General features: G+C 43.8%; 37 protein-coding genes, 4 tRNA genes and 1 pseudogene. 7 read left to right on the top strand and 35 right to left on the bottom strand.

What is annotated here, in order from left to right:
- Positions 1 to 139: 139 nt before the first annotated feature.
- Both FC62_RS07290 and FC62_RS07285 read right to left on the bottom strand, forming a co-directional pair.
- Positions 140 to 499: a DUF1304 domain-containing protein gene (locus FC62_RS07290; protein WP_056946851.1), complete on the bottom strand. Its 360-nt coding sequence runs from the start codon at positions 497 to 499 to the stop codon at positions 140 to 142.
- 127 nt (positions 500 to 626) lie between these two features.
- On the bottom strand, positions 627 to 1,160 hold the full coding sequence (locus FC62_RS07285; RefSeq protein ID WP_056946856.1) for a tyrosine-type recombinase/integrase: 534 nt from the start codon (positions 1,158 to 1,160) through the stop codon (positions 627 to 629).
- A gap of 115 nt (positions 1,161 to 1,275) precedes the next feature.
- Here FC62_RS07285 and FC62_RS07280 point away from each other — a divergent pair.
- A pseudogene (locus FC62_RS07280) lies at positions 1,276 to 1,559 on the top strand (transposase); the annotation flags it as partial.
- A gap of 281 nt (positions 1,560 to 1,840) precedes the next feature.
- Here FC62_RS07280 and rlmD read toward each other — a convergent pair.
- From rlmD to FC62_RS07220, 12 genes are all read right to left on the bottom strand, one after another.
- Entirely contained in the window at positions 1,841 to 3,196 is a 1,356-nt protein-coding gene (gene rlmD / locus FC62_RS07275) for a 23S rRNA (uracil(1939)-C(5))-methyltransferase RlmD (protein ID WP_056946858.1), read from the bottom strand.
- A 52-nt stretch (positions 3,197 to 3,248) separates the two neighbouring features.
- The gene (locus FC62_RS07270) at positions 3,249 to 4,148 is read right to left on the bottom strand and encodes a diacylglycerol kinase (RefSeq protein WP_056946861.1); all 900 of its coding nucleotides are present in this window, start codon (positions 4,146 to 4,148) and stop codon (positions 3,249 to 3,251) included.
- Between the two features lie 11 nt (positions 4,149 to 4,159).
- The gene (gene gatB, locus FC62_RS07265) at positions 4,160 to 5,590 is read right to left on the bottom strand and encodes an Asp-tRNA(Asn)/Glu-tRNA(Gln) amidotransferase subunit GatB (RefSeq protein WP_054746360.1); all 1,431 of its coding nucleotides are present in this window, start codon (positions 5,588 to 5,590) and stop codon (positions 4,160 to 4,162) included.
- Positions 5,591 to 5,592: 2 nt separating this feature from the next.
- The gene (gatA, locus tag FC62_RS07260) at positions 5,593 to 7,032 is read right to left on the bottom strand and encodes an Asp-tRNA(Asn)/Glu-tRNA(Gln) amidotransferase subunit GatA (protein ID WP_056946864.1); all 1,440 of its coding nucleotides are present in this window, start codon (positions 7,030 to 7,032) and stop codon (positions 5,593 to 5,595) included.
- A complete protein-coding gene (gene gatC, locus FC62_RS07255; protein WP_054746358.1) occupies positions 7,032 to 7,337 on the bottom strand; it encodes an Asp-tRNA(Asn)/Glu-tRNA(Gln) amidotransferase subunit GatC in 306 nt (101 codons plus the stop codon). Before gatC ends, gatA begins: the two co-directional genes overlap by 1 nt.
- A gap of 12 nt (positions 7,338 to 7,349) precedes the next feature.
- Positions 7,350 to 8,489: a CamS family sex pheromone protein gene (locus FC62_RS07250; protein ID WP_056946868.1), complete on the bottom strand. Its 1,140-nt coding sequence runs from the start codon at positions 8,487 to 8,489 to the stop codon at positions 7,350 to 7,352.
- 13 nt (positions 8,490 to 8,502) lie between these two features.
- A complete protein-coding gene (ligA, locus tag FC62_RS07245; RefSeq protein ID WP_056946871.1) occupies positions 8,503 to 10,512 on the bottom strand; it encodes an NAD-dependent DNA ligase LigA in 2,010 nt (669 codons plus the stop codon).
- A 21-nt stretch (positions 10,513 to 10,533) separates the two neighbouring features.
- The gene (gene pcrA / locus FC62_RS07240; RefSeq protein WP_054746357.1) at positions 10,534 to 12,777 is read right to left on the bottom strand and encodes a DNA helicase PcrA; all 2,244 of its coding nucleotides are present in this window, start codon (positions 12,775 to 12,777) and stop codon (positions 10,534 to 10,536) included.
- 129 nt (positions 12,778 to 12,906) lie between these two features.
- Positions 12,907 to 14,241, bottom strand: coding sequence for a nucleobase:cation symporter-2 family protein (locus FC62_RS07235; protein WP_056946875.1), 1,335 nt, complete (start codon positions 14,239 to 14,241; stop codon positions 12,907 to 12,909).
- 5 nt (positions 14,242 to 14,246) lie between these two features.
- The gene (locus FC62_RS07230) at positions 14,247 to 14,825 is read right to left on the bottom strand and encodes a xanthine phosphoribosyltransferase (RefSeq protein ID WP_054746356.1); all 579 of its coding nucleotides are present in this window, start codon (positions 14,823 to 14,825) and stop codon (positions 14,247 to 14,249) included.
- A 78-nt stretch (positions 14,826 to 14,903) separates the two neighbouring features.
- Positions 14,904 to 15,530, bottom strand: a complete 627-nt coding sequence (locus FC62_RS07225; RefSeq protein ID WP_056946878.1) for a glycoside hydrolase family 73 protein — start codon at positions 15,528 to 15,530, stop codon at positions 14,904 to 14,906.
- A gap of 63 nt (positions 15,531 to 15,593) precedes the next feature.
- Complete coding sequence (locus FC62_RS07220; RefSeq protein ID WP_054746355.1) at positions 15,594 to 15,794, bottom strand: cold-shock protein; 201 nt, start codon at positions 15,792 to 15,794, stop codon at positions 15,594 to 15,596.
- Between the two features lie 231 nt (positions 15,795 to 16,025).
- On the opposite strand from FC62_RS07220, the gene FC62_RS07215 reads away from it, so the two are divergent.
- Entirely contained in the window at positions 16,026 to 16,637 is a 612-nt protein-coding gene (locus FC62_RS07215; protein ID WP_056946881.1) for a hypothetical protein, read from the top strand.
- A 3-nt stretch (positions 16,638 to 16,640) separates the two neighbouring features.
- On the opposite strand, the gene FC62_RS07210 is transcribed toward FC62_RS07215, so the two are convergent.
- The 13 genes from FC62_RS07210 to FC62_RS07150 form a co-directional block, all read right to left on the bottom strand.
- Positions 16,641 to 17,255 carry an ECF transporter S component gene (locus FC62_RS07210; protein WP_056946884.1) on the bottom strand — a complete coding sequence of 205 codons (615 nt, stop codon included), beginning with the start codon at positions 17,253 to 17,255 and terminating at the stop codon, positions 16,641 to 16,643.
- Positions 17,256 to 17,429: 174 nt separating this feature from the next.
- The gene (locus FC62_RS07205; RefSeq protein ID WP_056946888.1) at positions 17,430 to 19,640 is read right to left on the bottom strand and encodes a glycerophosphodiester phosphodiesterase; all 2,211 of its coding nucleotides are present in this window, start codon (positions 19,638 to 19,640) and stop codon (positions 17,430 to 17,432) included.
- Positions 19,641 to 19,750: 110 nt separating this feature from the next.
- Positions 19,751 to 19,835: transfer RNA gene (locus tag FC62_RS07200), tRNA-Leu, on the bottom strand.
- Positions 19,836 to 19,906: 71 nt separating this feature from the next.
- Positions 19,907 to 20,362 carry a SprT family protein gene (locus FC62_RS07195; protein WP_054746348.1) on the bottom strand — a complete coding sequence of 152 codons (456 nt, stop codon included), beginning with the start codon at positions 20,360 to 20,362 and terminating at the stop codon, positions 19,907 to 19,909.
- 79 nt (positions 20,363 to 20,441) lie between these two features.
- A complete protein-coding gene (locus FC62_RS07190; RefSeq protein WP_056946890.1) occupies positions 20,442 to 23,120 on the bottom strand; it encodes a calcium-translocating P-type ATPase, PMCA-type in 2,679 nt (892 codons plus the stop codon).
- A gap of 222 nt (positions 23,121 to 23,342) precedes the next feature.
- Positions 23,343 to 24,161: an ammonia-dependent NAD(+) synthetase gene (nadE, locus tag FC62_RS07185; protein WP_056946893.1), complete on the bottom strand. Its 819-nt coding sequence runs from the start codon at positions 24,159 to 24,161 to the stop codon at positions 23,343 to 23,345.
- A gap of 3 nt (positions 24,162 to 24,164) precedes the next feature.
- Positions 24,165 to 25,625: a nicotinate phosphoribosyltransferase gene (locus FC62_RS07180; protein ID WP_056946942.1), complete on the bottom strand. Its 1,461-nt coding sequence runs from the start codon at positions 25,623 to 25,625 to the stop codon at positions 24,165 to 24,167.
- Positions 25,626 to 25,707: 82 nt separating this feature from the next.
- Complete coding sequence (locus tag FC62_RS07175) at positions 25,708 to 26,412, bottom strand: glycosyltransferase family 32 protein (RefSeq protein ID WP_056946895.1); 705 nt, start codon at positions 26,410 to 26,412, stop codon at positions 25,708 to 25,710.
- A complete protein-coding gene (locus FC62_RS07170) occupies positions 26,412 to 28,403 on the bottom strand; it encodes a glycosyltransferase family 2 protein (protein WP_056946898.1) in 1,992 nt (663 codons plus the stop codon). The genes FC62_RS07175 and FC62_RS07170 overlap by 1 nt, the downstream gene beginning before the upstream one ends.
- 27 nt (positions 28,404 to 28,430) lie before the next feature.
- Positions 28,431 to 29,531 carry a glycosyltransferase family 4 protein gene (locus tag FC62_RS07165; protein WP_056946900.1) on the bottom strand — a complete coding sequence of 367 codons (1,101 nt, stop codon included), beginning with the start codon at positions 29,529 to 29,531 and terminating at the stop codon, positions 28,431 to 28,433.
- Positions 29,528 to 30,253, bottom strand: a complete 726-nt coding sequence (locus FC62_RS07160; RefSeq protein ID WP_056946903.1) for a WecB/TagA/CpsF family glycosyltransferase — start codon at positions 30,251 to 30,253, stop codon at positions 29,528 to 29,530. The genes FC62_RS07165 and FC62_RS07160 overlap by 4 nt, the downstream gene beginning before the upstream one ends.
- A gap of 12 nt (positions 30,254 to 30,265) precedes the next feature.
- Positions 30,266 to 31,693, bottom strand: coding sequence for an oligosaccharide flippase family protein (locus FC62_RS07155; RefSeq protein ID WP_056946906.1), 1,428 nt, complete (start codon positions 31,691 to 31,693; stop codon positions 30,266 to 30,268).
- Positions 31,694 to 31,695: 2 nt separating this feature from the next.
- Positions 31,696 to 32,850, bottom strand: a complete 1,155-nt coding sequence (locus FC62_RS07150) for a CDP-glycerol glycerophosphotransferase family protein (protein WP_056946909.1) — start codon at positions 32,848 to 32,850, stop codon at positions 31,696 to 31,698.
- A gap of 147 nt (positions 32,851 to 32,997) precedes the next feature.
- Between FC62_RS07150 and tagD the strand changes: the two genes are divergently transcribed.
- Complete coding sequence (gene tagD, locus FC62_RS07145) at positions 32,998 to 33,384, top strand: glycerol-3-phosphate cytidylyltransferase (RefSeq protein WP_056946914.1); 387 nt, start codon at positions 32,998 to 33,000, stop codon at positions 33,382 to 33,384.
- Positions 33,385 to 33,506: 122 nt separating this feature from the next.
- Positions 33,507 to 33,719 (top strand): CsbD family protein, encoded by a 213-nt coding sequence (locus tag FC62_RS07140; RefSeq protein WP_056946917.1) that lies wholly within the window; start codon positions 33,507 to 33,509, stop codon positions 33,717 to 33,719.
- Between the two features lie 119 nt (positions 33,720 to 33,838).
- Here the strand turns inward: FC62_RS07140 and FC62_RS07135 are convergent, their stop codons facing one another.
- The gene (locus FC62_RS07135) at positions 33,839 to 34,540 is read right to left on the bottom strand and encodes a GntR family transcriptional regulator (RefSeq protein WP_056946921.1); all 702 of its coding nucleotides are present in this window, start codon (positions 34,538 to 34,540) and stop codon (positions 33,839 to 33,841) included.
- Positions 34,541 to 34,654: 114 nt separating this feature from the next.
- Between FC62_RS07135 and FC62_RS08170 the strand changes: the two genes are divergently transcribed.
- Positions 34,655 to 34,825, top strand: a complete 171-nt coding sequence (locus tag FC62_RS08170) for a hypothetical protein (RefSeq protein WP_156408178.1) — start codon at positions 34,655 to 34,657, stop codon at positions 34,823 to 34,825.
- Between the two features lie 52 nt (positions 34,826 to 34,877).
- Here the strand turns inward: FC62_RS08170 and FC62_RS07130 are convergent.
- From FC62_RS07130 to FC62_RS07110, 5 genes are all read right to left on the bottom strand, one after another.
- Positions 34,878 to 34,949, bottom strand: a tRNA-Gln gene (locus tag FC62_RS07130).
- A 10-nt stretch (positions 34,950 to 34,959) separates the two neighbouring features.
- Positions 34,960 to 35,040, bottom strand: a tRNA-Tyr gene (locus FC62_RS07125).
- Between the two features lie 54 nt (positions 35,041 to 35,094).
- Positions 35,095 to 35,922: a metallophosphoesterase gene (locus FC62_RS07120; protein WP_162254397.1), complete on the bottom strand. Its 828-nt coding sequence runs from the start codon at positions 35,920 to 35,922 to the stop codon at positions 35,095 to 35,097.
- A gap of 3 nt (positions 35,923 to 35,925) precedes the next feature.
- Positions 35,926 to 37,395, bottom strand: coding sequence for a peptide MFS transporter (locus FC62_RS07115; protein ID WP_056946928.1), 1,470 nt, complete (start codon positions 37,393 to 37,395; stop codon positions 35,926 to 35,928).
- Positions 37,396 to 37,588: 193 nt separating this feature from the next.
- A tRNA-Thr gene (locus FC62_RS07110) sits at positions 37,589 to 37,661 on the bottom strand.
- A gap of 119 nt (positions 37,662 to 37,780) precedes the next feature.
- Here FC62_RS07110 and galE point away from each other — a divergent pair.
- Complete coding sequence (gene galE, locus FC62_RS07105) at positions 37,781 to 38,770, top strand: UDP-glucose 4-epimerase GalE (protein ID WP_054746343.1); 990 nt, start codon at positions 37,781 to 37,783, stop codon at positions 38,768 to 38,770.
- 2 nt (positions 38,771 to 38,772) lie between these two features.
- On the top strand, positions 38,773 to 40,200 hold the full coding sequence (locus FC62_RS07100; RefSeq protein ID WP_056946931.1) for a UDP-glucose--hexose-1-phosphate uridylyltransferase: 1,428 nt from the start codon (positions 38,773 to 38,775) through the stop codon (positions 40,198 to 40,200).
- A gap of 72 nt (positions 40,201 to 40,272) precedes the next feature.
- Here FC62_RS07100 and FC62_RS07095 read toward each other — a convergent pair whose 3' ends face one another.
- A complete protein-coding gene (locus FC62_RS07095; RefSeq protein ID WP_056946934.1) occupies positions 40,273 to 40,668 on the bottom strand; it encodes a hypothetical protein in 396 nt (131 codons plus the stop codon).
- Positions 40,669 to 40,673: 5 nt separating this feature from the next.
- Entirely contained in the window at positions 40,674 to 41,195 is a 522-nt protein-coding gene (locus tag FC62_RS07090; RefSeq protein ID WP_056946939.1) for an FtsX-like permease family protein, read from the bottom strand.
- Between the last annotated feature and the right edge of the window lie 174 nt (positions 41,196 to 41,369).

Below are 41,369 nucleotides of genomic sequence, written 5' to 3'. Positions count from 1 at the left end.
ATATCTCAATCTTTTCCTCAACACTATAATGTTTAGCCAAAATAAATACTCCTAGTTCGTGAGACCGGAATTTTAATTATTTCCGTATCCAACTAACTAGGAGTATATCCACTCTTAATTGACTGTGCTTTTTGTTTTCTTAAAAAAATGTTGAAATAAGTGCTAAAATGGCTAAACCGCCTTGAGTTAGAATAATTTTTTTATCACTTGTAATACTGCCATATAATGCCACTAAAATAATATAAACTAATAATAATCTACTAATTTCTATTGGATTACTTGTAAGAAAAACACTATATAATAACCCAACACCAATCAAACCATTATAAATACCCTGATTTTTAAAAAGTTTGTTTAAAGCTTTGCTTTTTAACTCTTCTTTTGTCATGTTAAATACTCGACTTGTAGCGTCTGAAGTTGTAGCAAACGTTTCTAAATATAGGATATAGAAAAATTCCAAAGCTACTAAAAAAATCAATACTGTTGATAAAATTGACATTCTTTCTCCTTTCTTAACTATTTATTTTTATTACTATCCAACTATAAGTTATTTTAAGTGAGTTGTAAAATATTTTATAACCACCAATTTAATCTAATGGATTGAACTTATCCAAGCTAGCTCGTATTTATTCTTCTTCTAATCCGATGTATCGGATAGTCACTGCTTGACTAGAATGATTCAAAATTCTCATCAATGTGGGAATATCCCTGAATTGACGATAATACTTATATCCGAATGTTTTTCTCATTGTATGTGTGCCAATATAATCCAATTCAAGAACACTTGCGACTCTTTGAAGCACTTTATAATATTGATGAGTGCCTAGAGCTTGTGAATGGTCTGAAGGACGATAGAAAAGCCAATCAGATTGCCTATCGTGATAGGTATTCAAATAATCAATAATTAAACTTGTTAGATTCGATAAATTTAAATCCCTTTGCTTGTTCGTCTTTTTTTCAACAATGATAGTTGTCGTTTTATTTTGAACATCAGACACTTTTAAATTTAAAATATCAGAAATCCGCAAGCCAGTGAAAATGCCTATGGTAAATATTAAATGGTCTCTTTTCCCATGTTTTCCTTTGTTTAACTCAGATAAAAAATCTAGCATTACCTTCTTGTCTTTAATTGGTTTTACATTAATTATATTCCGTGTCATTTGACCTCCTCCTATAAGTTATTGATGGGATACTTATTGCTCCTATCCTAGTATTTGGTACATAAATTTCTGAACAGTTATGCCATAATTAATAAAACAAGATAGGAGCATTCCAATGAAACGATATCAAGATGATTTTAAAGCCAGCATTGTGAAGATGCATCCTGAAGAGAAAAGATCTATTCGCTCGCTTCCCGAGGAATACGGTGTTTCTCCAGCCGCAATTCATAACTGGGTTAAAGGCGCTAAATCAGTTGAGCTAGAAGACGGTACTGAAGTAACGTCCAAAGAATTCAAACAACTTCAAAAGGAAAATAAGTGATTAAAGGAGGAACTTGAAATTTTAAAAGCTGCGGCGGTTTTACTGGGAAAGCATTAGAACGAATTAATTGCCTTTTACAGCTCTTATTTCAACCTTTATATGCACTTGAAAAGTAATTACTTTATAAGTGCATTTCAATCTTGTTTGTCCATTCAAGCCAATAGCCATCTTGTCAACTCACCACATTTTTGCCAGCAATCTTATCAACTCACCAAGCCTATATTCAAATTCGTAAATCCGGTGAGTAATCCACCACTCTTGGATATCTTCCCCAAAGCAAAAATCCGTGATTATCCTTCCGGCTTAGAACCAGACCTCAAATCACGGAAAGCCTTTATTTACTTATCTTATTACACGCTTACTTATCAACCCTTGACATCAATACTACCGTCTCCACATGCGGTGTCATTGGAAACATGTCGACCGGAGCAATTGTATCGAACTTATAACCCAATTCTTGGAATTGTTGTAAATCACGCACCAGCGTTGCAGGGTTGCATGAGATATAAACCACTTTCTTCGGCCCGGTCTTCACTGTTGCTTCAATAAACTCTGGTGTCAAGCCCTTTCGCGGCGGATCAACAAAGACCACATCCGTGGATAAACCCTGTTCCTGCCACTTAGGCATCATCTCTTCGGCCTTACCGAGGGCAAAATCAGCATTATCAATCTGGTTAAGCGCGGCATTGTTCTCGGAATCCTCGACAGCCGATTTCACCACCTCAACACCAATCACCTTTTTGACGTGCTGGGCGACAGATAGGCCAATGGTACCGATCCCGGAATAAGCATCAATCACAACATCATCTGCCTGTAAATCTGCCTGCCGCACTGCCAAATCGTACAATCTGGTCGTCTGCTCAGAGTTAATCTGAAAGAATGATTGCGGCGAAATCATAAATTTCTGTTCCCCAATTTGATCAGTAATGTACGGATTACCCGCTAACAAAATGTCCTTGCGGCCAAGAATCACATTCGTCTTCTGCGGATTGTAATTCAGCACAACACTCTTCACATTTGGTAATTGCTCAATCTCACTAATTACCTGTGGTAATTGGGGGAAATTCTTGACAGTAGAGACCAGGACAACCATGATCTCACCGGTGTAATGGCCTACGCGGACCATCAGGTACTTAATCGCGCCCAGGTGCGACTTCTCATTATATGCACTAACGTGATTTTTACGTAAAATGTCCCGTGTTGCGACCAAAATCTGATCAATCTTAGCATCGGTCGTGAAGAAATTCTCGAGTGGCACCATATCATGCGAGTGTTTACGGAAAAAGCCAATTTCGAGCTTACCGTTAATTTGCCGCACGGGTACTTCAGCCTTGTTGCGGTATCCAGTAATTTGCGGTGATGGCAGGGTCTCCTTCACCGTGACGTCAGTCAGGTGCGCCTTTTGTAGTAGATTCTCCACCTGCTGTTGCTTGAATTTCAGTTGGGCATCATAGCTCAGATGGGCTAAAGAAGCCAGTCCGGTTTGCACCCACTGGTTCTTCTTAACCTCAATTCGCTCCGGACTCTTGACCAGAATATTCTGAACTCGCGCGAAAGCCAAATTTTTCTTGACCTTCAGAATCTGTGCCTCGACCACCTCACCGGGAAGTGCATTATTCACGAAAACGGTAATGCCGTCCTCGGTATGCGCCACACCAAGTGCGTCATAGCTCAGATCTGTAATTTCTAATTTGATAATTTGATTTTTTTCCAAAAGTTACTCCTAAAAAATATGAGTTTGCATCAACAAACTCATATTATACACACTATTTGACAAAAAACTCGATATGTTGCTTTAAATTATGGAACTCAAGTGGTAAATAGCCCCCCAGTTCGCCATCAAGGTTGACTGGTACTTCCTCATTCTCATCTAGTACCTTAACGGACAGGTGGGTTGTCCTTTCATAGATGATCTGGGGATCGTTGATGTGATTCCCGTTAAAGGCCATTGCCAACAAGCGCAACACATCAACTGGGTTTGCTGTCTTGACGCCAATCAGGGTAAACTCACCATCGGCGAGTGATGCATCGGGAACGACTTGTTCAAACCCTCCAATTGAATTGGTCATCGCCAGTAGAAAGAGGGACAGTTTACCCTCGTACTCGCCGCCATCCCATTTCAAGTGCATGTTGACCGCATGAATCTTCGGTAACATCTCGGCACCCTTGATCACATAGGCCGCATATCCGAGTACAGACTTAAACTCAGAAGGCACGCCGTAAGTCAGCTCCGTCAGGCTACCAGAACCTGCGATGTTCATGAAGTACTTATCGCCTGCTAGGCCAATGTCCATGCCCATCGTCTTTCCCTCTAGGATGACTTTGGCCGCTTCTTGCATGTCATCGCGCGGAATATGTAAGGCACGGGCGAAATCATTGGTAGTCCCTGCTGGTATAACGGCCATCTTGGGCCGCTCAGGAAGTGGTGCGATACCGTTCACGACCTCATTAATCGTGCCGTCTCCACCAGCCGCGACTACCAGATCAAAACCGGCCAGACCGACCCGCTTTGCCTCGTTCATTGCCGAGTTTTCCTCGACAGTCGTTTGAAATGCGCTAGCTTCATAGCCCGCCTGCTCAAGCGTGTTTAAAATACCCGCAACTTGTGCCGGCATCTGTTCGTTCCCTGATACTGGATTGTAAATTAACCGTGCTTTTTTTACCATGTTGCCCTCGTTTATCTCTTCGCCAATTCCTCGAGTAAGAACTTATTGACCATCTTCGGATTTGCCTTACCACGCGATTGCTTCATGATTTGTCCAACCAAGAAGCCTAATGCGCGATCCTTACCGTTCTTGTAGTCTTCGATTGACTGTGCGTTGTTATCCAGAATTTCGTTAATCATTGGTAACAGAACATCCGGATTCGATTCTTGTACCATGCCCTTTTCAGTGACCCAGGCCTTTGGTTCCGAGCCATTGGTAATAATTTCTTGGAAAACCTTCTTCGCGATTTTGGAGGAAATTGTCCCATCGACGATTAGCTTAATCATTCCCGCCAGATTCTCGGGAGTTAGTTTAGTCTCCTCCAGATCTAGTTTGTGCTCGTTCAGATAACCGTTAACCTCGCCCATCAACCAGTTGGAGGCTAGCTTCGCATCAGCACCTAAGTTCACAGTTGCTTCAAAGAAATCTGCCATCTCCTTGGTCTGGGTCAGGATACCAGCATCATATTCTGGAATCTCGAATTCAGAGACATAGCGTGCGCGCCGCTTCTCAGGCATCTCTGGGATAGCTGCCGCAATTTCTTGCACCCATTCATCCTCAATGAAAAACGCTGGCAAATCCGGTTCTGGGAAATAACGGTAATCATCCTTGCCTTCTTTGACACGCATTAGATACGTCTGTCCCGTTGGTTCATCGTATCTTCTGGTCTCTGGCCGAACTGTCCCACCACTCAACAGAATTTTCTCCTGGCGTTTCTCCTCATAGGCTAGACCCAGGCGAACATGATTGAATGAGTTCAAATTCTTCAATTCCGACTTAACGCCGTACTGCTTTTGGCCGATTGGGCGAATTGAAATATTGGTATCAACCCGCATCGAACCCTCTTCCATCTTCACATCGGATGCGCCCGTGAATTGGATTGTCTGCTTCAGCTTTTCCAGGTAAGCATAAGCTTCTTCTGGACTCTTGATATCTGGCTTTGAAACAATCTCAATTAGAGGCGTGCCTTGACGGTTCAAATCGACATATGAGTAGCCGTCAGAGCCGTGGGTATTCTTCCCGGCATCCTCTTCGACATGGAGCTCCTCAATCCCGATTTTCTTCTTCTTACCATCAACCTCGATCTCCAAATAGCCATTTTTAGCTAGTGGAAACTCAAATTGGGTAATTTGGTAGGCCTTTGGGTTATCGGGATAGAAATAATTCTTACGGTCGAAGTGCGTGTAAGGTGCGACCTCGGCGTGGAGCGCTAACGCAACCATCACACCCAGGCGATATGCATTCTTGTTCACCGTTGGTAGCACACCAGGGAAACCAAAATCAATGACATTCGTGTTTGTATTCTGTTCGACACCGAACAGGTTTGCTGAAGGACTGAACATCTTGGTCTTGGTTTTAAGTTCTACATGGACTTCTAGTCCGATTGTTGTCTCAAAATTCATGATTAATCCTCCATTCCTGTTGGTTTATTTGCGTAAAATTTATTCTGTTGTTCGACGAAGCTTGCCACTTTGAAGATGCTTCCCTCATCGAAGCGGTTGGCCATCACCTGGAGTCCAACGGGCATCCCCTCAGATAGACCTGCCGGTACACTTGCTGCCGGAATCCCCGCTAAGTTTGCAGAAATGGTCAGAATATCGTTTGCGTACATCGTTAAGGGGTCAGAGACCTGTTGGCCGATGCCAAACGCCGTCGTTGGTGCTGTCGGTCCAACGATGACGTCGTGTTCTGCAAAAATTTTATCGAAATCTTGTTTGATCATCGTCCGTACCTGTGAAGCCTTCTTAAAGTAGGCATCGTAGTATCCCGCTGAGAGCGCAAAAGTTCCTAGCATAATTCTTCTCTTTACCTCATCACCAAAGCCTTCTGAACGGGTCTTAACGAAGACATCTTCTAGGCTCTTCACATCAGGTGCGCGGAAGCCGTAGCGAATACCGTCGAAACGCTGTAAATTACTTGATGCTTCACTGGAAGCGATGATGTAGTACGTCGGCAACACATATTTGGTGTGCGGCAAATTCACGGTATCGATAATTGCGCCATTTTGTGCCAGCATATCGATGGTTGATTGCACAACTGCCTTAACGTCAGCATTAATTCCTTCTGCCATATACTCGGCCGGTACAGCAACCCTCAATCCCTTAATATCTTGCCCCAAATATTGGGTATAATCTGGTACTTTCGTTTGGGATGTCGTAGCGTCTTTATCATCAGGCCCGGCAATCACGTTCAATACCTGAGCGGCATCCTTGACCCGCTTCGTCATCACACCGATTTGATCAAGACTCGAAGCAAAGGCGATTAGACCCCAGCGTGAAACTCGCCCATAGGTTGGCTTGATACCAAAAATACCCGTGTAAGACGCTGGTTGGCGAATAGAACCACCCGTATCAGAACCAAGGGCCGCCACAACCTCACCACCGGCAACAGCCGCTGCAGATCCACCAGAAGAGCCACCGGGAATCTTAGTTAAATCCCACGGATTCTTGCTAGTACCGAAATAACTGGTCTCGGTAGAGCCGCCCATGGCGAACTCGTCCAGGTTTGTCTTACCAATGATGGTCATCTGGGCTTCCTTCAGCTTTTGAACAACCGTTGATTCATATACTGGCACGAAGTTATCCAGAATATGGCTCGATGCAGTCGTGCGCAAGCCTTCTGTAATGATGTTATCTTTGATTGCAATTGGAATACCAGCAAGCACGTTGTTCAAGTCTAACTGCTCGGCTGGCACAGCATCTTCTGCCACAGTCACAAAAGCGTTCAGCGCCGTCTCCTTCTCCTCGATTGCCTTTAAGGTATCAGCGGTGAGCGTCTTCGCATCTAACTCCCCACTCTTTAACTTCTGGTTGAGTGAATCAATATTTTCGTTTAAAAAATTCATTAGTCCTCGTCCTCATCCTTATCAATAATCGTTGGCACCTTGATGAACCCGTCCTGGCTTTCAGGCACGTTTTGCAATAATACTGCACGTGATTCACCCTGAACAATGACGTCTTCTCTGAATACGTTGTGTTCTGCCACCACTTGCGTTGTGGGTGCAACTTCTGCCACATCGACTTCGCCTAACTGATTTGCCATTTCAATAATCTCATCCATTTGCGTAGTGAACTTTGCGAGCTCCTCTTCCGTAAATTCAAGCTTTGCAAGTGACGCCACGTGTTTGATGTCTTCCTTTGAAATCATCATTTACCTCTTTCATCATCTAAAAACATGTACATTATAAGCCGAGTTGGCCTTTTCTTTGGAAATAAGTGCCTGTGGATCGTTGACGGATTGAACAAGGATCTCGAGCGGTACGTTGTTCGGCAAAAACTTCTTGGCCGAAGACAAGACCAATTTAGCAAAACTGTTTATCTGGGCATAACCATAGAACTGGGTGTTAACAGTAATCTCAAACGAAGTCAACTGACCTGAACGGTAGTGCACCCGCCCAATTACACCACTAATATTTGGGAAATACCCTTGCACGGCGGCCTTGAAGTTTGAGAAAGACTCCGCATCATTGCTGTTAATCGGCTTGTCGTTGCCAATCGTCGGTAGAACCTGTGACTGCTCATCAACTGTTTTCCAATCTGTGATCGACTTCTTGTTATCAGGTGCCAAGCCAGTTGCCAAATAATTACCGCCAACCAGCGAATCACTAGCCGTTTTACTAAATATCCCGATCATGATCGGAATATTCTGAAATTTCTTCCGTGAGCGCAGCTGCTTGAGTAGTTTAGTCGCAATCTTCTTCCCCTGCTCAAGCTGTGTCGCCCTATTAATCGTTGTCTTATACTGTGGCCCATCCTTGACCTTCGTGAAATAATCCACAGAATTCATTGCAAGACCAATACTGATGCCACCAAGCTCATATGTACTCCCACTGCCAGTTAAGTAATCCTGTTCAATTACCTGCTCCAAGTAAATTGGATTTCTGGTGTCCGCGTCGGTTTTCTTATTATCAACAGGGTTGAGGCCGTTCTTATTAGATTTCTTGTCATAGCGGTTCAACCACGCACTAACCTGTGCACGTGTCAGCTCTTGGCCCTCTTGAAAAACAAATTTATTAGCGGAGAATTCGGCCAATGATAAGCTCATCAAGCCGCTTTCCAGGTTCTTTAGATCCACATCATTACTATTGTTCGTTGCGGTAATACCACTGATTGGGCTTATTTTATACTGACCATTTCGTAGAAGTACGCTATATTCACCGGCTGTCGATCCGGTCGTTTGGTAACTCTTTTTCTTCGTCGACGTGGTCGCGTTATTCGACAAGTCAGAGTTTTTCAAGTTACCACACCCTGCCAGAAAGATTACCACGCTAAGAGCAGTTATAATTTGCAAAAATCGTTTCAAAATCCGCCTCCGATTAGTTGAATTCAGCTAGCACCTCTGCCTCATTCATGAGAGGTATTGCTAATTTATTTGCCTTGTCTAATTTACTTCCTGCATCTGTACCATGTACCACTATATCGGTTTTTTTGGATACAGAGCCAGTGACCTTAGCACCGCGCTCCTCTAACATTTTCGTCAATTCCTGGCGGCTAAATTCCGTAAACTTTCCGGTAATGACTACCGTCTTGTCCTTAAAGAAGTTATCAGCAATTTGCGTTAATTTCGGACCACGATATTGTGTGTTGACACCGGCATTCTTTAGTTCAGCTAAAAGCGTGCTGGCAGTTGGCTGGGCAAAATAGAATGTTAAAGACTGTGCAATAGTCTCACCTATTGTATCAATAGATACTATTTCTTGCACCGTTGCCTCGCTTAACTTATCTAAATCTTGAAATTTCTGTGCCAGCAGAAGTGCTGCTTTAGCACCGACATGTTGGATTCCTAATCCAAAAATTAGCCGCTCAACAGAGTTGTCCTTGCTAGCACCGATAGCCTCTAGCAAATTATTCACAGACTTTTCTTTGAAGCCGTCTAGCTGCAGCAAATCGGACGCCGTTAATTTATAAAGATCCGCAACATCTTTAATCATGTTTTTCTGAAATAATTGGTGAACAATCTTCGGTCCAAGGCCGGCAATATTCATTGCATTTCTAGATGCAAAATGTGTTAATCCCTCTTGGATTTGGGCAGGACACATTGGGTTAATGCAGCGTAACGCCACCTCGTCTTCCAGATGTACCAGCGCTTGACCACAAGACGGACATTTTGTCGGCGCGAGATAGGGCACACTATCTGTTGCTCTTCTCGTTAGGATCACTTCGGAAACCTCGGGGATGATGTCCCCAGCCTTATGTAGTTTAACCGTATCCCCCAACCGAATGTCCTTCTGGGTAATGTAGGCGGGGTTATGGAGTGTGGCCCGAGCAACTGTGGTGCCGGCAAGAGATACTGGGTCCATCACAGCTGTTGGCGTTACAACGCCGGTACGGCCAACGGTCCATTCTATGTCACGCACTACTGTCTCGGCGACTTCCGGTGCGAATTTATATGCAATCTCCCAACGTGGCACCTTCACTGTGTTTCCCAACTGCTCCTGCAACTGTAAGCTGTTTACCTTAATGACCACCCCATCGATGCCGTAGGGCAGGCTATCGCGCTCTTGCTCGTAGTGGTCAATAAACTCAAATATCTGGTCCAGTGAACTGGCTTCAATCGATGTTTCGTTGATTGTAAATCCTAATCTGGCAAGCTCGTGCACTGCCTCTTGCTGCGTTTTAATCGCTGCTACCGGCGGCGTTACGTAGGTGTAGATGAACGTGCTCAACTCCCGTTCTCTCGTCACCTTCTCGTCCAACTGTCGGAGTGAACCCGCTGCTGCATTTCTAGGATTGGCAAAAACTTGCAGTCCAGCCTGCTCTCGTTTCTCGTTTAACTTGGCAAAGGCCGCCTTAGGCATTAAACACTCACCTCGGACCTCAATTGTCAACGGCTCAGGCAAGGTTTGAGGGATATCCGCAATTGTTCTGGCGTTAGCCGTCACGTCCTCACCTATCGAACCGTTACCACGAGTTGAAGCACGAAAGAGCTTTCCCAAACGGTATTCGAGTGCGAGCGAGAGGCCATCGATCTTTAGCTCTACGTGATAGTCTACCGGTTTACCAACCGCCTTTTGGACACGCTGATCAAACTCAATCAGTTCCTCCTTTGAGAAAATATCTCCCATCGAAAGCATGGGAATCTCATGTCGCACCTTGCTAAACTCATCCTCGACCGTCCCCCCAACGCGTTGTGTGATGGAATCAGGTGTGATTAGCTCTGGAAACTCGCTCTCTAAGTTAACCAACTGCTGGTAGGTAAGATCGTATTCCCGGTCGGAAACTGTTGGTGCATCCCGATCATAATACTGCTCCGCCCAGACATTCAATTGCGCACGAAGCGCAAGAATCTGTTCCTGAGCTTGTTCTTTCGTGAGTTTTTCAGCCATGCTAAACCCTCCTAACTTCACTTAGACTTTCTTGATTGGTGCAAATGCGGCCAGCAATCGTTTAATTCCCTCATTTTCGAAGGCAATATCCAATTCCTGATCATCACCGCTACCGCTGACTTTGACGACTGTTCCCTCGCCCCACGCCTTATGTGTCACCTTATCGCCCACATTCCAGGTTGATTTCTCAGCCCCAATAGCACCTGCACTATGCACAGCAACTTTCGGCTGGTAAACCGTGGCGGTTGCCCGGTCGTTTCTTCTAGCAAATGGAACATTCGTCGTATTCCCACTCCCGACAAAAACATTTGCGGCGGTTGGGTTCTCTTGTTCCAGATCCTCATCGGCAATCTCACCAATGAAACGAGATGGCATATTCACCTGTGTCCGCCCATAAAGCAATCTAGAAACTGCGTTGGTGAGGTAAAGTTGTTCACGCGCTCTAGTAATACCAACATAGGCCAAGCGGCGCTCCTCCTCAAGCTCACTCTCATCCATACTTGCACGACTCAGAGGAAAGAGCCCCTCCTCGAGTCCAACAAGAAAGACCACTGGAAATTCCAGCCCTTTTGCAGCATGGAGCGTCATCAAAGCAACTTGATTATTCTGATTCTCCAAGTCATCCTGGTCCGATAATAACGATACATCAGCCAAGAAATCACTTAGTTGATTACTCTCCTCAGAAGTTGGTTCATACTGGTCATCGAATTTCTTGGTGACCGACAAGAATTCATCGATATTCTCGATTCGTGTGTCCGCCTCTAATGTATGGGCCGCTTTCAGTGCCGCTACGTAACCGGTGTCCTCAAGAATCTTGTTCGTGGTGCTAGTCACCGAGTGGCTAGTGCTGTATTCTTTGGCATCGGTGAGAATTGTGGCCAAATCCATCATCGTCTGCGCCACACGGCCCTTGATCGGCGATAATACGAGATTTCGCATCCCTTCAAACAACGACCATTCATTTGCGTCGCTAAACGTTATTAGCTTCTCCATCGTGCCTGGACCAATACCCCGTTTAGGGACGTTGATAATCCTATTTAAACTCATCGAGTCGGCCGGGTTCGCAATCAATTTCAGGTACGCCAGTACGTCCTTGATTTCTTTTCGATCATAGAACTTGTGGCCACCCACAATTTTATAAGGGATATTCGCCTTTAACAGACCCTCTTCGACCGAACGCGATTGAGCATTAGTCCGGTAGAGCACGGCAAAATCCTTGTATTCTCGCTTGCCCGCCTCGATGGCCTCAACAATCTTACTGTCAACGAAGTGTGCCTCATCGCTCTCGCTTTGAGCCCGATAATAAGTGATCTTTGCTCCCTCACCCTGGTCCGTCCACAGATCCTTTGGCTTTCTGTTGACATTATTTTTGATGACCGAGTTAGCGGCATTTAAAATATGCGATGTGCTCCGGTAATTCTGCTCCAACATAATCGTCTGGGCATCTGGATAATCCTGCTCGAAGTTCAGGATATTCTCCATGTTCGCACCACGCCAACCATAGATACTTTGGTCAGCATCACCCACGACACAAAGATTGCGATATTGGGCAGCCAACATCTTCACAAGCTGATACTGAGCCTCATTAGTATCTTGGTACTCATCCACACTGATGTAGCGGAACTTATTCTGGTAGAAGTGGAGCGTTGGTGGATCTAACTTGAACAAGATAATGGTCTGCATTATTAAATCATCAAAGTCCATTGACTGGTCGCGTTGGAGCGCTGCCTGATATTCGTGATAGACCTCACCAACAACGCGTTCAAAAGGGGTAGCGACGAGTTTCTGATAGCCGTCTGGGTCAACCAAATCGTTCTTCGCGTTACTAATTTGGTGCAGAATATTTTTCGGGTCATAAATCTTAGGATCATAATTCAAGCGCTTCAGAATTTGCTTGACCAACGTTAACTGCTCCGCGGGATCAGCAATCGAGAATGAACTCGTATAATTAATTTTCTCTGCCTCACGACGGAGAATCCGCACACAAAGAGCATGGAAGGTTGAAATCCAGATGTCGTTTGCCTGCGCCCCAAGCTGCTGCTCAATTCTGTCGCGCATTTCCTTTGCAGCCTTATTCGTAAAGGTGATTGCCAAGATATTCCACGGCAACACACTCTTTTCTTCAACCAGGTAGGCAATTCTTCTAGTCAAAACACTGGTCTTACCACTACCAGCGCCAGCCATCACAAGGAGTGGTCCCTCCGTTGTCCTGACGGCCAGACTTTGTTGTTCATTCAGATTTTTGATTAATGCATCTGCACTCATTAAATTACCTTTTTTCCTTTTTGCAATTGTTTAACTAACTAAATAAGTATAGCAGAAAGCCATACTCGCTTGTAGTTCTGAGACGACAAAAAAAGACTAAGCTACAGTCAGCTTAATCCCAATTCCAAACTAATTATTCAGTTCCTTAGCCTCGAGCTCCGCAATTAACTTCTCGTCGTCAGGAGCCAGGCCCTGCTTGCCGTTCAAGACCAAATTCAAGATGATTGCTGCCACAATCGTGATCACAATTCCGTTACTTAAGAGCATTCTCAACGTTGTTGGGAAGATTGAGAAGAAGTTTGGGTAGAACGTTACGCCTAGTCCTAGTCCCGTCGAAATTGCCACAGTGAGCAGATTCTTATCGCTATTGAAGTCAACTGCCTTCAGCATCTTGATTCCCTGCATCGCGACCATACCAAACATCACGAGCATTGCACCGCCAAGCACTGGCGCAGGGATGATTGTCGCAAGAGCGCCCACCTTCGGCAATAGTCCAAGAAGCATCAAGAAGCCAGCTGCGTAGTAAATTGGCTTCTTTGTCTTGATCCCGGTCAGTTGAATCAAACCAACATTTTGCGAGAAGCTGGTGTACGGAAATGTATTGAAGACACCGCCGAGAATCACGGCAATTCCCTCAGCCATGTACCCTTTTCGCATATCGCTCTTCTTCAGTTTCCTACCCACAATATCACTCAGAGCAAAGTACACACCGGTTGATTCAACCAGAGTAGTCATCATGATTAGCACCATGGTCACAATCGAGGAGACTTCAAACTTGGGTGTGCCAAAGTAGAATATTTGTGGTAAGTGGAACCAGGTCGCATCAATCACAGGTTGCAATGAGACCTGCCCCATGAAGGCCATCGCAACCGTTCCGGCAACGAGCCCGACCAGAATGGCAATAGCTTTCAAAAAGCCCTTAGCAAACACGTTGATCAGTATAATGATGATGACTGTACCAAATCCGACCAGCAGGTTCTCTGGGCTGGCAAAACCCTTAGCAGTGGCATCGCCACCACCAATATTCTGAAACGCAATGGGAATCAGTGTTAAACCAATGACCATCAATAAAGTTCCAGTGACAATAGGTGCAAACAATCTCTTTAACTGTGCAAACAAACCTGAGATGAGCACAATCACAATCCCGGCAGCGATGATTGCGCCGTACATGTATTGAATACCAAACTCCTTACCAATCATCTTCAAAGGCTCCACGGCTTGAATCGCACACCCTAGTACAACTGGTAGGCCGACGCCGATAAATCGGTTGGTTTTCAATTGAATTAACGTTGCCAGTCCACACATAAAGATATCAATTGATACCAGGTAAGTCATTTGAGTTGCGCTAAAGCCAAGCGCACCACCAATCAGAAGTGGTACAAGTACTGCCCCCGAGTACATTGCAAGTAGATGTTGTAAACCTAATATTGCTGCTTTTGGTTCTGATACCTCAGATAATTTCATTTTTCCTACTCCTCCACAAAAATCACTTTACCGTCTGCAAATTTCTTAATTCTGGCCAATGACTCGACTTTGATTCCCTTCTGATCAAGGATTGCCCGGCCCTTCTGGAATGATTTTTCAATCACAACACCCACACCCGCTAGTGATGCATTTGCTTGACCGATGATATCTAAGAGACCCTCGATTGCCTGACCATTGGCCAAGAAATCATCGATGATTAGAACGCGATCAGCTTGATTGAGAAATTTGTGGGAGATACTAATTTTATTACTGACTTGCTTCGTAAAGGAGAAAACTTCAGAAGAGTAAACATCATCCTTTAAAGTTAACGATTTATGTTTTCTGGCAAAAACAACTGGCACGCCAAATTTTAAGCCGGTAAAGATTGCCGGTGCAATTCCCGATGATTCCACGGTCAGGATTTTAGTAATTGGCTTATCACCCGCAAATAATTGATAGAATTCGGTGCCAATTGCATCCATGAGCATTGGGTCAACCTGATGATTTAAGAAACTATCAACCTTTAACACATTCTCGCCAAGTACCTGACCATCTTTTTCAATTCTTTCTTCTAGAAGTTTCAATTTGACCCACCTTTTCCACTTTTTTTACAAACAACGATTGTAAGTATCATAACAAAAAAAACGCAAAATGTGAACAAACTAGTCATATTTTGTTAGATTATACTGTTTAATTAGTTCGATTAATTTCTGTGCATAAGTTGGATCAGTTGCATAACCGTCCTGTTCTAGGGCTTTAGCAGCACTAGCCGGAGAGTCAGCCGCCAGTACATGTTCATACTGATTATTGTTCCAGGTAGTGCCATTTACGAACAATAGTGAATGATCGGTAATCGACTCTTCAATGGACGAGTAGACCCGAAAGCGGTCCTTAATGGTAACCCAACTGCCGTTCAGATACTCCTTTGTCTCGAGTTCCTTTGTATTGCTCAAATCAGAGCCCTTCACGCCAAATAAATTATGGTACTTAGCGGCAAGCACACTCCGGCCAAAGTCACTCTCAAGTGCAGCCTGGGCGATCGTGACGCTGGCATAAATACCGTACTGTTTGTTAATCTTTTGCGCAATGGGCGCAACTTCATTGATGAAATCTAATTTTTGCTGCAGTATTTTTTGTTTAGCGAGTTCTGCTTGGCGAATGGCAACATCCTCATCATGGCGTTCCTTAAGGTAAAAGCCAAATGCAACAAGTACAATCAGGCTTAACGCAACCAGAAAAAGCTTGAGATATTTGACAAGTTTCTTTTGATTGGTGTATTTTCTAGCCACAAACTTAGCTCCTCTATTTAAAAAAAAGGCCAGCCCAAAGGCTGACCAAAACATAATTAAAAATTATTGTTTGTTAACGTTAACTGCTTGAGGTCCGCGATCGCTTTCTTCGATATCGAATGAAACTGCTTGACCTTCTTCAAGAGACTTGTAGCCGTCACCTTGGATAGCTGAGAAATGTACGAATACATCGCTGCCATCTTGACGAGTGATAAAGCCATAGCCTTTTTCTGCGTTAAACCATTTAACTGTGCCGTTTTCCATAGTAAAAACTTCCTCCTTAAGGAATCTTAAATATAATATGTGTAATTAATGCTTGGTACGTGTGGAAGAAGAAAGTCTTACTAGAAAAACCAATTTACAACCAGTTATTACCACTCACAAATACAATTAGAATATTAGCACATAAATTCGATAATAACAAGGAATAGGTGTAAAAATAAATGACTAGCTAATGCTCTATGGTATGATAATAGCTGAAAGTAGGGGATTGTTATGAGAAAAACTTTTTTTATTTTTTTATTAGTTGGCACCTTTTTGCTTGCAGGATGTAGTAATGCCGGAATTACCACGAAGACACAGCTGATTAAGGAGAGTCAAATATTCGAACAGAATAGCCACAGACAAGACACTGCACTATCGCGCCTCAGCAAGGAGCTTGAGGCGACCGTTGCGCTCTATGACCAACTGGTACCCGACTCAGACTTAGATGAGTTAAATGTCAGTCTAGAGGCCCGCGACGCTACAGTCGCCGAACTCACAAAACTTAACAAAGCTCAAGCAGAGCTAAGTGCTACTTTTAAAAATACAGTGAAGCAAGATAATAAAAACTTTCCAATAAGTCGTCTAAATCGGTTGACGCAGAGCCAGGATATTACCACTCTCGATCACGAAACCTTTATGAAATACTTGGACAAGGCGAAGGAAACTGAACAACGCGTCACTGATTTATACAAAAATGGTCAACCTGATAGGTCCGATTTGAAAGCTGCTGTGGAGTCCACAACCCAATACTATGGCGCGCTAACGCAGCAAATAGAAATTTGGCAGGTTAATGCGGTTCGGAGTAAAAACAACGCAGCAAGTCTGGTTAAGTCGCTTAAATAGCTACTACCTGTTTCTAAAATGCCCCAATACTCTCCGCAAGGGTGCAACAATGATTGGCGTCACAACTGCGCCAGCAAGCGCCTCAAGTACACCATTTAACCCAAGTGCGATTAAGAGGATAACGATTAACGGATTCCCCTGGTTAATGTTCCCGAGCTGCGTGGTCAGCTTATCAGGATTGCCCAGATAAAAAAGCGAGCTGAGCAGAATTACAAACAAGGTGTTGGTCAACGCGCCGACGACTCCACTAAGGCTTAAACCTAATTTTTGGTATTTGCCTTTTTTTAATGCCTGTGCAACCAAGCCGGATAAAACGCCCACGAGTGCTCGCGGTACAACAGCAATCACCGGATTTTGAAAAAGTAAGAGTGTGATCGGATCAGTCGCTCTCGTGTATGCCATGTAGAGTGAAATCAGCCCCCAGATAAGTCCCAGAATCGCTCCCTGGCATGGGCCCAGCAGGCTACCACCAATGGAGACCGTCAGTACGATAGTGGTAATTGCGGGTAAAGTGGGAACAATCACGATATAGCCAAGATTCGGCACGAATGCCTGTAAGAAAATAATTGCGGTAAAGATTGCGATTAAAGTTAGGTTGAATGTGTTCTGATTACGCATTTTTGTACCTTGCTACTTCTATATTAGTTGACATTAGTTGACTTAATTTAAACTATTTCACTAATTGATGTCAATCCTGCACTATCATCTTTAAGTTAAAACAAAAAATGGCGGAACTATCCGCCATTTATATTAGTCTAAATATCGTTATATTTATAGCTATTTAAAGCATTATTACTCTGCTTCTCGGCTGCTTATCCAATTATTAATACCAAGTTCGTACCACGTTAACCCACCAGCTCTTTTAGTTTCACCAACGATATATTGACTGCCAATATTAACCGATAGAGTACGTTGAGTTGGGCTCGTTGGATTATTCCAGAGCCATGCCTGGCCCGGTTTAACAACTTTTAAAGCTTTCCCGCCAGCAAAGTTAACAATCTGTGCGTTTTGACTACTAATCCATTCGTTACGGCCTAAGTTGTACCAGGTTATCCCATTTACTTGCTTTATCTCTACAATTTTCCAGAGTGTACCATATTGAACAGTATTTGTATGAATTGGCTTGACTCCTGGGTTACCAATGAGCCAGATATCAGTAGGATTCTTGATTGTAACAATCTTTTTCGCTACGGGTCTACTTATTTCTGGTTCAGTCTTCTCTGGCTCTGTTGTTTGAGCTGGCTTATTGGTTGGTTCAGCTGCCTCGGCATCGGTATCAACCCCTGAGTTTACCTGCTGTGCATACTGACCACTAATCCACTCATTCATGCCCAAGTTGTACCAGTACATACCATTTACATTCTTCGTACCCACAATCTTCCAGCTGCTACTGAACGATACAACTTGTTTCTTAGTTGTCAGAACTGTTGGATCACTCCATAAAACAACTCCGGTATCCTTAGTAGCACGTAAAACATTGTCACTCTCAACAACAGCATACTGGCCATTTATCCATTCATTGCGGCCCAAGTTGTACCATGTTGTATTACCCACTTTATGGGTTGTAACGATTTTCCAACGACTATTCAACGAAACGGATTTGACATGTGTAGCATTTGTAGTCGGATTACTCCAAAGCCAGATTTCAGATGGCACATGGACTTTTAAAATTTTACTGGTAATCTTCGTTTGTCTGTTGACAGGTTTCGTTATAATGGTTACTTCCGTTGGCGTAGAATTGATTTTTTCACCAAAAGAAGTTGGAACAACATATTGACTACTAATCCATTCATTACGACCCAAATCATACCAATATAGACCATCAACAAGCTTGTAGCTAACCACCTTAAAATTAGATCCACCGTTAACCGTTGATACATGAACGTTAGGATTTACTGGATCACTGAAGAGCCATGCCGTACCCCTAGTAGTAACCTTAACCACCTTGGGAACATTGGTAAGGGTAGGCGTTTGGGGACCGGTATACTTACCATTAACCCATGCGTTCGTCGCGAGTTGATACCAGATTACCCCGTCAACTAACTTCATTGCAGTTACTCGCCAATTTGTGTTTCCGGCAATTTTCTGTGTTCTAACTGTTGGGTTTTCAGGATTGTTCCAAAGCCAAATGTCCTCATGCGTATTCACGTGCACCACCTGTTGATTTACATTTTGTCTAGCGGCATTAACACTGATACTGCCCTCTAACGCCTGCTTTGCCTGAGCGGGGAAGTTAACAATTCCTCCCTGAATAGGTAGTGATGCTACGCTCGCAGACGATAGATCACTCCCGTTCGCCGATATATCCCAAGCCATTATTTTTTTACGAAAACTACTAATCAGTGATAAATTGTTGGCCGTTGCCATTGTATCGGGAATACCGAAGAACTCATCATGTGATTCACGTAAATAATCCGTTAGAGTCGGCTGAGATGCTGTCAACTGAAGCGTCAGGATATTAGGAGCAATTTGTTTAACTCTACTTAATGACAATGGCTGAAAACTCTCAACGATGACCCGCGATGCGAGACCATACTTATTAATTAAGTTGATTAGCATTCTCTCTTGGTTTTGAACTACAGTCTTCAATTCAAGTACATAACCTAAGGTGGGATTTGAATGGTAACGCTGAAAAATTTCTTCAACAGTATGGATTGTCTCATATGGAGATGCCTTGTATCTCAGTCGGCGCAACTGCGCAAGTGTACTATTTCTGATATTTAAATTCTGATTAAAAATTTCACATGTTGTTGGATTATGACTGATGACCATTACATTATCAGCCGTAAACTGAATATCAAATTCTAGCGCATCAACACCCTCAGAAACGGCGCGATCAAATCCAGCAAGTGTTTGCTGCGCCGCTTCCCCCATTGCTCCACGGTGACCGGCTACGACGAATAAATCTTGATTTACCGCAGCATCTACTGGTTCAGCCTGTATAACACCAATAGCAAGACTAAAAATAACAGCAGAAATCCCAGCAATTAGTTTGTTTTTCATTATCTATTCCTCCAAAAAAATAATTGAAAACAAAAAACTTCTCACAACGGATATGACACTATCTGTCATATTGTCATGGGAAGATTTACCCAAAGAATCAACTTTCTTTATGCGGGCGAGAAGACTCGAACTTCCACGATCGTAATTGATCACAAGATCCTTAATCTTGCGCGTCTGCCATTCCGCCACGCCCGCGTACTTGAAAAGTTTATCAGAGATAGATATTCTTTTCAAGCCTATTTTCACCAAAATCGAAAGAAAGTTAATTACATTTTCGTTGTTATTTTTAGTATACCACTGCACACACCACAACGATATCTCCTTGTATCTATTCTTTTTACTCTGTGGTATTGCTGCCCACAGTTAGTACAGATATAGTGAAATTTCTTCGCTTGCGGCCGCCGATTGCCGACGTCTAGCGCAAAGCGGCTCCCACCGACTTGTTGTAGTAAAACCTTGAAATCCCGGTCTTGGTGACGGTATCCACGGTGTAAGAGATGTAAATGGTAATGGGTCAGTTCGTGCTTTACAATGCCAATTAAATCTGTTCGCAGCTCGGCTGTCAGAAATGCAGGATTAAACTCAAGATGGTGGTCTGCCAAGTGATAGCGACCACCAGTGGTCTTGAAACGGTGATTGATCACGACTCGGTGGCGAAACGGCCGTTTAAAATATTCGAGTGAGATTTGCTCAACCAGTTGCTGTAATTCTTGCTGAGTCACTACTAATCATCCCCCACTAAAAAACGACCCGCAGGTCGTTTTGTTTTTTAATTAATTATTATACATCTTCTGGCCCAAATTAATTCTTACCCATCTTACGTTGCACAAATTTAACAACTTCAACAATGATTAGCATTGAAATACCCGCCGCAATGACAATCGCCCACTGAATTGGGTCAAGTGGCGTTACGTGGAATAAGCCATTGAAACCAGGAACCACAATGGTCACTGCTAATAAGACAAAGGATACCGCGATTGCCAAGTTGAACATCTTGTTTGCAAATGGGTGAATCTTGAATAACGATTGATGCACCGATTTCACGTTAAATGCGTGGAATAACTGGATCAGGCCTAAAGTTACATAAGCCATCGTTAATGCATCAGCATGCTGTAATGCAGGATCACTCACATGCGGGCCAACGTGTAAACCAATCAGATAAACTCCCAGCGTTAATGCACCCTCAATAATTCCTTGGTAGAAGATCGATGAGGCTACGCCGCCGGAGAAGAAATTAGACTTTCTTCCTCTTGGCTTGCGCTGCATTATGCCAGGTTCAATTGGCTCAACACCAAGAGCAATGGCAGGAAAGGTATCAGTTACCAGGTTAATCCAAAGTAATTGGACAGGAGCTAAAATATCCCAACCAAGAATGGTCATAAAGAATAGTGTTAATACCTCACCCAGGTTCGCCGACATCAGATATTGAATGGCTTTTTGAATATTTGCGAAGACCTTACGACCTTCCTTCACAGCAAGCACAATTGTGGCAAAGTTATCATCCGCAAGCACCATATCACTAGCACCCTTCGATACCTCGGTTCCGGTAATACCCATCCCAATACCAATATCTGATGTTTTAAGAGCTGGCGCATCGTTGACGCCATCACCTGTCATGGCAACAACCTTACCGCGCTTCTGCCATGCCTTAACGATTCTTACCTTATGTTCCGGTGAGACACGCGCATAGACTGAGAATTCACCTACGCGTTGGTCAAAAGTAGCATCATCCATCGCATCAAGCTGAGCACCGGTAATGACTGCGTCATCATCACCTGCCTCGATAATCCCTAGCCGCACGGCTATAGCCTCGGCAGTAATTTGGTGGTCACCAGTGATCATCATTGGCCGAATACCCGCTTGTTTAGCCTCTTTAACAGCCTGGGCAGCTTCTGGTCTTTGTGGATCAATCATCCCAACAAGTCCGGCAAACACAAGGTTATTTTCTAAGCTTTCACTGTCTGCAACCAGCACACGCTCATCGATCGTCTTGTAAGCCATTGCTAGTACACGTAATGCTTGCTTAGCCATGTCCTCATTAGTTTGCAGAATATTGTCCCGCTGCTCGTCCGTGATTGGTGAAAGCTCACCGTTGATTTCTACAGTAGTAATGCGTTTCAACAACTCGTCCGGCGCACCTTTGACGGCCACAAGATATCTACCGTCTGCCTGCTCGTGGACCGTCGACATCAGCTTTCTCTCCGAGTCGAATGGCACTTCTTGCACACGTGGCTGCTTCTTCAACAGATTGCGCACGTCGAAATCGTGGTCAAAACCATATTGAATGAGCGCGGTCTCTGTTGGGTCGCCTAACAGGTTCCCATCATTTTGAATCTTAGTGTCGTTAGCTAAACTCATTACTACCAGCGCTTTGTTATCTGAATCGATATCGGCATCAGCATCCCTGAGCACACCTTGGTAGTACATCTTCTCCACCGTCATCTGGTTCATCGTCAACGTACCGGTTTTGTCAGAAGCGATAATGTCGGTGCTACCTAAAGTTTCTACAGCTGGCAGTTTACGCACTAGTGCATTTTCCTTGGCCATCTTCTGTGTCCCAAGTGCCAAAATGATCGTAACAATGGCTGGTAACCCTTCCGGAATCGCAGCCACGGCCAATGAAATAGCAACCAAGAACATATTCATGATCAACTCGTTCATTGGTAAGCCTTGTGGGTTGTTTAATATTCCAATTCCAAAAATCAAAGCAGCAACAATCAGAATTAAGATTGTCAAAGTTTTACCAAGCGAATTTAAATTCATTTGGAGTGGCGTTGTGGTCTCGTCGGCCTGATTAATCATGTGGGCAATTTGACCAACCTCAGTCTGCATTCCCGTACCAGTGACGATACCTTCTGCACGGCCATAGGTTACATTACTATTCATGTAACCCATGTTAATCCGGTCCCCCAGAGGAACATCTTCGTCGTTCAAGGTCTCATTACTCTTCTCGACCGGGACGGATTCACCAGTCAGAGCTGACTCCTCAATCTTGAGCGAAGCCACGTCGATCAGACGCATATCTGCCGGTACAACGTCACCAGCCTCCAGGAGCACCAAATCACCCGGAACCAATTGGTCACTCGGGATGGACACGATTGCCCCGTCGCGGCGTACACGGGCGTCTGGTGTTGACATCTTCTTTAATGCATCAATCGCTTCCTCAGCCTTTGATTCTTGGAAAACACCGAGGATAGCATTGATAATCACAACCAACATAATGAGCGCTGAGTCGGCCCATTCCTGTGCTACTAACCCAGAAATCAGTGCAGCAGCCATCAATACGATGATCATGAAATCCTTAAATTGATCTAAAAACCTTTGGAGCATAGTCTTTTTCTTACCAGCTTCCAAGGCGTTTGGACCATACTTAGCTAGCCGCTCCTGTACTTCAGCGTTAGTTAAGCCACGATTTGTAGTGGCAAACTGCTCCATAATCTCGTTATTGGTTTGAGCATAAATCCGTTTTTTAACGTCCATTTGTTCCTCCGATATTAAAATTGATAACTTAAGAAAAAAGACTTACGCACGAAAATAATCCGCACATAAGTCTCACTAATTAAGATAAGCCCAGAATATCTCCGGTTGATGAACTTATCACATTATTCTGCAAGTTACTCCCTTATGGATAAAACTATTATAAAATAAATTAACTAAATTATGCAAGCTTAACCTTTTGACAATTTGCAATTAGCCAGATTTTTACCGCTCAAAAGGCGTCACAGGCAGATGCCGCTTGTGCTCTGACTTCAGATAAAGCTGTTCGATCTTTTCCGCCGCTAACCCGTTAATTCTCCTACCCTCAAGGTAGTCGTCAATCTGATCGTAGGTTACGCCTAATGCTTCCTCGTCAGGCAGCAGTGGCTTCTTCTCCTCTAGATCTGCTGTTGGTTTTTTTTCGTACAGATGACTAGGAGCCTTAAGATAACTCAGCAATGCCTTGCCCTGGCGCTTATTGAGCCCAGCCAGGGGAAGTAAATCAGCACCACCATCACCATATTTCGTAAAGAAGCCCGTCACATTTTCAGCGGCGTGATCGGTGCCAATAACAGCACCGTGCATCTGACCAGCAATCGCATATTGCGCCACCATCCGAGCCCGCGCTTTAATGTTTCCTTTATTGAAATCTGAAATTACAAGGGAATCTTGAGTGACAGCTTCCACCAGAGCATCGACGCTCGGTTTGATATTCACAACCATCGTCATGTCTGCCTGGATGAACTTGATTGCATCTAGTGCGTCTTGCTCGTCAGCTTGTTCGCCGTATGGTAACCGAACCGCCACAAATTGGTAATCCTTAGCACCAGTTTCTGTTCGCAGCTCGCTAATCGCCATCTGGGCTAATTTACCAGCTAAAGTCGAATCCTGACCCCCAGAAATTCCTAGGACATAAGTCTTCAAGCCTGGATTCTGCTGTAGATAATCCTTCAGAAAATCTACAGAACGACGCACTTCATGTTCCGGTTCAATCGTTGGCTTAGTTCTCTCTAACTCGATAATTTCTTTCTGCAATTCACGCATTTTCTACTCCCTTGAATACTTCTCACGAATTTCATGAATCAACGTCATCTTGTGATCATACAGCTTCTGGGACAAATCAACCGGATATTCCTGCGGATTCAAATCGCGTTTGTACTCGTCCCATAAACTATCCAATTGAATCCGGCTGTACTCACGGGTCTCCTCAAGCGTAGGTACCTGATACACTAATTCTCCCTGCTGGAATATGGTTTGTAAAATTGGCCGAGCAGTGTAGTTTTTGACGACCTTATTGATGTAGGTATATTGCGGATGAAACATAAATAGCGAATCATAACTGCGCGGATTCTCACTGGCAAGGCTTACCCAATCGCCCTCAGACTTGTTGTCCTTATCGTTATTTGTGATACGCCAAACCTGCTTCTTACCCGGTGTTGTCACCTTCTCGGCATTGCTAGAAAGTTTCAACGTATCCTCCATCTGGCCATGTTCATCTTCAATCGCTACCAGTTTATAAACAGCACCAAGCGCTGGTTGATCGAAAGCCGTAATCAGCTTGGTTCCTACACCCCACGCATTAATCTTCGCATCCTGCATCTTTAAATTGGTAATGGTTTGTTCGTCAAGATCGTTTGATGCAAAAATCTTGGTATTTTGATAACCAGCCTCGTCAAGTTGCTTACGAATCTTTTTCGAGATGTATGCCATGTCGCCAGAATCAATCCGAACGCCGACAAAATTGATTTTGTCACCCATCTCATTAGCAACCTTAATTGCTGTTGGCACGCCACTCTTCAACGTGTCATACGTATCAACCAGAAAGACGCAATCGCGATGAGTTTCTGCATACGCCTTGAATGCCTTGTACTCATCCCGATAGGCCTGGACCAGAGAATGTGCATGCGTACCGCTGACGGGAATACCAAATCTCTTGCCGGCGCGGACGTTACTCGTAGAGTCGAAACCCGCAATGTAGGCAGCCCTAGTTCCCCAAATTGCCGCCTCCGTCTCTTGAGCCCGTCGTGTACCGAACTCCATCACGATATCGTCACCCACAGCAGACTTAATTCGGGACGCCTTCGTTGCAATCAACGTCTGGAAGTTGATGATATTGAGTAATGCGGTCTCAACTAGCTGACATTCGGCTAATGGACCCTCAACTTGAAAGATTGGTTCGTTGTTGTACACAATCTCACCCTCAACTGCAGAGTTGACTGTACAACTAAAGTCAAAGTCTCTGAGGTAAGAGAGAAAGTCATCGTCGTAGCCCTGAGTATCCTTTAGGTACTGCAAGTCACTCTCAGCAAATTTCAAGCTGCTGAGGTATTCAATAGAGTGGTCCAGCCCGGCGAAAATCGCGTAGCCATTTTTGAATGGAATATTTCTGAAATAACATTCAAATACGGCATGCCTGTTATGGATGCCCTCTTTGAAGTAGGTATACATCATATTTAATTGATAAAGGTCAGTATGTAAAATTAACGAATCTTCAGTCTTCCGAATCATGGTTTGTCCTCGATTATCAAAGTTTTTTACATATTTAGTATAACTAATCTCACAAAAAAAGATAGTCCAAGTATCCGAACTATCAGCCACGACCAAAAATTCTGGCATACAATGAAGCCTGCCTCTTGGTCTTAATGTGTAATTTAAATTTAGTAACCAACTGACGTTTCAAGGACTTTTTACCTTCCATCCAGGTACCGGTAAAGACGTGAATTGTGCTAGACTCCGCGCTTGGGTTACACAAAATATTGTCCGGATAAACGTGAATGCCCGTTTCAAGTAACTGCTCCTGATTATTCGGGAGGCAATGGTATTTATCAATGAGAATATCGGAAACGCTGACTGTATTGACGCCAGCCATCTGTTGACTAGTATCAAACTCAAAGTCTAGCTCATTGAAATAATCGACCATATCCTTTACCAGCGGATGGTGCGGCTCCGCACCGAACGTGGCGGTAAATGGGTACTGAGCGTTCTCAAAGCCCACGAAAGCCCGATTTTCTCGCAGTTTATTCAAGTCGTCTAAGACTAAGACATCCGTATCCAAATAGATACCGCCATACTCGTACACGACACTAGCACGGATATAATCACTGACAAAAGCCCACTTCTTTGCTTCATAGGCCTGCCTAATATACTTATTCTGCTTCAGATCGAAGTTATCCTCATTCCACTCGATTATCTCGTAATCAGACAGTTGTTTGCGCCAGGTTGCCATGCATTGCTGGATGGCGGCAGGTTTCTCATTCCCCCCAACCCAAACGTAATGTATCTTCTTTGGAATCATTATTTAATCACCTCAACTTTGACATAATCGCGGACACAGAAAAATTCTAATAATTGCGTAATCTTGGTAGCAGAACTTGCGCTAGCCACGGTGATAGTCGTTGTGCCAGCTGCAAGTAATTCCATCAGTTGATGATAGAAATCTGGCAACGAACCACTAGCTAGCTGCCGGTTAAATAGTCTAATTTCTCCACCCCTAAAGATTCGTAGATCCTCAGGTACCACCAGTTCAGCCTGCTTTTGATTATTCCTATTCCTGAAGAAATCAAGTATGGTCCGGAGGTATGGGTGGTTGATTTCCGGTACACGTAATTTAATTACCTGCTCCACAATCTCGGCCGGCTCTGTCTGACCGCTAAAGCTAATGACTGGAATTAAGCTATCTAGCTTAAATTTATTGAATGCCCGAAACACTAGTGATTGTAGCTTAAACGCCGGTATCCTGTGCCGCGCAAGAACATGTGTCAAAGTGCGGAGCTCCCCACTAAGCACATTGACCGAGCCATCCGTGGAATTCAGATAATTACCCTCGTGGATCCGATACTTGAACCCAATGATATTTAAGTTAACCATATTCAAAGGGACGTTCTGCTCAAAATCGTACCAGGCAACCATATTGTTCGCCAAGTAATTTGAGGCAACTTGCTGCCTGAAAATATTGGTCCGCCAAAAGGCAAAGTCGCTGTACGGATTACGCCCAAATTGGAGCCCCGTTTTGACAATAGTAGACTTGCCACCAACAAATGGCTTAACACGATTGACCTTGATTCGCGCCAGGTGATTGTCAACTACCTCAAAGTCGGGGAAGACTCCCGCAACGCCAATGTGCTGCAGCGCCTCTACCCCGCCGGTGAGCACCCGTTCATTATAAAGTAGATCATCAGAATGAAGTATGTATGTCACAGCACCAGTAACTAGTTCAAGGCCATTCATGAGCGCATCAAGTTGATCCGCATTTGCTTGATATACGTAGGTAAGCGCCATTTGAGGGTGATTGGCCTGATACCTTTCAACGACGGATCGGGTGGCATCGGTCGAGCCATCGTCAATCACGATTACTTCGAAATCGGAATAGTCCTGCATCAACAATGAATCAAGTGATGCTTCAATCGTGTTCGCACTGTTATATGTGGGCATGAGTACAGAGACCCGCGGAATACCGCTGACATCATCGCCGACACGCACACCTTCAAAAAGAAAGAGGTGCCAAGAAATAAATGCGGCAGCCACGACGTTTAACGGGTTCAGAATTCCTGCATATTGGAGCGAGAGTTGCACAATAATTAGATTTGCTGTCAAGGTCCCAGCAATGAGCCAGTAGTTACCGTTAGTCTTGATTTTGAGCTGTTTTGTCCAATAAACCCCGGCAAATAACACGACCAAATAGTATAAGATTATCACGTAATCATTCAACTCGGGCTGAAGCAACTTCAATCCGGTCACGTCAAGCCTCAGACCAACAAAAGCAATAATCAAGATTACGGTCGTTTGAACATTGATTTGCCCCGTGGCTCTTCGCCTGTAGAAGCTGGCGCCTATTGCAATCAAGCCATCACAAACAAACAAGACACTCGCCACAGGATTCCCCACTAACAGTACATTAACAAGGGTTAAAATAAAAATTAATACCTGTCGAGCATTGAACTGTTGCTGCAGCAAATAAATACTCGTGATTCCAGATGCCAAAACTAACGGGGTCAGAAAATCCGCAGCCGCTGCAGCACTAGTGAGGTCAAGATAGACTAGCGTAGTGAACGATGTAATTACTAGCCAGTTGACCACTTTGATTAACTTGAGCCTAAAGTCGCTCCCAATTGACTTTAAAAACAATAGCACACCAATTATGGCCGCTAAGCTGGTATAGAAAATAGCTAAATTGCTGTTGGCCCCAGCGTTTTTTGCAATCAGCCCTAAAGCAATTGGTTGTAGCGCAAAGAAGATGACAATTGGTACCTGCTTAAAGTAACTAAAGTTTTGTGTCTGTCTACCCATTTAAAAAATTCCCTTTCAAAACCCAACTTAGTTGTTAAGTAGTACGCGGTAAATACTCTCAATCGAGTTTAGTTGCTGCACCATCGAAAAATTGGCGCTCAGGTATGATTTCTCAATTTGCGCCATCTCATTAAGGGTGCTTGGTTGTTCTTGGTGGATTGAATAAGCCTTTAAAATTGCGTTTTTGATGGAACCGCCATCGCCAATCGAGGCTACGAAGCCGTGTTGTTCATCTGGTATCATCTTTTCGATGTCACCAACGTTCGTTGACAGAATAGGTACCTCAGCGTTTGCGGCCTCGAGGAGCACAAGGGGAAAACTCTCCGAGTAAGAAGTTAACACCGCCAGATCCATCGTTTGGTATAAATCATTGATTGCTGATTGTGGTAGAAAACCATGAAAAACGACGTTCTCGTTCATTCCGTGAGCCTTCACATACTCTTTTAGTTCCTGCAACGCACTGCCATCGCCCACAAAGTGCAACTTGAGGTCTGCTAACTTCAACTCAGAAAGCGCCTGGAGTAGGAGCATTTGTCCCTTGATCGGCTCCATTCTTGCAACATTGATTATGTTAAATCCCGCGTGCTGTAGCTGCTTTTTCTCATCTTGATCGAAAAAAATACCGTTATAAATCACGCTAATATGTGCAGGATCGACTTGAACCTGCTGGACCAAGAGATTCTTGAAGTTTTTGGTGACGGCTAATAATCTATCCGCCTTCCTAAGACTGCGGAGGTTCAGTTTAGTAAAAACTCGCCCGACAAACCCCCGGCCGCCGAAATCCTTCGTTGGATCACTGTGCACCGTGATGACCCACTTAGCAGGTATTTGACCGCTAATCATGGACATGAACAGATTGGCACGAGCACCATGTGTGTGAACGATGTCAAAATTACCCTTATTGATGTATCGCTTCAGTTTCTGCAGTAGTCTAAGATCATACCGACTATCAATTCCCAATACGTCTACTTTAGCACCAACCTTACGTGCCTCTGCCGCGACCGGTCCATCAGCAAATGTTAGCAAGGTAAAATCCTGCTGTTCAAGTCTTGCGACCTTCAATAAGTTGACTATGTGAAAAAGACCGCCGCCCTGTTCGAGGCCTGCGTTTATATGTAATATTCTCATTCTCCGTCACCGCGTTTCTTAACCTCAAGCACGAATTTGGGCAAAACCAGCATACGCTTGAACCGCGACGGATTTTTGATTAAGCGATAAAACCATTCCAAATGGAGGTCCTGCATCAGTTTTGGTGCTCGCTTAGCGGCGCCAGCAAGGACATCGAAGCTTCCACCCACACCCATCATCATGGCCGGAACACCATTAATTCGCATGAGATCAATCAATTGCTCCTGACGGGGGAACCCCAATGCAACAAACACCATTTCAGGTTCTGTAGCCGCTATCTCATTTGCAATTTCGTTCAAATCTTCTTTGAAATAACCATCTCTTGCACCGACGAGTTCAATGCTTGGGTAATCAAGTGTCAACTTCTCCCGCACGCACGTAATGACTTCCGGTTGTGCACCAATTAGGTAGACCCGACTTCCTCTCTTCTCCGCCACGTTTAGGAACCACATAAACAGGTCAAATCCAGCCACACGTTCCTTTAGGGGTGTGTGCAACATCTTGCCAGCTTTCACGATCCCTATCCCATCGGCAGTCACATAATCAGCCCTCTTAATGGTTGCCATAAAATCCGGATCATCCTGCGCCACCATCACAATTTCTGGATTTGCCGTCACGATGAACGTGGATTGCCGATTATTCAGTCGCTCGATAAAGGTATTTTGAAATTCACTCATTGATTTATTATCAAAATCCACGCCAAGTACTGTAACTTTATTCATATTCTCCACCTATTAACGTTTGATCATTCTCTTAGCCAATTTTAACACATCTTGATTCAGGTCAAATTTGAGTAAGAAGAACAATCCACCATAAACAATCATGACAATAATTGACTTAATTGCCATATCAAAGAAGGCATTACCAACCAGTTGTGGCAGCAGGAATCCGACCACAAGTGTAATTAGTGCCATTATTATATATTTGGGTGTCTCGTTAAAGATGTAACTAAAGTCAAGTGCATCACGCACAATCCAAATCCGCATTAAACAGACGATAAACTCGGTTGTTACTACGGTTGCCGTGGCACCAGCAGCACCAAATTTAGGGTAGAGGATAAAACTGAGAGCTAGACTTAGAACTGCGCCAACAACTACCGGAATGGCATAATCCTTATCACGTTTTGTTGCCAGCGCAAACTGATTGGCAAACACGCCCCCAACAGGGATAAAAATAATCGTTAGTGTGGAGAACATCATTAGTTGTGCGACCGGTTCGTATCTGGGACCAAAAAAGAACGGCACGAATTCATGCGTATTAATTGCTACAACTATTGCAAAAATCAGCCCCAGAAATAGTGTTGCTTCATACGATTTTTTGACGAAGAACTTTTGAAATTGCTCACCAGTACTGGCCATCTTCGGCATCATCACAATTGTAATGGAGGTAATAACTCCGAGAATCATCGTCGATATGCGTTGGGAATTGTCATAAAACGAGACCTGGTTTGGGCTTACAAATGCACCCAGTATTGGTTTATCTAACGACGTATACACCTGGGTGGCAATTTGTGGAATCAACAAGGTGATAATCGAAGCGATTGTGGGCTTCAGTTGGTAGAAACTTTTGGTTGGTCGCCCGACATATTGACTGATTGAAACCCAAAAGACAAAGCTACCAATCATCGTGCTAACCGACATTATTAACATATAAATCCACAGGTCTCCTGGTCTTTTCACCAAGAGGAAGATCAGAATCACAGATGATAATTTGACAATCGTATTTCTGAGTACCACTCGACCAAACTCTTCCACGCCCTGAAAGAACCAGGCAATATCAAACATCGCGGAGATCAAAAACGGAATTTGCAGGTAGAAATAATTCCAATATTTGATTTTAAAAACCGTCACAAATACAACAGTCAAAATAATCATGACCAGACTTGCAATAGCCTGAATATACCATAGTCCCCAAAAAGCTGCGGTCATTTCCTTAGTTGAGCCTTTAGCACGCAAGCGAGCAATGGTTCTCGTACCGATGTAACCAATCGCCGCAGAGCAGAATACCATCAGGAATTGAATCGTAAATTTAACCGAACTATAGACACCGTATGGTCCTGGACCCATCACACGAGAAATATAAGGGACCGTTATTAGTGGGACTAAGACCAGAAAAATCTGGTAGACGGCATTGTAGAAAATATTAACTAAAGTTTTACGCACACTTAATCCCCCTTCACTTCGATTAATTGGTCAAACAGCCGCTGACTATTCGCGTTTTTGGGAATAGAGTAGCTGAGTTCTAAGCATTCCGTACGTTTAGCTGCACAGTGATCATCAGACACCATGGCCTGCTCGAGCTCGGTTTGTGAGGTGACCTTCACGCCAGGCGTCACCTTCTCATACGGATCGAGCAAAATTCCTCGTTTCGCTAGATATTCATTAAGATGGTTCGCAAGGAAATAAACTGGTTTATTCAAGTGGAGATAGTCAAAGTAGACTGAGGAGAAATCGGTAATCAAGTAGTCTGTCACGCGCAGAATTTCGTACAAGTCTAACTCATGCTCTACTAAATAAGCATCCTCTAAGACTGCAATATTCGAGAGCCTGAGTTCTTGCTTCATGAATTTCTGTTCATAAGGATGGAGTCGCACAAGCAGGAATTGGTTATGCTGTTGTAGAAAAGCGTTTAGTTGCTGGAGGTCAAAGTCGGAGACGGCGAGAAAGTTCCCCGCACTAATTTCTTGCATCACTGACTCGTTCTCTAATTCGAATCTAAATGTTGGCATGTAAATGCCTAGTTTGGTCTGTTTATTTACTTTGGGAGCGTCAAAGAGCTGTTCAATGATAGCCTCAGAAAGCTCATCTGCTTGACCGTAGAGCGCATCGATTCTTGGAAATCCCACACGCAGATATTTATCATCACTGATACCAACACAGGCGGACATTAGACTCTCGTATAGCGCAGAGCTGGAGGCGACGTAGTCAGCCTCCTTGGCCCATGTCTTCATCGTCTTCAAGTTATTAGTGGGATTAGTATTCTTTGCCATGAAGCCCATGCGCTTCAGTGGGATACCATGCCACAGCTCCACACAAATCTGATTCCGCTTGATTTTAAATGGCTCATGTGTCACAAAGATGAACTTTGCCCGGGAAATACTCTGCCAAGTTTTAAAGGAAAGGTGGGTTGTCGGAAACGGCTCGACCAGCTCAACGGAAATTTCCGGATGGTTTTCCCGCAAATATTTGTAAAATAAAAAGCCGTTAGACCCAGAACGACCGGCACCATTTAAAATGACATATTTATTTGCATCAGTTTTTGTAAACTGTAAGACCAGTTTGATACAGCCTAGGTATAGTTTAAATAAAAAGTTTTTCATCAGTAACCTTCAGTATTCCACGAAATTAATCTAGTTTATCATATCAAATCTTTATCTAAATATTGTACGAAATTTGATTTTTTATCTAATTCTTCAGGAAGTTCTCAAGGTTATTTGCTACAATAGTCCTGACAAAGGAGAATATTAATGAAAAAAGTAATTACTTACGGTACATTTGATCTCTTACACTGGGGCCATGTTCGCCTGTTAAAGCGCGCAAAAGAAATGGGTGACTACCTAATCGTGGGGCTATCAACGGATGAATTCAACGAGTTCAAGAAACACAAAGAGGCTTATAATTCATACGAACACCGCAAATATATTCTGGAAGCCATCAAGTACGTTGACGAAGTAATTCCCGAGAACGACTGGGATCAAAAGGTCAAAGATGTCCAGAAATACGACATCGATACGTTCGTCATGGGTGATGATTGGCAAGGTCAATTTGACTTTCTTAAGGACTATTGTGAAGTGGTGTACCTCCCACGTACATCCGGAATCTCCACAACTAAAATCAAAGAGGATTTGAAATAAAATTAAGTAAACCGGGATAATTTATCCCGGTTTTTTTTAAATAAAGTCGTTATGATATACTTGTCCGTTTATCCTTAATATAATTAAATTGTATTCAAATTAATTATTTAAAGGAGACAGAAATGAATAGAGATCACGACACGAAAGACTATGGTACAAAAGAAAAAATTACCGGTAACCTCAAGCAAGCAGAAGGTAAGCTGACCGGTGATAAGACGCGCGAGAACCAAGGTAAAGCAGAAGAGTTACTTGGTAAAGCAAAAGAAAAGGTGACAGAAACAGTTGAGAAGGCGAAGGACCTCCTTACTCCTGACGATGAAGAGCACAAAAAATAACTAAGTACCATTTGCTTGCTCATTAAGATATACCCCCCTAGTAAGACCTCAAAATTTGCAAGAAAAAAACTTCAGGCTACTACATGCGTTTTCAAACGTATGTGCTGACTGAAGTTTTTTTAATTTTCGAAGATAAATTCAAATCGTTCGGCAACATACTGAGCCCGTACATATTCAAATGGCTGCTCGGTATCGAGGTGTGAAACTTGTCGCCTAGTCACGACGGCCTCCCCCTTCTTAATATCCAACAAACGGGCTGTCTCTTCATTTGCAATTGACGCACCAATCCGCTGCTCTACGTGGCCGAAATTTACCTTACCTTTATTCTCGAGGACTTGATACAGAGAGGACGTAATCTCTTCTCTGGTATAGTTGTTGACCAAGGAACGTGGTACGCTAGCTATCTCATAGCAAATAGGCACGCCGTCGGCGAATCGCACACGTTCCATCCGGAGAACCTCTTCCTCATCCCCTAGTTCGAGCTTTTCCTTTTCACTCAGGGAAGGTTGCACCATCCGAAATGAGATGGTTTGACTAGCTGGTTTTTTCCCCTGTGCGGTCATCATTTCGGTAAAGCCCATTATACCACTTACTTTTTCCTGCACTTTTTGGTTAGCAACATACGTGCCAGAGCCCAAACGCCGCTCTAAAATGCCCTCATCTTCTAAAGTTTTGATTGCTTGCCTAAGGGTCATTCTGCTAACATTGAAATCAATGGCTAATTGGCGTTCTGCTGGTATTCGTTCGCCAACCAACCACTTCTTATTTTCAATGTCTTTTTTTATTTTGTTGTGTATTTGGATATACATTGGCTCTTGCATATGATCACTCCTTAAAAAGATTATACGTCAACTAGACCAAAAAGGAAAAATTTACCACTCCACCAACAAGATTGAAATCAGTCCAATCAGGGAGGTTTAATTACGAGTTATTTTATGATTGCAACGTGGCAAATTGCCGAAGAAGGCGTCAAGAAAGCAGCTTGCGCTCTCAGTCATGGGGCCACGGCCGAAGACGCGCTCGTCACGGCCATCAAGGATGTCGAGGACAACCCAGCATTCACTTCAGTCGGCTACGGTGGCTATCACCGTGAACTACTCAGCTAGTTTCAACAATATGAAAAGACAGCTAGGAATTACCCTAGCTGTCTTTATTTAGTTGGGTTAGATGGATTCGAACCATCGCATAACGGAGTCAAAGTCCGTTGCCTTACCGCTTGGCTATAACCCAATAATACAAATGGAGGAGAGTGGATTCGAACCACCGAACCCGAAGGAGCGGATTTACAGTCCGCCGCGTTTAGCCACTTCGCTACTCCTCCATAACTTTAGCACCTAAATATCATAGCTAAACCACAGCCAAAAATCAAGCGTTTTTAGTTAATTTCTATTATTTTAGTGGTCTGCATAAACTCCGTCATAAAGTCAGCGTTCTCCCACTCATGCCTGCGTTTGGTACGATAGCCAAGCGGTTGATGGAGGTATGTCGTCTGCCCGATCTGCGTGTCTGGTGTGCGGATATGCAAGTGACCGAAATCAACGTAGTCCAGTTGATAACGATCAATCAGCTCACCCAGCCCGACTCCGCCGAGCATCGCGGTGGAAATGTTCCACTTCTCATAGTCAGTGAACTTGATAAACTCCAGCCTTGGCACAAAGTGCGTTAACAAAATAATGTGCCTATTAGATTGCCCCACAGCCTGGACCTGCTCAATCGACTCTTCTATCTGTGCCAGGGTGCGGTCAAAACGCTCCCGGTCGGATAGCGGGGCATCGATTACCGCGTCAACCCAGTATGTCTGCTTGAAATGGTAGTAATCATTATCAGTCAAATTAAGCCGGGTCTTAGCAAAGCTATAATCATACCAACCGTTATTCCCCACTATGGCAAAGTTTGTATCAGGGATCAATAACGTCTTGTGGTGGAGATAGTATTTCGACTGTGGCTCCTCCAGTTGGTAGTATTTGACGCCGCGAACCATATCGTGATTTCCAGCAATAAAGTAGGCCTTGGTATTACGCGCCAAGTTGTTGAATTGCTCAAAATATTCAAGTGTTTTGTTGAAGTCATTGAAGGTATCGCCAGTCACAAAAAAATAATCGACTTCTTGTCTGTTCAAGAAGTCGATTTGTTGTTGGATTAACTTTTTCGCGTCAAGCTGATTTACATCGAAGTGTAAGTCGCTTGCAAAAGCAATTCTCACCAATTATTTCACTCCAGCCATGAGCCTAGAAATCCTGCCCTTCAACATGAACATAATTAATGATAACACAAGCGCGATAATTCCGCCGTAGATAAAGTAGTTTGCAATGTTCCCTTCATGATAGAAGCGAATAATCTGTGAATTGATCGCCTGAGCCACCGCATCAGCTAGGAACCACATCCCCATCATCTGCGAGCTAAATGCCCTTGGCGCCAGTTTTGTCGTCACCGAAAGGCCTACCGGTGAGACGAGCATCTCCCCAATCACCACCAAGAAGAAGCTGGCCACAAGCCAGAGGCCACTTACACGCACATCCTCACTTCGGCCAATCATCGGCACGGCCATAATCATGTATGATGCCGCGGTGAAAATCAGCCCGATTACGAATTTCATTGGTGAACTCGGTTGTTTTTTACCAAGCTTGATCCAGAGCCATGCAAAAATAGGAGAGAGGAAGATGATGAAGAGCGGATTCAATGATTGATATTGACTTGGGTCAACCGTGTAACCGAAAATATGCAGAATTCGCGTGTTGTCTTTCGCAAAGAACGCGAGCACAACCGAGCTCGATTCCTCGATAGCCCAGAAGGCTACAGCTGCAATAAACAGCGGAATATACGCGAGCACTCGTGAGCGATCCTCTTTGTTTGTTTTCGGGCTGGTTAGCATCTGTGCAAAGTAAAAAATCGGAATCACAATTGCAATGATACTTAGTCCAGCAACGATATTGTCAATCGTCAATGTGTTCGTTACCGCCATCAACACAATGATTACGACCACCACAACTAAGGCAATCACTACCCGCACCACAATGTTTTTGAGCTCGGCTTTTAGAATCGGATCGGGAGCCTTGTCGTCCTCTTTGTTAAATTGTTTCTTCGAATCTATGACATAGAAGATTAGTCCCACAGCCATCCCAATTGCGGCAAGTGAGAAACCGGCATGGTACCCGTATGCACCCTTCATCGCTCCGACAACCAGTGGGGCAATGAATGAACCAAGGTTGATTCCCATGACGAAGATACTGAAGCCAGAGTCCCGCCGTGAATCATTCTCACCGTACAGGTGACCTACCATGTTAGAGACGTTTGGCTTCAAGAGGCCGGTACCGATAATGATGAAGGCAATCGACCACAGTAGTCCGGCGAAGCCCAGCGGCATCGAGAGAATGATATGACCAATCATGATGGCAATACCACCCCAAAAGACAGTTCTTCTGCTGCCAAGAATTCGATCACTGACGAACCCGCCAATGACCGACGTCAGATAGACCATCGAGCCATAGATGGCCATAATTGAACCAGCTGTCGCCTTATCAATTCCAAGGCCACCGTTTGCCATCGCATCGTACATGTAGTACAACAGGATAGCACGCATACCATAATAACTAAATCTCTCCCAGAATTCCGTCATAAATAAGGTTCTCAGACCTAACGGATGCCCTAGAAAAGTTTTTACTTTTTCATTTTTCATAATTTACTACCACCATTTTGATATCGTACAGGTTAGAAAGTTTAACAAACATTCCTCTATCCCGCAAACCAGTTTCAATTTTCTATAATTTCTTTCTAAAAATTTGGCATTTTTCCAATTTATAAACGCTTAAAAAACACCCAACAACCGCATAGTATTGCGCTTACTGGGTGTTTTTAAGTTATAGTTAATATGCCGTCTGCAAGATTCGAACTTGTGACCCTCGGTTTACGATACCGATGCTCTACCAACTGAGCTAAGACGGCAAGAACAACAATCATTATAGCAAATAGCGCAAGAAATTCCAAACATATTTTTTTTACTTAATATATTAAATTATGTGGTAGAATGGAACTACATTTAGAGAAATCGAAAGGAATAATTTATGAGTATTTTAGTACTTGGTGGCGCCGGCTACATTGGTTCCCACGCAGTAGATACACTTGTTAATGAAGGATACGATACCGTCGTTGTTGATTCTTTAGTCACAGGACATAGAGCAGCAGTGAACAAGCAGGCCAAATTTTACAAGGGCGATATTTTAGATGAACAATTCTTGAATAACGTCTTCGAGCAGGAAGAGATCGAGACCGTCATGCACTTTGCCGCGTTCTCACTTGTATCCGAATCAATGACTAAGCCCCTTAAGTATTTCAAAAACAATACGGCGGGATTGGTCAACCTCCTTGAAGTTATGAAGAACCATGGTGTGAATCAAATAGTCTTCTCCTCCACGGCCGCAACGTATGGTGTACCCAAAGAATTACCAATTACGGAATCATCACCAACTAATCCAATCAATCCATACGGCGAGAGCAAGCTGATGATGGAGAAAATCATGGGTTGGGCTGACCAGGCCTATGGCATCAAATTCGTCGCACTCCGCTACTTTAACGTTGCTGGCGCTAAGCTCGACGGTTCAATCGGCGAAGCGCACCACCCAGAGACTCACTTGATTCCAATCATCCTAGATACCGCACTTGGTAACCGGAATCGGATTACCATTTTCGGTAACGACTACAACACGAAGGATGGCACAAACGTACGTGATTACGTCCACGTCCTCGACCTCATCGATGCCCATATCGCGGCGATGAAGTACTTACAGGCCGGGAATCCAAGTAACGTCTTTAACCTGGGCTCCTCAAATGGTTTCTCTAACCTAGAAATTCTACAGAGTGCCATCAAGGTTACCGGAGTGAATATTCCTTACGAAATTGGTGCTCGACGCGGCGGTGATCCTGATTCGCTTGTAGCAATGAGCAAAAAGGCGCGTGAAATCCTCGAATGGACACCTCGTTACGAGCAAATCGATACGATCATTAGCAGCGCCTGGCAGTGGCACCAGAAACACCCAAATGGATATGGAGACTAGCTTTGAACGTAAATGCAGTTGAACATCTGGCTTCTTTAATTATTGTAAATAACCATCAATTTGAAGAAATTGATCAGACATACTTAGCCAACAAAGTACTGACGATCGTTCAAGATGAAGCACGGGAGCTCACAGTACCTGTGTCTTTTTCTGCGCTCCAAACCGCACAGAAATTGGCCACAAATGAAGTCCAGGTTGCTCAATTATTAGATTTATACACACCCGTACCGAGTGCCGTTAACCGCCAATTCTGGTCCGAATACCAGGCAAACGGTCCAAGTGCCGCTACAGATTATTTCCATCACCTGTCAGTGGCCAGCGATTACCTCAAAGTAGCCGACATAGCAAGAAACATTCAATTCACCGAGCCCTCAGTTTACGGTGAATTGGAACTCACAATCAACCTGTCTAAACCCGAGAAAACAACTGCAGAGATTGCCGCGGCCAAACTAGCACCGAAAAGAGATTACCCGCAGTGTCTCCTGTGCTTTCAAAATGAGGGCTATTTAGGCGGTGCTGGCTACCCGGAACGAAGTGCTCACCGCTTAATCAGGTTGACCCTGAATAATCATCCCTGGGCAATGCAGTTTTCGCCATACGAATACTTTAATGAGCACGTCATCGTGATCGATAAGCAACATGAACCAATGCGGATTAATCACGATACTTTCGTTAACCTGTTTGACTTCGTGGATATCTTCCCCCACTATTTTCTCGGTAGCAACGCCGGACTGCCGATTATTGGCGGTTCGATGCTCGCACACGAACACTATCAGGGCGGTAAGCATGTCTTTCCACTTGAACGTGCCCAGGCAGCATTCACTTTTGCAACTGGTGAGTCGGAAGTTCGCGCTGCTGTCCTCAACTGGCCCGTGACGACAATTAGGCTAGAGTCCACCAATCGGAATAAGTTAGTGGATTACGCCGACAAAATCTTGCAGGCCTGGTTACAATTTGACGATCAGGATTTGGGTATCGGGGCACGTGATGCCGCTGTTTGGCATCACTCAATTAATCCAATTGTCCGCAAAAACGGCCAAAAATACACCCTCTACATTCTTTTGCGAGACAACAATACATCAGCAGTCTATCCTGATGGAATTTTTCACGTTCACCCTGAATATCAACACATTAAGCAAGAAAATATTGGCCTGATTGAGGCAATGGGCTTGGCAATCCTACCGGGCCGTCTTAGGACGGAATTGACTGAGGTCACTAACTATATCACCGGCAAGAAAAGCGCGGTGAAGAACATCCATCAAGCGTGGGCTGAAGAGCTTAAACAAGCATACACGGCCGAGCAGGATCCAGATACTTTTGTGCAGCAGCAAATTGGACTGGTTTTTACTCATATTCTAGAAAATACCGGCGTTTTCAAAGATATTTCGCCACATAATGAACATTTAGCAAGATTTATCAACAGTATCTAATTGGTATCACCTATTATAAATTACTAACCTCAAAAAGATGTGTAAAAATGAGCACATCTTTTTTAAATTTATTTATCTAAGTTTAACTAGCTGACTCTTATCAGCTGCATACGGAAGTTCAACGTTCAAGTGGTCAGAATCTTTGACAATCGTCCCGTTTGGCCGTTTCACTGTGCCATCAGATAGTAATTCGTACTCTAGCTTAATTATTGTTCCATCATCACGGTTCCAGGGCATTTTGCCGGTTGAATAAATTGTGTAGTGGTCGGAATCGGTAATCTCAGTACTTAAATCTTGTTTTTTATTTCTTGAACTAATCGTAATCACGGTTTTTATGGCCGTTTTTTTACTGGTAACTAGCACAGTATTTTGCTCAGCAATCACTGTCTTACCACGATCTTTCAGATAGAACACGGCACCAACTGCCGGTATAATAATACCGAGAACAATCAAAAGTTTCTTCCTCATTTGCCCTACCTCAAACTCTCAATGAATTTTTTCTTTTTTACGGAAGAAACGCCCCACAAAACAGAAATTGGAATGGCTATCAACATGATAATCACAATGACAATCTGGTTTGAGAATGAGTACAGCGAGGTGAACATCGCACCGTAAGAGAAACGATCCAATAGGAAAGTTTTGAGTAAGTAGACAATTAAGGTAGCACCCAAATAAATTCCCACGAATTGGCTGATAATTCCACCAGCAATGATTTTTACCACATCGGTCTTCGAATAACCCAGACTATAAAGAATTGCCAATTCCTTCCGTCTAGCACCAATCAGCTGGCGATTAAGAAACACGAAAATCAACGTCAATAAACCAGTAAGAATCAGAACACCCACTATTAGCATGGTGAGTAGCTTATTGTAAGATGCAGCAAATTCACCATGAGTCAATGCATAACGCGACTTCTGTTGGTACTTGGGAAACAACTTGTTGAGCTGTTTTGAAACTGTCGGAACGTCAGCGCTTGAATCGGTCACAATTAACATCCCTGTTTTCCCTGTACCCACACTCTTGACGAAGTCAGCATAAATTCAAATAAACACTCAACCTAGATTGAGTGTCTATTTTTTCCACCAAAAAAGGATTAGTCAACGACTAATCCTCCCCTAAGCTCCGGATGTCAGACTCGAACTGACGACATCTTGATTAACAGTCAAGCG

The organism is Amylolactobacillus amylotrophicus DSM 20534, from assembly GCF_001434555.1.
GTDB lineage: Bacteria > Bacillota > Bacilli > Lactobacillales > Lactobacillaceae > Amylolactobacillus > Amylolactobacillus amylophilus.
The sequence above is the reverse complement of the archived record's forward strand: the minus strand, read 5'-3'. Positions and strand labels throughout refer to the sequence as shown.

Coding starts and splice junctions, on each gene's coding strand:
- FC62_RS07090 (WP_056946939.1), bottom strand. CDS start 41,195: ATGTTAATTGTGACCGATTCAAGCGCTGACGTTCCGACAGTTTCAAAA.
- ligA (WP_056946871.1), bottom strand. CDS start 10,512: ATGGCTGAAAAACTCACGAAAGAACAAGCTCAGGAACAGATTCTTGCG.
- FC62_RS07205 (WP_056946888.1), bottom strand. CDS start 19,640: ATGAAAAACAAACTAATTGCTGGGATTTCTGCTGTTATTTTTAGTCTT.
- FC62_RS07170 (WP_056946898.1), bottom strand. CDS start 28,403: ATGGGTAGACAGACACAAAACTTTAGTTACTTTAAGCAGGTACCAATT.
- FC62_RS08170 (WP_156408178.1), top strand. CDS start 34,655: ATGATTGCAACGTGGCAAATTGCCGAAGAAGGCGTCAAGAAAGCAGCT.
- FC62_RS07180 (WP_056946942.1), bottom strand. CDS start 25,625: ATGATTCGGAAGACTGAAGATTCGTTAATTTTACATACTGACCTTTAT.
- FC62_RS07215 (WP_056946881.1), top strand. CDS start 16,026: ATGAGAAAAACTTTTTTTATTTTTTTATTAGTTGGCACCTTTTTGCTT.
- galE (WP_054746343.1), top strand. CDS start 37,781: ATGAGTATTTTAGTACTTGGTGGCGCCGGCTACATTGGTTCCCACGCA.
- FC62_RS07235 (WP_056946875.1), bottom strand. CDS start 14,241: ATGAAATTATCTGAGGTATCAGAACCAAAAGCAGCAATATTAGGTTTA.
- FC62_RS07270 (WP_056946861.1), bottom strand. CDS start 4,148: ATGGTAAAAAAAGCACGGTTAATTTACAATCCAGTATCAGGGAACGAA.
- FC62_RS07210 (WP_056946884.1), bottom strand. CDS start 17,255: ATGCGTAATCAGAACACATTCAACCTAACTTTAATCGCAATCTTTACC.
- FC62_RS07220 (WP_054746355.1), bottom strand. CDS start 15,794: ATGGAAAACGGCACAGTTAAATGGTTTAACGCAGAAAAAGGCTATGGC.
- FC62_RS07095 (WP_056946934.1), bottom strand. CDS start 40,668: ATGAGGAAGAAACTTTTGATTGTTCTCGGTATTATTATACCGGCAGTT.
- pcrA (WP_054746357.1), bottom strand. CDS start 12,777: ATGAGTGCAGATGCATTAATCAAAAATCTGAATGAACAACAAAGTCTG.
- gatB (WP_054746360.1), bottom strand. CDS start 5,590: ATGAATTTTGAGACAACAATCGGACTAGAAGTCCATGTAGAACTTAAA.
- nadE (WP_056946893.1), bottom strand. CDS start 24,161: ATGCGTGAATTGCAGAAAGAAATTATCGAGTTAGAGAGAACTAAGCCA.
- FC62_RS07160 (WP_056946903.1), bottom strand. CDS start 30,253: ATGAATAAAGTTACAGTACTTGGCGTGGATTTTGATAATAAATCAATG.
- FC62_RS07290 (WP_056946851.1), bottom strand. CDS start 499: ATGTCAATTTTATCAACAGTATTGATTTTTTTAGTAGCTTTGGAATTT.
- FC62_RS07285 (WP_056946856.1), bottom strand. CDS start 1,160: ATGACACGGAATATAATTAATGTAAAACCAATTAAAGACAAGAAGGTA.
- tagD (WP_056946914.1), top strand. CDS start 32,998: ATGAAAAAAGTAATTACTTACGGTACATTTGATCTCTTACACTGGGGC.
- FC62_RS07135 (WP_056946921.1), bottom strand. CDS start 34,540: ATGCAAGAGCCAATGTATATCCAAATACACAACAAAATAAAAAAAGAC.
- gatC (WP_054746358.1), bottom strand. CDS start 7,337: ATGATGATTTCAAAGGAAGACATCAAACACGTGGCGTCACTTGCAAAG.
- FC62_RS07175 (WP_056946895.1), bottom strand. CDS start 26,412: ATGATTCCAAAGAAGATACATTACGTTTGGGTTGGGGGGAATGAGAAA.
- gatA (WP_056946864.1), bottom strand. CDS start 7,032: ATGAATTTTTTAAACGAAAATATTGATTCACTCAACCAGAAGTTAAAG.
- FC62_RS07150 (WP_056946909.1), bottom strand. CDS start 32,850: ATGAAAAACTTTTTATTTAAACTATACCTAGGCTGTATCAAACTGGTC.
- FC62_RS07190 (WP_056946890.1), bottom strand. CDS start 23,120: ATGGACGTTAAAAAACGGATTTATGCTCAAACCAATAACGAGATTATG.
- FC62_RS07115 (WP_056946928.1), bottom strand. CDS start 37,395: ATGAAAAATGAAAAAGTAAAAACTTTTCTAGGGCATCCGTTAGGTCTG.
- FC62_RS07140 (WP_056946917.1), top strand. CDS start 33,507: ATGAATAGAGATCACGACACGAAAGACTATGGTACAAAAGAAAAAATT.
- FC62_RS07165 (WP_056946900.1), bottom strand. CDS start 29,531: ATGAGAATATTACATATAAACGCAGGCCTCGAACAGGGCGGCGGTCTT.